This is a genomic window from Acinetobacter sp. OYA S30 (assembly GCF_033599315.1).
GTDB lineage: Bacteria > Pseudomonadota > Gammaproteobacteria > Pseudomonadales > Moraxellaceae > Acinetobacter > Acinetobacter baumannii.
Map to the genome: position 1 here is coordinate 1 of NZ_JAWVAV010000021.1, position 57,671 is coordinate 57,671.

The 57,671-nt window shown below is 38.7% G+C and carries 52 protein-coding genes and 4 tRNA genes (1 of these 56 running past the window's edge); 32 read left to right on the top strand and 24 right to left on the bottom strand.

Going from position 1 to position 57,671, the window contains the following annotated elements; translation table 11 throughout:
* Together R5R67_RS11570 and R5R67_RS11575 are read left to right on the top strand one after the other, a co-directional pair.
* A partial coding sequence (locus R5R67_RS11570) for an Hpt domain-containing protein (RefSeq protein WP_318754850.1) occupies nt 1-4,088 on the top strand: 4,088 nt, incomplete at its 5' end.
* Nucleotides 4,085-4,549: a hypothetical protein gene (locus R5R67_RS11575; RefSeq protein ID WP_000678929.1), complete on the top strand. Its 465-nt coding sequence runs from the start codon at nt 4,085-4,087 to the stop codon at nt 4,547-4,549. The genes R5R67_RS11570 and R5R67_RS11575, both read left to right, overlap by 4 nt.
* A 35-nt stretch (nt 4,550-4,584) precedes the next feature.
* Here R5R67_RS11575 and dapE read toward each other — a convergent pair whose 3' ends face one another.
* The 3 genes from dapE to R5R67_RS11590 form a co-directional block, all read right to left on the bottom strand.
* Nucleotides 4,585-5,721, bottom strand: a complete 1,137-nt coding sequence (dapE, locus tag R5R67_RS11580) for a succinyl-diaminopimelate desuccinylase (RefSeq protein ID WP_001016581.1) — start codon at nt 5,719-5,721, stop codon at nt 4,585-4,587.
* A 125-nt stretch (nt 5,722-5,846) separates the two neighbouring features.
* The gene (locus R5R67_RS11585; protein ID WP_001984826.1) at nt 5,847-5,990 is read right to left on the bottom strand and encodes an entericidin A/B family lipoprotein; all 144 of its coding nucleotides are present in this window, start codon (nt 5,988-5,990) and stop codon (nt 5,847-5,849) included.
* Nucleotides 5,991-6,088: 98 nt separating this feature from the next.
* Nucleotides 6,089-6,997, bottom strand: coding sequence for a DUF1853 family protein (locus R5R67_RS11590; protein ID WP_001017517.1), 909 nt, complete (start codon nt 6,995-6,997; stop codon nt 6,089-6,091).
* Nucleotides 6,998-7,101: 104 nt separating this feature from the next.
* Between R5R67_RS11590 and R5R67_RS11595 the strand changes: the two genes are divergently transcribed.
* From R5R67_RS11595 to R5R67_RS11615, 5 genes are all read left to right on the top strand, one after another.
* Entirely contained in the window at nt 7,102-7,470 is a 369-nt protein-coding gene (locus tag R5R67_RS11595) for a YbaN family protein (RefSeq protein ID WP_001259499.1), read from the top strand.
* A gap of 150 nt (nt 7,471-7,620) precedes the next feature.
* Nucleotides 7,621-8,124: a cell wall-recycling L,D-carboxypeptidase ElsL gene (gene elsL / locus R5R67_RS11600; RefSeq protein WP_000077304.1), complete on the top strand. Its 504-nt coding sequence runs from the start codon at nt 7,621-7,623 to the stop codon at nt 8,122-8,124.
* Between the two features lie 206 nt (nt 8,125-8,330).
* Nucleotides 8,331-8,406, top strand: a tRNA-Val gene (locus R5R67_RS11605).
* 24 nt (nt 8,407-8,430) lie between these two features.
* Nucleotides 8,431-8,507: transfer RNA gene (locus R5R67_RS11610), tRNA-Asp, on the top strand.
* 66 nt (nt 8,508-8,573) lie between these two features.
* Nucleotides 8,574-8,649: transfer RNA gene (locus R5R67_RS11615), tRNA-Val, on the top strand.
* A 207-nt stretch (nt 8,650-8,856) separates the two neighbouring features.
* Here R5R67_RS11615 and R5R67_RS11620 read toward each other — a convergent pair.
* From R5R67_RS11620 to yccS, 4 genes are all read right to left on the bottom strand, one after another.
* Nucleotides 8,857-9,642 carry a YdcF family protein gene (locus R5R67_RS11620; protein WP_001198155.1) on the bottom strand — a complete coding sequence of 262 codons (786 nt, stop codon included), beginning with the start codon at nt 9,640-9,642 and terminating at the stop codon, nt 8,857-8,859.
* A 126-nt stretch (nt 9,643-9,768) separates the two neighbouring features.
* Nucleotides 9,769-12,315, bottom strand: coding sequence for a PepSY domain-containing protein (locus R5R67_RS11625; protein ID WP_000473048.1), 2,547 nt, complete (start codon nt 12,313-12,315; stop codon nt 9,769-9,771).
* A gap of 157 nt (nt 12,316-12,472) precedes the next feature.
* Nucleotides 12,473-13,048 carry an SdpI family protein gene (locus R5R67_RS11630; RefSeq protein WP_000125649.1) on the bottom strand — a complete coding sequence of 192 codons (576 nt, stop codon included), beginning with the start codon at nt 13,046-13,048 and terminating at the stop codon, nt 12,473-12,475.
* A 100-nt stretch (nt 13,049-13,148) separates the two neighbouring features.
* Nucleotides 13,149-15,323, bottom strand: a complete 2,175-nt coding sequence (yccS, locus tag R5R67_RS11635; protein WP_001984830.1) for a YccS family putative transporter — start codon at nt 15,321-15,323, stop codon at nt 13,149-13,151.
* A 127-nt stretch (nt 15,324-15,450) separates the two neighbouring features.
* Between yccS and R5R67_RS11640 the strand changes: the two genes are divergently transcribed.
* Nucleotides 15,451-16,665 carry a multidrug effflux MFS transporter gene (locus R5R67_RS11640; RefSeq protein WP_000003702.1) on the top strand — a complete coding sequence of 405 codons (1,215 nt, stop codon included), beginning with the start codon at nt 15,451-15,453 and terminating at the stop codon, nt 16,663-16,665.
* A 27-nt stretch (nt 16,666-16,692) separates the two neighbouring features.
* On the opposite strand, the gene R5R67_RS11645 is transcribed toward R5R67_RS11640, so the two are convergent.
* Nucleotides 16,693-17,397 carry a nitroreductase gene (locus R5R67_RS11645; RefSeq protein WP_001047593.1) on the bottom strand — a complete coding sequence of 235 codons (705 nt, stop codon included), beginning with the start codon at nt 17,395-17,397 and terminating at the stop codon, nt 16,693-16,695.
* Between the two features lie 510 nt (nt 17,398-17,907).
* Between R5R67_RS11645 and R5R67_RS11650 the strand changes: the two genes are divergently transcribed.
* The 7 genes from R5R67_RS11650 (at nt 17,908) to R5R67_RS11680 (ending at nt 26,329) form a co-directional block, all read left to right on the top strand.
* Nucleotides 17,908-18,111 (top strand): hypothetical protein, encoded by a 204-nt coding sequence (locus tag R5R67_RS11650; RefSeq protein WP_002040375.1) that lies wholly within the window; start codon nt 17,908-17,910, stop codon nt 18,109-18,111.
* 182 nt (nt 18,112-18,293) lie between these two features.
* Nucleotides 18,294-18,434 (top strand): hypothetical protein, encoded by a 141-nt coding sequence (locus R5R67_RS11655; RefSeq protein WP_000490937.1) that lies wholly within the window; start codon nt 18,294-18,296, stop codon nt 18,432-18,434.
* A gap of 99 nt (nt 18,435-18,533) precedes the next feature.
* Nucleotides 18,534-20,009 (top strand): alanine/glycine:cation symporter family protein, encoded by a 1,476-nt coding sequence (locus tag R5R67_RS11660; RefSeq protein WP_001005337.1) that lies wholly within the window; start codon nt 18,534-18,536, stop codon nt 20,007-20,009.
* Nucleotides 20,010-20,177: 168 nt separating this feature from the next.
* On the top strand, nt 20,178-21,149 hold the full coding sequence (locus R5R67_RS11665) for a patatin-like phospholipase family protein (protein WP_000811534.1): 972 nt from the start codon (nt 20,178-20,180) through the stop codon (nt 21,147-21,149).
* A 197-nt stretch (nt 21,150-21,346) separates the two neighbouring features.
* Nucleotides 21,347-22,582 carry a threonine ammonia-lyase gene (locus R5R67_RS11670; protein WP_000615951.1) on the top strand — a complete coding sequence of 412 codons (1,236 nt, stop codon included), beginning with the start codon at nt 21,347-21,349 and terminating at the stop codon, nt 22,580-22,582.
* A 236-nt stretch (nt 22,583-22,818) separates the two neighbouring features.
* Nucleotides 22,819-24,012, top strand: a complete 1,194-nt coding sequence (sbmA, locus tag R5R67_RS11675; protein WP_025466900.1) for a peptide antibiotic transporter SbmA — start codon at nt 22,819-22,821, stop codon at nt 24,010-24,012.
* A gap of 268 nt (nt 24,013-24,280) precedes the next feature.
* Nucleotides 24,281-26,329, top strand: coding sequence for a M13 family metallopeptidase (locus R5R67_RS11680; RefSeq protein WP_000836150.1), 2,049 nt, complete (start codon nt 24,281-24,283; stop codon nt 26,327-26,329).
* A gap of 41 nt (nt 26,330-26,370) precedes the next feature.
* On the opposite strand, the gene R5R67_RS11685 is transcribed toward R5R67_RS11680, so the two are convergent.
* Nucleotides 26,371-27,120, bottom strand: coding sequence for a DUF4850 domain-containing protein (locus tag R5R67_RS11685; RefSeq protein WP_000735826.1), 750 nt, complete (start codon nt 27,118-27,120; stop codon nt 26,371-26,373).
* Nucleotides 27,121-27,244: 124 nt separating this feature from the next.
* Here R5R67_RS11685 and R5R67_RS11690 point away from each other — a divergent pair, with 124 nt between their 5' ends.
* Both R5R67_RS11690 and R5R67_RS11695 read left to right on the top strand, forming a co-directional pair.
* Entirely contained in the window at nt 27,245-28,312 is a 1,068-nt protein-coding gene (locus R5R67_RS11690; protein WP_000789894.1) for a DUF1176 domain-containing protein, read from the top strand.
* A gap of 83 nt (nt 28,313-28,395) precedes the next feature.
* Complete coding sequence (locus R5R67_RS11695) at nt 28,396-28,914, top strand: hypothetical protein (RefSeq protein ID WP_000086443.1); 519 nt, start codon at nt 28,396-28,398, stop codon at nt 28,912-28,914.
* Between the two features lie 78 nt (nt 28,915-28,992).
* Here R5R67_RS11695 and R5R67_RS11700 read toward each other — a convergent pair whose 3' ends face one another.
* The 4 genes from R5R67_RS11700 to gatC all read right to left on the bottom strand — a co-directional run bounded on the left by R5R67_RS11700 (nt 28,993) and on the right by gatC (nt 33,058).
* Nucleotides 28,993-29,571: a DJ-1/PfpI family protein gene (locus R5R67_RS11700; RefSeq protein WP_000037730.1), complete on the bottom strand. Its 579-nt coding sequence runs from the start codon at nt 29,569-29,571 to the stop codon at nt 28,993-28,995.
* A 171-nt stretch (nt 29,572-29,742) separates the two neighbouring features.
* Complete coding sequence (gene gatB, locus R5R67_RS11705) at nt 29,743-31,212, bottom strand: Asp-tRNA(Asn)/Glu-tRNA(Gln) amidotransferase subunit GatB (protein WP_000796650.1); 1,470 nt, start codon at nt 31,210-31,212, stop codon at nt 29,743-29,745.
* The gene (gene gatA / locus R5R67_RS11710) at nt 31,212-32,690 is read right to left on the bottom strand and encodes an Asp-tRNA(Asn)/Glu-tRNA(Gln) amidotransferase subunit GatA (RefSeq protein WP_000130664.1); all 1,479 of its coding nucleotides are present in this window, start codon (nt 32,688-32,690) and stop codon (nt 31,212-31,214) included. The genes gatB and gatA overlap by 1 nt, the downstream gene beginning before the upstream one ends.
* A 53-nt stretch (nt 32,691-32,743) precedes the next feature.
* The gene (gene gatC, locus R5R67_RS11715) at nt 32,744-33,058 is read right to left on the bottom strand and encodes an Asp-tRNA(Asn)/Glu-tRNA(Gln) amidotransferase subunit GatC (RefSeq protein ID WP_000107699.1); all 315 of its coding nucleotides are present in this window, start codon (nt 33,056-33,058) and stop codon (nt 32,744-32,746) included.
* 133 nt (nt 33,059-33,191) lie between these two features.
* Here gatC and R5R67_RS11720 point away from each other — a divergent pair, with 133 nt between their 5' ends.
* The 6 genes from R5R67_RS11720 to R5R67_RS11745 all read left to right on the top strand — a co-directional run bounded on the left by R5R67_RS11720 (nt 33,192) and on the right by R5R67_RS11745 (nt 38,013).
* The gene (locus R5R67_RS11720; RefSeq protein ID WP_000601379.1) at nt 33,192-34,232 is read left to right on the top strand and encodes a rod shape-determining protein; all 1,041 of its coding nucleotides are present in this window, start codon (nt 33,192-33,194) and stop codon (nt 34,230-34,232) included.
* Nucleotides 34,233-34,248: 16 nt separating this feature from the next.
* A complete protein-coding gene (mreC, locus tag R5R67_RS11725; RefSeq protein WP_001182997.1) occupies nt 34,249-35,106 on the top strand; it encodes a rod shape-determining protein MreC in 858 nt (285 codons plus the stop codon).
* Nucleotides 35,093-35,584 carry a rod shape-determining protein MreD gene (gene mreD / locus R5R67_RS11730; protein WP_001121008.1) on the top strand — a complete coding sequence of 164 codons (492 nt, stop codon included), beginning with the start codon at nt 35,093-35,095 and terminating at the stop codon, nt 35,582-35,584. Before mreC ends, mreD begins: the two co-directional genes overlap by 14 nt.
* On the top strand, nt 35,572-36,132 hold the full coding sequence (locus tag R5R67_RS11735) for a Maf-like protein (RefSeq protein WP_000940843.1): 561 nt from the start codon (nt 35,572-35,574) through the stop codon (nt 36,130-36,132). Before mreD ends, R5R67_RS11735 begins: the two co-directional genes overlap by 13 nt.
* A gap of 113 nt (nt 36,133-36,245) precedes the next feature.
* Entirely contained in the window at nt 36,246-37,700 is a 1,455-nt protein-coding gene (gene rng, locus R5R67_RS11740; RefSeq protein ID WP_001288183.1) for a ribonuclease G, read from the top strand.
* 139 nt (nt 37,701-37,839) lie between these two features.
* Nucleotides 37,840-38,013, top strand: coding sequence for a PA1571 family protein (locus tag R5R67_RS11745; protein ID WP_001103036.1), 174 nt, complete (start codon nt 37,840-37,842; stop codon nt 38,011-38,013).
* Nucleotides 38,014-38,042: 29 nt separating this feature from the next.
* Here R5R67_RS11745 and R5R67_RS11750 read toward each other — a convergent pair whose 3' ends face one another.
* Both R5R67_RS11750 and R5R67_RS11755 read right to left on the bottom strand, forming a co-directional pair.
* On the bottom strand, nt 38,043-39,428 hold the full coding sequence (locus R5R67_RS11750; RefSeq protein ID WP_001247579.1) for a WS/DGAT/MGAT family O-acyltransferase: 1,386 nt from the start codon (nt 39,426-39,428) through the stop codon (nt 38,043-38,045).
* A gap of 171 nt (nt 39,429-39,599) precedes the next feature.
* A complete protein-coding gene (locus tag R5R67_RS11755) occupies nt 39,600-40,334 on the bottom strand; it encodes a phosphoadenylyl-sulfate reductase (protein ID WP_000216076.1) in 735 nt (244 codons plus the stop codon).
* Between the two features lie 184 nt (nt 40,335-40,518).
* Between R5R67_RS11755 and thrH the strand changes: the two genes are divergently transcribed.
* The gene (thrH, locus tag R5R67_RS11760; protein WP_000406996.1) at nt 40,519-41,136 is read left to right on the top strand and encodes a bifunctional phosphoserine phosphatase/homoserine phosphotransferase ThrH; all 618 of its coding nucleotides are present in this window, start codon (nt 40,519-40,521) and stop codon (nt 41,134-41,136) included.
* Nucleotides 41,137-41,203: 67 nt separating this feature from the next.
* Here thrH and R5R67_RS11765 read toward each other — a convergent pair whose 3' ends face one another.
* Together R5R67_RS11765 and R5R67_RS11770 are read right to left on the bottom strand one after the other, a co-directional pair.
* Complete coding sequence (locus R5R67_RS11765) at nt 41,204-42,634, bottom strand: OmpP1/FadL family transporter (protein ID WP_000768263.1); 1,431 nt, start codon at nt 42,632-42,634, stop codon at nt 41,204-41,206.
* 598 nt (nt 42,635-43,232) lie between these two features.
* Nucleotides 43,233-43,931, bottom strand: a complete 699-nt coding sequence (locus tag R5R67_RS11770; protein WP_001023271.1) for an NAD(P)H-dependent oxidoreductase — start codon at nt 43,929-43,931, stop codon at nt 43,233-43,235.
* A 163-nt stretch (nt 43,932-44,094) separates the two neighbouring features.
* On the opposite strand from R5R67_RS11770, the gene R5R67_RS11775 reads away from it, so the two are divergent.
* A complete protein-coding gene (locus tag R5R67_RS11775; protein WP_000187139.1) occupies nt 44,095-45,129 on the top strand; it encodes an AraC family transcriptional regulator in 1,035 nt (344 codons plus the stop codon).
* A gap of 42 nt (nt 45,130-45,171) precedes the next feature.
* On the opposite strand, the gene R5R67_RS11780 is transcribed toward R5R67_RS11775, so the two are convergent.
* Complete coding sequence (locus R5R67_RS11780; protein ID WP_000993875.1) at nt 45,172-46,164, bottom strand: fatty acid desaturase family protein; 993 nt, start codon at nt 46,162-46,164, stop codon at nt 45,172-45,174.
* A 106-nt stretch (nt 46,165-46,270) separates the two neighbouring features.
* On the bottom strand, nt 46,271-47,071 hold the full coding sequence (locus tag R5R67_RS11785; protein WP_000799166.1) for a PaaX family transcriptional regulator C-terminal domain-containing protein: 801 nt from the start codon (nt 47,069-47,071) through the stop codon (nt 46,271-46,273).
* Between the two features lie 355 nt (nt 47,072-47,426).
* Between R5R67_RS11785 and R5R67_RS11790 the strand changes: the two genes are divergently transcribed.
* The 4 genes from R5R67_RS11790 (at nt 47,427) to hchA (ending at nt 51,423) form a co-directional block, all read left to right on the top strand.
* Nucleotides 47,427-48,248, top strand: coding sequence for an undecaprenyl-diphosphate phosphatase (locus R5R67_RS11790; RefSeq protein WP_000426933.1), 822 nt, complete (start codon nt 47,427-47,429; stop codon nt 48,246-48,248).
* A gap of 158 nt (nt 48,249-48,406) precedes the next feature.
* Nucleotides 48,407-49,300 carry an AraC family transcriptional regulator gene (locus R5R67_RS11795; RefSeq protein ID WP_001186878.1) on the top strand — a complete coding sequence of 298 codons (894 nt, stop codon included), beginning with the start codon at nt 48,407-48,409 and terminating at the stop codon, nt 49,298-49,300.
* Between the two features lie 46 nt (nt 49,301-49,346).
* Nucleotides 49,347-50,345, top strand: a complete 999-nt coding sequence (locus R5R67_RS11800; RefSeq protein ID WP_001053076.1) for an NAD(P)H-quinone oxidoreductase — start codon at nt 49,347-49,349, stop codon at nt 50,343-50,345.
* A 202-nt stretch (nt 50,346-50,547) separates the two neighbouring features.
* On the top strand, nt 50,548-51,423 hold the full coding sequence (gene hchA / locus R5R67_RS11805) for a glyoxalase III HchA (protein ID WP_001095759.1): 876 nt from the start codon (nt 50,548-50,550) through the stop codon (nt 51,421-51,423).
* Nucleotides 51,424-51,436: 13 nt separating this feature from the next.
* On the opposite strand, the gene R5R67_RS11810 is transcribed toward hchA, so the two are convergent.
* Nucleotides 51,437-51,509: transfer RNA gene (locus tag R5R67_RS11810), tRNA-Arg, on the bottom strand.
* Between the two features lie 76 nt (nt 51,510-51,585).
* Nucleotides 51,586-52,941 carry an amino acid permease gene (locus tag R5R67_RS11815; protein WP_002016863.1) on the bottom strand — a complete coding sequence of 452 codons (1,356 nt, stop codon included), beginning with the start codon at nt 52,939-52,941 and terminating at the stop codon, nt 51,586-51,588.
* 379 nt (nt 52,942-53,320) lie between these two features.
* Between R5R67_RS11815 and prpF the strand changes: the two genes are divergently transcribed.
* The 3 genes from prpF to R5R67_RS11830 all read left to right on the top strand — a co-directional run bounded on the left by prpF (nt 53,321) and on the right by R5R67_RS11830 (nt 56,007).
* A complete protein-coding gene (prpF, locus tag R5R67_RS11820; RefSeq protein ID WP_000011472.1) occupies nt 53,321-54,508 on the top strand; it encodes a 2-methylaconitate cis-trans isomerase PrpF in 1,188 nt (395 codons plus the stop codon).
* Nucleotides 54,509-54,667: 159 nt separating this feature from the next.
* Nucleotides 54,668-55,579, top strand: a complete 912-nt coding sequence (locus R5R67_RS11825; protein WP_000097113.1) for a polyprenyl synthetase family protein — start codon at nt 54,668-54,670, stop codon at nt 55,577-55,579.
* Between the two features lie 59 nt (nt 55,580-55,638).
* Nucleotides 55,639-56,007 (top strand): MmcQ/YjbR family DNA-binding protein, encoded by a 369-nt coding sequence (locus R5R67_RS11830; RefSeq protein ID WP_001014719.1) that lies wholly within the window; start codon nt 55,639-55,641, stop codon nt 56,005-56,007.
* A 67-nt stretch (nt 56,008-56,074) separates the two neighbouring features.
* Here the strand turns inward: R5R67_RS11830 and R5R67_RS11835 are convergent, their stop codons facing one another.
* The 3 genes from R5R67_RS11835 to R5R67_RS11845 form a co-directional block, all read right to left on the bottom strand.
* On the bottom strand, nt 56,075-56,929 hold the full coding sequence (locus tag R5R67_RS11835) for an SPFH domain-containing protein (protein ID WP_001143942.1): 855 nt from the start codon (nt 56,927-56,929) through the stop codon (nt 56,075-56,077).
* A 28-nt stretch (nt 56,930-56,957) separates the two neighbouring features.
* Nucleotides 56,958-57,419, bottom strand: a complete 462-nt coding sequence (locus R5R67_RS11840; protein WP_000397558.1) for an NfeD family protein — start codon at nt 57,417-57,419, stop codon at nt 56,958-56,960.
* Nucleotides 57,420-57,524: 105 nt separating this feature from the next.
* A protein-coding gene (locus R5R67_RS11845; RefSeq protein WP_000684973.1) for a patatin-like phospholipase family protein crosses the window boundary here: on the bottom strand, nt 57,525-57,671 show its final stretch. It continues 771 nt past the right edge of the window; only the last 147 of its 918 coding nucleotides appear in the window; the start codon falls outside the window, past its right edge — the gene reads right to left on this strand; the stop codon is at nt 57,525-57,527.

Here is a 57,671-nt window from a genome sequence, read left to right on the forward strand (position 1 = left end):
AACAGCAAAGTTTAGAGCCAGCTTTAGAAGAGCTTTTACAACTTTCAAATACGCTTATGGCCGAAACAGTGACTGGTCTTGAGCTAGATTATATTGAACAAGATTCGTTAGCTGAGCCAATCATTCAAGCTACACATACTGAAATTGAAATAAATCTAGATGAAACTTTGACCTTATTTATGGAAGAGGCGGAAGAACATTTAGCCACGATTCATCAATTCTTAGATCAAGAGTTACATCAGTACGACAGTTACAATGCTTTAATACGTGCTTTACATACTTTGCGTGGTAGCTCTGCAATGGCACAGGTCGAAACAATTTTCGAGGCCAGTACCAAAGTTGAGCATTTATTTAAAATACTGCTACAAGAAGAGTTATCTTCTCACTCTGAAGAAATTTTATTATTACAAGAATATCGTGAGTTTGTTCGAGATAGCTTGGAACTACTATCTAGATATAGTTCAAGTGAACAGCTCGAAGCGAGATTGCAGCAATTTAATCAATTTTGGGATGCATATGTTGAGCAACATGGTGACCGAACAGATCCGTTAATGCCTTCTCATGGCTTGGTATCGCAATTATTACAATTAGATGTTTCTGAATTATTGGATGCAGAATTAGATTTTGAGAAGGGAATTCGTAATGAGTTTCCTGATTATCTTGAACGCCTAAGTGAACAGGCTGATTTATTACTGCAACATACACATTCTCAAGCAATGCTGGGTTTACATGAATATACCAGCCAACTTAAAGAAAGTTATGAAGTACTGCTTGATAAACCTGCGTTATTACAATCAGACTATATATTTGAAATTTATCAAAAAGCACATCAACAGCTCATTCAATTATTTGATGCTTTAGCTGCTGGTCAACGAGTCGGTGTTGTTAAGCAACATCAAAGTATTTTAGAAGAATTAAAACTTTATACGCAATACATTCCAGACCTATCAAATGACCTGCCTCAGCAGGATTCGACATCTTTTGAACCAATATCCAATATTGAACCAGAGCCAGAAGTAGTAGCTACTGTAGAGAATTTCTCAGACTCTGCAGACTGGGCGGTATTAGGTCAAAGTGTGCAGCAAGATCGACAATATATTTCATCAACACAAGTGAATCGAAATTTTGATGCTGATCTTTTAGATATCTTTCTTGAGGAAGCTGAAGAATTACTTGAGGGAATTGATACCGATCTTAATATTTGGGTAGGTGAGCAAGAAAACTTTGCAGCTCTGAACAACCTAATGCGTTATTTGCATACCTTGAAAGGGGGAGCAAATATGGTTCAGGCAACGTATCTTGGTTTGATTGCCCATGAATTAGAAAGCATTTATGAGCGTTTAATTCAAAAGCAATTAGTAGCAACTTCAGATTTAATTGATTTTATTCGTTTGGTTCAAGATGACTTGGCTGATCGTTTACAAATCATGCGTGAACAACAACTAGATTATGCAGCTCCTTACACAATTAACGCATTAAAACGAGCGGGTCAAAACTCTAACTTCCAACCTGTATCAGTGGTTGAGGCATTTGATGCTGAAAGTGAGGTATTCTCTGAGCAAGAGGTGATATCTGAAATAATAATAGATGAGATACCAGTAGAACTTGAACCTGCTCTTGCAAAGCTAGAAACTCATCACGATCAGGTATTCGATACAGCGGTTACCGAGTTAGCTACTCCAGTTGAAGTAATTACCTCGGTTACATCGCAAGAGAATGAAGTTGCAGCTGATGAACAGGACATTGAGGCTGTTGTTGAACAGACCTTCCTAGAAGAAGCTACTGAATTGTTAGAAATGGCTGAGTCGCTATTAAAACAATGGTTTGAACAGCGTACCAACCGTAGTATTTTGCTTCAGCTACAAAGAGCCGTGCACAGTTTGAAAGGTGGTGCACGAATGGTGGGTTTAGAAGCCGTACAAGCAATTGCCTACCAACTAGAAAATGCTTTTGAACAATTTGCGTTGCATCACTTCAATTCAAATATTTATGATCATTTATTAGAAAGTGCAATTGCATGGTTAAAAGATGCAATTTTTAACCACAACTATCAGCATTTCGATGGATTACAGCAAAGTTTAGAAAATATTCAATTCTTTGAAACTACAATCCAGATTCCGACTAAGTTAACTAGAGCGGACTTGTTTAGCTCAGAACCAGTGATGACCTTTATACAAGGTGATGGTACAGAGCCTCCACCAATGATGGGAGCGTGGGAGCAAACAGAGCGTCTGGATCAGAATAATGAAATGATCCGTGTCTCAGCCGACTTAATCGAGAAAATGATTGATTTGTCTGGTGAAAACTCCATTAACCGTTCACGAATTGAAATGGACCTAAGCCAATTTAGCCATACACTAGTTGAAATGGAGTTGGCGATTCAACGACTTGCCGATCAGTTACGTCGAATGGAAGGTGAGTTAGAAACACAGATTATTGCTAAACATGGAATTGAACATTCTCGTTATACCGACTTTGATCCGTTAGAGATGGACCAATATTCATCTTTAAATCAATTGTCGAAATCGCTTGCTGAATCTGCATCGGACTTGGTCGACTTTAAAAATACGTTATCTGACAAAATCAGAGATACCGAAAGTTTGCTTTTACAACAATCACGAATTCAAGCGGAAATTCAAGAAGGTTTAATGCGGACACGGTTGGTCCCATTTTCGCGTTTATTGCCGCGTTTACAACGAATTGTTCGTCAGACGTCTACAGCATTGAATAGACCTGCTGAGCTTTTCGTAAATAATACGGAAGGTGAGTTGGACCGCAACATTTTAGAACGGTTAGTGACTCCGCTTGAGCATATGCTCAGAAACGCAATTGACCATGGTTTAGAAGACCGAGCGCAGCGGCAACAAGCAAATAAACCGGAAACAGGGCGTATTGAACTTAATATTCAGCGTCAAGGTACGGATGTTGTGGTTGTCTTTAGTGATGATGGTCAAGGCATTGATGTTGAAAAAGTACGTCAGAAAGCACTCCTTGCCGGATTGATCAAGCCAGAACAAGACTTAGAACAGCAAGACATACTGCAACTTATTTTCCATCCGGGTTTAAGTACAGCAGAGCAAGTCACTCAGATTTCCGGACGTGGTGTAGGTCTTGATGTCGTGCAGAGTGATATTAAGTCTTTGGGTGGACATGTCAGCGTTGAATCCGTCTATGGGCAGGGAACAACATTTACGATTCGCGTACCGACTACAGTAGCGGTAAGTGATGCCTTAATGGTTAAAGTGGCAGATCAACAATTTGCGATTCCACTCGCTCAAATCGATCGAATTATTCGAGTGTCACCAGCCTCTTTAGAGCAGTATTTTGAAAGTCCTCAAGAACTATTTGAGTATGAAAATAAACGTTATCCATTACGTTATCTTTCTGAATTTGTTGGTAACCAACCCATACCACGTTTAAATGGTGTGATGTATTCATTACCTGTGTTAATGATTAAAGCCAATAATGGCCAAACTGTGGCACTACTTGTTGACCAGTTAATTGGCTCTCGAGCACAAATTGTAGTGAAACCAATTGGTCAACAGTTCTCTAGCATTGGAGCAATTGCAGGCGCCACAATTTTAGGTGATGGACAGGTCTGCTTAATTTTAGATGGACAAAATATTGCGCGACAAATTCAGTCAACTCAGCGTCATAAACAACTTAGTGAAGCAGTGTATAGACAACGAGAGTCTGATGAACGCCGCCTCATCATGATTGTAGATGACTCAGTAACTGTACGTAAGGTCACGTCCCGATTGCTTGAACGTCAAGGCTATGATGTGGTTACGGCTAAAGATGGTGTTGACGCCATAGAGCAGTTAGAAAATATTAAGCCAGATTTGATGCTACTTGATATTGAAATGCCACGTATGGATGGTTTTGAGGTTCTCAATCTTGTACGACATCATGATATGCATCAATACATGCCAATTATTATGATTACATCTAGAACAGGCGAAAAACATCGTGAACGAGCATTCTCGTTAGGTGTAAGTCAATATATGGGTAAACCTTTCCAAGAAGAAGAGTTACTAGAGAATATCGATGCTTTACTTGTAGCGTCTGAAAGTGAGGTCAAATCATGAAAGGTAGTGTAAATACATCATTGATCGCTAATATGGACCAACAAGAGCTACAGCATCTTATTACGGTTTCAACTGGTTTTATTGATGCCTATATCATTGAATGTAACGATCAGGTACCTATGCTATTGCCACAAAACATCGTGTTGTCTGCCATGGATGTAAAAAATGGCGTAAAACATATTGAATGGCATGATGTGAAGCTACCGGTCTACTCAGTACATAACACAATTGATCAACATGCAGTAGCATTAGTGATTGAAGGGGAAGATATTAGCCAACGTTTTGCATTAATCTGTAAAACAATGCCAGTTTCTACTCGTCTGCGTATTTCTGAAATTGTCGATGAAATGGATGAGCATGAGGCTGAACAACACCCGGCAGTATTTAAATATGTGCGTATGCAAGATCAACGCTACTATATACCTAACTTAGAATATATTGAAAAATTACTTGGTTTATAAAAGAAAAAGGAACTCTTTTGAGTTCCTTCTTTATTTTATTGAGCTAATAAATTTTCTAAAATTTGCTCATAAATATCAGTTAATGGATCAAGATCATGTACATCAACATGTTCATTAATTTGATGGATAGTAGCGTTTAGAACACCGAGTTCTAAAACTTGTGCACCTGTTGGAGCAATGAAGCGCCCATCAGATGTACCACCACTTGTTGAAAGCTCAGTCTCAGTACCAGTCACATTTAAAATAGCAGTTTGAGCTGCGTTAACTAATTCACCTACTGGAGTTAAGAATGGTAAGCCAGACAAATTCCAGACAATTTCATACTGCAAGCCATGCTTGTCTAAAATTTCATGAACACGTTGTTTAAGCTGTTCTGCTGTAACCTCGGTTGAATAACGGAAATTAAAAGTAACTTCTAAAGCACCAGGGATCACATTGGTTGCGCCAGTACCTGCATGGATATTTGAAATCTGGAATGAAGTTGCAGGGAAATACTCATTGCCATTGTCCCAAACTGTTTGGCACAACTCAGCTAACGCTGGCGATGCTTCATGAATTGGATTACGTGCCAAGTGTGGGTAAGCTACATGACCTTGTTTGCCTTGAACCTTCAATACAGCATTAAGAGAACCACGACGGCCATTCTTAACAATATCACCTAATTTATGAGTACTTGATGGTTCACCAACCAAACACCAAGTAATTTTTTCATTACGCTTTTCCAGTGTTTCGATGACTTTAACTGTACCGTTAACAGCAGGACCTTCTTCATCTGAAGTAATTAAAAAAGCAATTGAACCTTTATGGTTTGGGTGTTTTGCTACAAAACGTTCAGATGCAACTACCATTGCAGCTAATGCAGTTTTCATATCTGCTGAACCGCGACCATATAATTTGCCGTCGCGAATTTCTGGTGCAAATGGATCTGAATTCCAAGCGTCTAAACGTCCTGTTGGTACTACGTCGGTATGACCAGCAAAACAAAATACAGGGCCTTCGGTTCCACGTCGAGCCCATAAATTATCGACATCTCCAAAGCGCATAGGTTCAATATGGAAGCCAACCTTAGCTAAGCGCTCAGCCATAATAGTTTGGCAAGTATGATCAATAGGAGTAACAGAAGGCTGTTGTAGAAGTTCTAAGCTAAGCGAGAGAGTGTCTGAGTGGTTCATACCGGAAATTGCGTACTGATGAGGTGAAATATAGTCCGATATAATAGGCGAATCTCTAAGGGATGGGTATTTAAAAATAAAAAAACCTTATCGAAACGATAAGGTTTTTAAATGTTAAGCATAACTTACATTTTATTTTCAGTTTTTTGTGCGGTGTTAGTTACAGCATCACCAGCTTTAGAGACATCTTGACCAAAACCCTTGAACGTATTACAACCTGTTAAAACAAATGCCACCATTACAGATGCGACTAAAACTTTTTTCATCATTTTCTCCGTATAAATTTAATAATGAAGTAAATTTAGATTAAAAAACAAACGGAAAAAGAAACATGATTGTTTAATAGTAAAAACGTTATAAATTGTTTCTATAAGGACGTGGTCTCTTGTAAAACACCGTTATTTTTGATGAGAGAAGGTTTTAAGCTTAGTAAAGCAGGGTGCCTGAACATATAAAATCGGGTTTCATTAATATTTTGACAATATAGGCCATCAGTCCACCAATAAGCAGTGTTTGAACTCGCTTTTTGATGAGGACAAAGCCATTCATGTCTTTCTAAGCGGTAAAAGTCAGATTTAGGGATTTCTGTACCCCAAGTACCTAAGCGACGTTTTAAATTTACCCATTCAGGAATAAGCTGTTCTTGAGGTAAATTTAGAGGAAGATAAAGTTGTCCTTTTAAGACAGCGAAACGTTGTTGAACTTTAAAACCCAAAGCTTCTGAAAATTGAAATTGTTTGTCAGTAAAGTGGTAAAGCTTTTTACTTAAAGTATCTTGTCTATTTAAACCAATCCATTGTTCTAAATTTAATTGACCTTCACCTAGGTAATATTTTAGAGCAACTTCCCAATGTTCAATTTCTTGAGTATTTTGATTTAAAACTAAAAAATCGAGTTCACCTAAAGTTTTTGCTCCATCAATTTTTTGAATACTATGGCCTAATAACTGATAAGGATGATATTGATCTTCTTGTAGCCAAAACCAAAGTAAATTTTCAAAACGTAAACCTAAGCGTGTACTCTTAAGCCGAGACATAAATTGAAGTAAGGGTTCTGGTGCTGCATCAAGCTGCTTTAGGCGGGGTAAGTAATTTTGAAAATGTTGTTCCCAATTTTGATCCGTATGTAATTGAAAATTATGTCGAATAGTAAGGCGGCAGGGAAGTTGGCTAAGTAGGTTCGGGCTGGCAATTGTAAAGGCCAATTGTCTTACCATTGGGTGACTGAACTGTAACCATGGCTCAAAATAGGATGTTTTAATTGAGGCAATATTCATACGTTGAGTACTCGAAATAATTCATCCAAATTTCATGGTCAATCAACAAAACAATACCAGAAAAACACTTTATACTACGAGTAACAATAGCTTAAGGTTTATATATGCGAACATTGTTTTGGCGAACTCTGGTCGTGATTTTTATCACGCTTGGTATTATTGGAGCAATTTTACCAGGCATGCCGACAACAGTGTTTCTTATTCTGGCTGCTTGGGCGGCCTCAAAGGGATGGCCTCAGATGGATGCGTGGTTGTTAAACCACCCCAAGTATGGACCAACCCTGCGGGACTGGCGAGCAAATGGGACAGTACCGCTTAAGGCAAAGTGGATTGCAACCATTATGATGACCGCAAGTGGTATTCTGATGCTGTTTACTTCGGCGCCGTTTTGGGTCAAGGTCTTTACCGATACTACCATGCTTGTTGTTGCAATTTGGTTATGGCTACGTCCTGAGCCAAAATTAAAAGATTGATAATCTTTTAATTTTGACGCAAGACAAGCAGTAAAACTGCGCGTAGAGCAAAGAAGATTGATAATATTTTAACTTTGGCGCAAGACAAGCTTTCCCATAATTTTTCATTAAAGCTCAAAATAGTTGAGTTGATATAAGAGAAGAAATTCGATGTCCCAATTTAAACTTGAAGATGCAGATATTCTTATCGATTTAGCAAATCAAACTTTAAGCTTACCTAAACATAATAAGTTTTACGTGGTCTCTACTGGCAAAAATGGAATTGGGGAACAAGAAAATACGGGTAAAACCCCACGCGGATGGCACCGGGTTGCTAAGAAATTTGGTATGCAATCTCCCAAAAATACAGTTTTTATTGCACGGCAGCCCACAGGTGAAGTTTATAGCAGTGAATTAGCCGCACAATTTCCTGAGCGAGATTGGATATTGTCACGCATTCTTTGGTTAGATGGCTTAGAAGAGGGCTTTAACAAAGGCGAAGGCCATGACACTATGCAACGTTATATCTATATTCATGGTACGCCTGATAAAGAACCGATGGGGGTTCCAATGTCACATGGGTGTATTCGAATGCGTAATGAAGAAATCATTGAATTGTTTGATTTAGTCTCTGAAGATGCATTAGTTTATTTGTCTGAACAATCTTTAACCTAAAATAGGATTTTAAAGATTATTGTTTAATTAGCCGAATGATCAAAATATTAAAATAAGTGCTTAAATAAAATACAAAAAATTGTTTTTTACTTAATAATGACTTATTTTTAATCATTCATTCGCATTTTTTTGAAAAGTTGTCGAAAAGCGTTTGACACCTGTTAAAGATTCTCTATAATGCACCTCACAAACGATGAAGACGTTAAGGGCGCTTAGCTCAGTTGGTAGAGCGTCTGCCTTACAAGCAGAATGTCGGCGGTTCGATCCCGTCAGCGCCCACCAAGCCTTTACGTTAAGATCTCAAGTGCAGCGGTAGTTCAGTTGGTTAGAATACCGGCCTGTCACGCCGGGGGTCGCGGGTTCGAGCCCCGTCCGCTGCGCCATTCTCTTGATTCCCTGATCTAGAGGATGTAATGTATAAAGACTGCGATTGTTGTCTTTTTCAATCAGGGCGCTTAGCTCAGTTGGTAGAGCGTCTGCCTTACAAGCAGAATGTCGGCGGTTCGATCCCGTCAGCGCCCACCATAACTTTTTCAAATTTAAAAAATTAAACACGCTAATTTATTTAGTGTTTTTTGCGTTTCTGCTCTTCCTATTTTTTATCTATCTATTTTATCTTTTTTGGTTAACTCTCTCTTTTCCATACTTAATTTTTGAGTTCGAATTATTATTACTATCGAGTTTAACTAAAGCTGCCATGCTGTAACGCAATAGCAGCTTTCTGAACCAAGATTAATACTCGTTTAGAAGCCACCCACTAGCGTATGCAAAATATTCACGTAGCCAAGCGTTGTAGCGAGTAATTAAAGGTGTTTCTGCAGCGACCATATAAACCTGTGTATAGCCTTGTTTCTTTGCAATAGCTGCAGCTCGTGGTGTATGGAAGTCACTTGTAACAATTGCAATAGGTTGATTAACACTAATATGAGCTTGTTTAAGTAAAGGTTTACTATTTTTAAGATTAAGTTCTGTACTTGTGCTTTTGTCTTCAAGGATCATTCGATCTTTTGTTATATGAAAATGTTGTTCCAAGTAGCGTGACATGACTAATGCTTCAGGTTCTTTTTCTGAAAAGTCCAAACCTCCTGTTAAAATAACCTTTGCTTGCGGTTGTGAAAGGGCAACTGGAGCTGCTGTGTCAAGACGCTTTGCAAGAATAGCTGAAGGCTGTCCATTTTCGACGCCACTACCTAAAACAATAATTGCTTTAACTGCGGGAAGATTTTGACTTGCGTCTTTATTTTCTTTAATAAAATTAAAAAAATAGCCTAAGCCAATTAACCAAATCCAGAAACACAACCACCCAAAACGCCAAAGAGTATGAAGCCGATAGTGATAGAAAAAAAACCGTTCTAAATGATAATAAAATAATGCATAAAGACAGAAGAATGCTCCTAAAACTAAAGGAACAAGTGTGCCTACATGAATTTTATTTAGAAAAGCTAGAAATAAGCCGTCCAAAAATAAAATTGAACCAATGATTGCTAAGAAAATCCGAATCCACTTACTGACTTGCATTGTGTTTAAAGCTGCAATTTAAATTGCAGACAGTGTATGCAAAATCATTCCAAATTCAATGCTGATTGCAATAAAAAGCCGAGTAAAGCATTTTGGCTATTACTCAGCTTTGTTATTTATTGATATTTAATAAACATCACGGCGATAACGGCCTTGTTGTCTTAACTCATCGATTTGTTCTTCGCCTAAAATATGAATAAGTGCTTGATCGACTCCACTTGCCATTCCATCAATACTGCCGCATACATAGAGTACTGCACCACGTTCAATCCAGTTGACTAACTCTGCTGCATTTTGTCGGATGATATCTTGAACATAAACACGTTGTTCTTGATCGCGTGAGAATGCAAGATCAAGTCGTTTTAACATTCCCATCGTTTGCCAAGCTTCAATAGTTGATGCATAGAAGAAATCATGAGCGCGTTGGCGTTCACCGAAAATTAGCCAGTTTTCAGTATAGTTATGGCGAGTTCGTGTATGAAGTAAGCTCATTAAACCTGCGATTCCCGTTCCATTACCTATACAAATAATTGGACGATTATCATCAATCAAATGAAAAGACTCATTGGTACGGATTCGCAGTGCAACATTTTGATTAATTTCTGTATGTTGAGTCAGCCAACCTGATCCTAAACCTAAATCACCAGACTCATCATATTGTTGACGAACAACTAGACGTAATACTTGCTGAGAAGGGATGCTAGCAATTGAATATTCTCGCGTTGGTAGGGTAGGAAGTTGTTCTAGTAAATGGTCCAGATTGGCAAACGGTTCAATTTCACCAGTTAAATCTTTATTCCAAAGTGCCTTTTCAATAGAAACCTGTAGCGAGTCTACCACTGCATTTTTAAGAATGTGATGATGCTGTAAAAACTTATTAATACGTTCAGGGCTGTTACCTGGTTGTATTTCAGCAATGTCTCCAGCTTGCCATATAGCTTCATGATTGGCAGTAAGTTCAATATTGTAGGCAGGCTGACCTAGACTATTTGGATTGAGTAAATCCCGTTGTTGTAATGTCCAATTATCAAACACTTTTTCGATATTAACAGCATGCAAATCTAGTTTAGTTGCTTTTACAAGTGCCTGATTCCAGGTTTGAATATCTGCCGGATTTGCATTATCTACTTCTATAATATCGAAGAGGGCTTTGGCACCATTGTTTTTAAGCCATTCATCTACTGTGTGGCCAAAACTACAATAAGTATCCGGATATTCCTTAGAACCTAAAGCTAATACTGCATATTTGACATGTTGAAGTTCTAAATTGGTTTTTAATAACTTTTTAGCAAAATTAGAAGCTAAGTCAGGTGCTTCTCCAGTACCATAGGTGCTAATCACAAATAATATTTGTTCATGTTGCTGTAAATCAGCTTCGGTTAGTTGTTGTACAGATTTAACCTGAACTGGTTGATGCGCCTCTTGTAAGCTCGTTGCAGTACTCCACGCGAGTTGTTCCGCAACTCCAGTTTGGGTGGCATAAGTGATTAACCAAGGCTTAGCATTTTGGTCGATATAATGGCCTGCTAAAGACTGGCGAGCCGCTTGAGTAAGTTTTTTCTGCTTACGGCGTTTAAGGTAAAGCATCCATCCGGTAACAAAAAATAATGGCATGGCTAAAGAAGCAAGCATCGCCACAAATTGATAAACTGGTCCGAAGAAACTACCTCGGTGCACAGGTAACATACTGCTCATAATTTTTTGATTAAGCTTTTTATCTTCATAAAGCTCCATTTTTTCAATATTGGCAGTTTTATAGTTATAGACAGCTTGGTTACGTGCACGTTCATGTTGTGGCGTTGCATCTACAAAACTTAATTCAATTTTTCCATCATCTTTTTTAGGTAAGTTAACTGTTAAAGTCGAATAATCACGTCCAATCTGATTATTAAAACCACTCCAAGTTTGGTTAAGTGCGGTAATCAGTTGAGCATTATCTAGTTGAATTTTAGGCAATTGATCTTTATTTCGCCCAGATCCACTATGGCCTTGCATTTTAGGTTGTTCTACACCTAATACTTTGAACATACCACTACGCCACCAGTCATATGACCAATATAGACCTGTACATGCAAAAAGAAGATAAAAAACAATAACCCATGTACCTACAACAGCGTGTAAATCCCAAATAAAATTTCGACCTTTAAGTTTGGGTTTGACAGCAAGCCATTGACGTGCAGAGTGCTTTTTCGGCCAGCGTAAATATAATCCGCTCAAAACAAAATATATGAGCATTAGGGCACAAGCACCGGTAATTTGTTTACCGAACTCACCAGCAGTTAAGTTTCGGTGAATTTGTTGTATTAATAAAAGTAGCTTACGACCTTGTACCTCTGGTAATACCTGAGCTGTATAAGGGTTAACCATCATATTGTAGCCGCGTCGTTCGCCTTCTTTTTCAATGTTTACTACGGATGAGGCGGTAGGATCTTTGGCAATTGTAATGCTATTAATTTTAATTTCAGGCTGGATTGTTGTGAAATGCTGGTAAAGCTGAGCAGGGGTAAGCTTAGGTGAGCTTTGTGCTTGCACAACATAACTATCTGTATTTACCCATTTTAAAATTTGCTGATCATAAGAATAAATTGCGCCTGTAACACCCATAATGGATAAGATGAGGCCAGCACTAATACCCAGAAACCAATGAATTTGAAATAAAAACTTTTTAAACATGGTCGAATAATGTAAATATGATGGAGATCTTGTAACGAAGTATAGCCGAAGATTGAGTAGATAATATGGATTTTGGAGATAATATTAATTTTCATTATCATTTATTTTTAGCATAATAAAAAACCTCCTGTAAAGGAGGCTTTTTAAAGAGGTGAAATTATAAAGTTTTCGGTTCACCTACACTTTCTTTCAAATGCTTACGAATTGTATTGAAAGAAAAGTTTTTAGAGTCCATACGTTTAGGCAATATATATGCACCTTGTTGTTCCTGACCTTTAGGATCTTTTACTTTAAAGTTAACTAAAATAAAGTCAGGGGTGTTGTACCATTCATAGATATTTTTCCATCCGATAGTTCCAACGCCTTCTTGTAAGCCCATTTGCTGGCGCATTACGATACCGTGAGGTTGTACGCCTAAGCGAATACCCTTGATTTCCTGCACAGGAAACTCATTCATCTTACGCTTAACATACCATTCCAAACCATATTTACGGCCAAGGTAATAAAGTACTACACAGACAATGGCAACCCAGCAAATCACTGTAGAATAGTTCTTGATAAAGATAAGACCTAAAATCGCAAGGGCTAAAATTACGCCCATAATCGCCCAGATTTTTGTGCTGATTTTATTGGTGCTGCGCCAGATAAGAAGTTGTGCATTACGTTGCTCAGCTTCTGATACCTCGTAAGGAACAGGCTGAAGCGTATAAGCATATAAAGTTTTCGCGGTCATAGTGCAAATAACAAATTGTAAACTGTTTTAAGTTTAGCATTAATTGGCATAAGTCAGGAAAGGATATTATGCCAATTTCATACTAAATTCTGACTCAAATTTATAATGATGCAAGTTCGCTAGCATCATTATCCAGATCATGACTTAGCCGTTGTTTTAACATACTAAATCGATTTAATACACTGAGCATCAACGATAACTGCTGTAAAATAATGAGCGATTTTTGGTCATCTTCATCATTTTGGCTTAAGCGCTGACGTATCGTCTGTAGCATATTTTGTGCCGTAAGATCAGGCATTTCATCTCTTAACAAAGCACCTTGTATATCATCTAATGCTTGATCTAATACGTTAAGAACCGCTTGATCCTGAATCTTTTCTCGATGTGCTCCAAGTGCTGCGATATAACTTAAAAATGTATGATTGAGGCATAAAAATTCAAATATATCGGACTTACGAGTAGGGTCGAAGTCCGGCTCTGTTGCTAAGGTAGAAATAAGCGAAGCGACTTCTGCATCAGTATTATGTGCTGCTCGGCGGACAATACGGTAGTTGAGGGCATGATTATGGCCTTCATGATATTGTTTTACCACTTCAGCTAAATAATTACATTGTGCTTGTAAGGAGCGTCGAATACTGCGCGGTAGGCGACGGAATTTCCAGTCAGGCCAAATAAAGGTCACACCAAACCATGCTAAAGCACAACCAATTAGAGTATCAACAAACCTAGGAATAGCTGCAGCGACTGCTGAACCGTCCAGATTAAAGTTAATTAATGCCAAAATAGTAATAAAAGCAGTTGCTTGAGCATATTGCTTACTACGTAACTCGAAAAACAGTACGCCACTCAAAATTAGCATGACTAATTGCCCTTCCACAGAAGGTACTAAAAATACTATGCTAAGGCCGACAATAATCCCGACTAATGTACCTACAATACGTAAACGTAAGCGACGTTTTGTTGCGTTAAAGTTAGGTTGGCTAACAAATAAAGCAGTCAACATAATCCAGTAGCCATATTCGATATGGGTCATTTGAATAAATACATATCCAATAAAAAGAACAATCGAAACTCGTATGGCATGACGGAATAGTACAGATTCAGGTGTTAGATTTTGTTTTATTCGGACAACAATATCATTCCAACCTTTTAGATCATCATCTTTAAGTTGGTTTTCAGCCTGCTTTACTTTGTCAGACTGAATATGCTGTTCCGTTTCTAAGTTGAGTAATTGTGAGTCAATAGACTTTAAGTTTCGGTATAAGGCAAAAAGAGCATTTACCCACAATAAGTCATACTGCTGATCATCTCTTAACTTTACTAAAGATAAGCGTAAATTCTCGAAACTCTGCTTAAAGCGTTTGTTATGGATATAGGGTTTACGCTGTAAAATACATTCATTTAGCTCTTGGCAAGCTTTACCCTGAATTGCCAAAATGCGCTGAAACCTAAATAAAATATCACTGTGCTGGAAAATTTTAGCTAACTTTTGATAGTCGATATGGGCAGAGTCTGCACGTTCATGAATATCTTGTGCGACAAAATAATAATGTAGGCTACGGCGAGTACCTTTTTGTCCACGGTCACCCTTTAAACGGGTTAAAAGGGCGGTTTTAAGATCATTAAAAATCGTTATTAATTTGCCATTTTCTAATGAAAGATCAATCATGCTTTGCTGATAACTCGCAGGCGTCATATCGACATCAAACAAATTAGATTTGGCAAATAGAAAGTCGCCTAATGAGGCATAAGAGGCCGCAAGTTTATCTTGGAGCTGGCGAACCGGAAATAATAAAAAGCTAATGGTTGCAATAAGCCCGTACCATGCTGCTCCCGCAACCAAAAGAGCTGGCTGAATATACCACTGGTCAAATAAATGAACTCCCAACATGGTATAAACTGAAACAACCAGACATCCATAAGAAATTGTTGCGTAACGGCGACCTAATGACCCTAGTAAAATCCAGCCAATACAAGAGGCAATCAGCCCTAGCGCAAAAAGCATTGGATAAGGGAAAAGTAATTGTACGGAAGCTGCGGTAATGAAGAAACCAATATAGGTGTAAATCAAATTCATGATTCGCACTGAAAAGCGATCATCAATATCACTTAAACCAGCTGCGACCACACCTAAAGTGAGGGGAATTGTTGCTAATTGATGTCCTAGAAAATAAGGCACGAACGCAGTTCCTGAAAAGGCAATCAGCATCCGCACGTTATACATAAATGATGTGTTATAAGTCGCTCTTTTTAGGCGTTTAAACCAAGATTTCAAATGAAGTCCTTGCTGATCAACCTGAGTGATAAAGGATTTGCGTATTTCTACACCAATGTTGCACAAATCATACGATAGACAGTGTAAGCTTGTCTGTATGCAAATGATTGAAAAATGAAATATCGTTATGTCTGAACAAACAGCCCAGCGTCAATATTCTATTGGCTGGATTATGTTGCTCGCTTTACTCACGGCTTTAGGGCCATTATCCATTGATATGTACTTACCTGCGTTGCCTCAAATGGCCCATGATTTTGGGGTGAGTACGCAAATGGTAGCAAACACATTGCCAGCTTATTTTTTTGGTTTAGCCATTGGACAACTGGTATATGGACCTTTAAGCGACCGTATTGGTCGAAAAAAGCCTCTTTATTTTGGGCTTGCGCTTTATGCAGTTGCAAGCTTGTTCTGTGTGCTCGCTACAAATGAATGGAGCCTAATTGCTGCCCGTATTTTACAAGCCTTAGGTGGTTGTGTGGGGGTGGTTATGGCTCGTGCTGCTATACGCGATAGATTAGATGTCCAAGGCTCGGCACAAGCTTTTTCAAGCATGATGATCGTAATGGGCTTAGCACCTATTTTGGCACCGATGATTGGGGCCTGGATATTAATCTGGTTTCCGTGGCAAGCGATTTTTATTGCGCTTTCAATTGTAGGGGCAATCTGTTGGCTATGTGTACATTTCTTTTTTAAAGAAACTTTGGCAGTTGATAAGAGACTCAAGTTATCTCTATATCAAGTGGCTACCTTATATGGTGCTATTTTCAAAGATGCAAGCTTCCGTTTACCTATGTTTGCAGGATGTTTAACAGGTGCAGCATTATTCTGTTATATCAGTTCAGCTCCAGCCGTTTTTATGGACCAATATGGCTTAAATCAGCAAGAGTTTGCTTATGTATTCGGGCTCAATGCTTTTGGCATTATGTTAATGTCATCTTTAAATAAGCACTTAACCACACGTGTTGAAATCACTAAGCGCTTAAAAGCAGGTTCAATGGTACAAGTGACAGGTGCAAGCATTGTGTTGATTGCTGGCTTAATTTCTGCAGCACCTTTATGGCTAGTAATGTTAGGGCTGTTCTTAGCAATTTCAGGAATTGGTTTAACTGGACCAAATGCTATGGCTCTAGCCATGTCAAAGCAAGGTGCTCGTGCAGGAACAGCCAGTGCAATTATGGGCAGTATGCAATTTGCTTGCGGTCTATTGGGTGGAGTACTGCTTAACTTCCTTGTTTGGTCTGCATCACTCAATATGGGAGTGATGATGGTGTTATTTACATTAAGTGGTTTTATTGTTGTTTTAAAAGCGATTCGACAAGCAAAAAGCCAATCACTCTCTTGATTTTAAGAGAGTGATTGTCTTGCATCTTTAATCAAGAAAAACTGCAAAATTCTCAACAGGCTCTCTAGGTGTAATAAAGGTATTCACAATATGTTCAGGGTCGGCATGACCTAGTGCAATTGCACATACCAGCTCTTCGTCATCTGCTGCGCCTAAAATATCTAATACTAGCGGATGGAAATGGTTCCAAGCTGCTTGAGGGCAGGTGTCTAATCCCCGAGCCTTGGCAGCGACCATGACATTTTGAATCATCATAGCGATATCCATTTTGGAACCAATTCCCATTGCTTTATTGACTGTAAAGAAAATTCCGACTGGAGCATCAAACAGTTTGAAGTTACGTAACTGCTGAGCAGCCATTTTTTCTTTTTCACCTTTTTTGATATCTAACAAACCATAGAGTCCCCAACCATTTTCACGGCGGCGGTCAATAAAAGGAGAGACCCATTTTTCAGGGTAATATGCAAAAGTTTCTTTATATTGCTCTGCAAGTTCGGGATTTTTGGAAACCTCAATCTGTGCTGCACAAACACGCTCTACCATTTCATCACGTTTATGACCTGTGACTACATAAACTTTCCATGGTTGAGTGTTGGTACCGGAAGGTGCTCGACTTGCGACTCTTAATATATCTTTAATGACTTCTGGCTCAATGGGAGTGCTTAAAAAAGCACGGACAGAATGTCGAGAGGTAATTGCTTCGTCAACAAGGCGGACTTGTTCCAAATTCATGAGTACTCCTGATCTTTTCCCTAAATATTTAATACTTTTTGAGATGCAATTTCATCTGCTGAAATTGCTGTATTTATAAGCAAAAAATATTAGAAAACAGATATCCTTATATATATGATTAATGACTTGGGTAAGACATGATGTCTGCTCAATGATAATTCGAATATGCCACTTTAGGCTTAAAATGGTAAAGTGGTGTGACTTTGATAGTCATTCAATTAAAGCCAAAATAAGGGTTGAGTAAAAATCGCTCAATTAGAAAAAAGGTATAATATGTTTAAAAACAGTACAAAACAGATGTTTTTGTATAAAAAACAATCTTAAGTTGCATAAACTTTTAATGAAAAACATACACAAAATTTTAAATTTCTGCATAATACCGACTTTTTTACGCAGGTATGATTTCTCCATACTCACGTTAGGAAAAAAGTAGTGGCTGCAAATAAAATACTTTTACAGAAAGGATTTTGTGCAGAAATGGAGAAATACACGAGGTATAAGGAGCTTTACATGAGTTTACCGCTCATCAACAAGCAGTTCATGAAACAAGGATTGGCGATTACCATTGCAACCATGAAAATGGACGTAACTCACGCAACTACTGAGCCACAAGAAATACAACAGCTTGGTACAGATCTCAATGCACTCTTCTTTAATGAAAAAGAAAAGGGCACAGATAGTCGTGTTATGACGATGGCTTGTTACAGTCTTTGAAATTTAAATCCAGTTTAGACATTCGCCCAAAAGTATATGTAAATATGCTTATTGGCTTAAATCCAGTTTTTATAACTCGATTAATTGATGGGAATCATTAAACGAGCTGATTTAGCGGTGGTCATTTGTTAGTTTCCAAGTTTGTAGCCGAGTCGATGCATTCTGTTCACCCAAATGGGAATATGTTCAGTGGTGCGATGAATTTATTTTATCTGAAGGGTGCTTTCTCTCATGTAACCTTCAAAGGCTTAGTGCTGGGCATGATGTTGCTTAAACTTGTGACGGTAATTGCTATTCAAGTGACATTAAAAGTTTTTCCTTAAATGTACTGAAGAAGTCCCTATTTTTAGGGGCTTTTTTGTTTATTGCAGTATTTTGGCTTGTGCTAATAGCACATTAGCAAGAACGTAAGCGGACCGAGTATGAATGAACAACTCAATGCCACACTGATGTCGTGGGTACAATTTTTTAATGAACCTTTATGGGATTTTCTGGTTATTTTCTTGCTGGCCGTCGGTATTTTTTATACGGTCTTAACAGGAGCAGTGCAAATTCGCATGTTCTTGCAAAGTATTCGTGTTATGAAAAGCAGCCGTACAGAAGGCGAAGATGAGCATGGCCTTACACCTTTCCAAGCGTTTGTAACAGGTCTTGCGAGCCGTGTTGGGGTGGGTAACATTGCTGGTGTGGCAATTGCGATCGCAATTGGTGGCCCAGGCGCCGTGTTCTGGATGTGGGTAACCGCTGTACTTGGTATGAGCTCTGCTTTTATTGAATCTACTCTTGCTCAACTTTTTAAGGTGAGAGACAGTAATAGCAAGCAATTCCGCGGTGGTCCAGCCTACTATATTACTCAAGGTTTACGTAGTAAAACTTTTGGTGTGATCTTCGCGTTAGCATTGATCTTTACTTATGGTTTTGTATTTAACTCAGTTCAAATCAATGCAATTGCTAATGCATCTTCACATGCTTGGGGTTGGGATAAAGCTAACCTAATTGCGCATTTAGGTGGTGTTGATTTAGAAATTTCTTGGGTTGGTCTTGCTCTTGTTGTGATGGTTGCATTAGCAATCTTTGGTGGTATTAAACGTATCGCTAAATTCGCAGAGATGTTTGTTCCTTTAAAAGCAGGTCTTTATCTCTCTGTAGCTTTATATATTGCATTAAGCAACTATGCGATTTTACCTGATGTTTTAAAACTGATTGTGACTGAAGCTTTCCACTTTAATGCTGCGGCAGGTGGTTTCTTCGGTGCTGCCGTGTCAATGGCAATGATGCAAGGGATTAAGCGCGGTTTGTTCTCAAACGAAGCGGGTATGGGTTCTGCACCAAATGCGGCGGCTGCGTCTGATGTAAAACATCCTGTAAACCAAGGTTTGGTACAAATGCTTGGCGTATTCGTAGATACATTCATTGTATGTACAAGTACTGCAATCATCATTTTAGTTTCTGGCGTTTACCAAGATGCTGGTTTCGTCGGTGTTGAATTAACCCAACGTGCGCTAGAGACTCAAGTGGGGCACTGGGGAGCTGACTTCTTAGCTGTTCTATTATTCTTGTTCTGTTACTCAGCTGTATTAGGTAACTATGCTTATGCAGAAAGTAACGTACAGTTCATTAATAACAACCCGAAAGTCATGTTCATCTTCCGTATTTTTGTATTGGTGATGGTGTATTTCGGTGCAATTGGTAGTGTGCCATTAGTATGGTCAATGGCAGACTTGTTTATGGGTATTATGGCTACCATTAACTTGGTCGCAATTTTACTTTTAACACCAATGGCTCGTACTTTGTTGAAAGATTACCGAGCGCAATTGAAGCAAGGTATTAAAGAACCTGTATTTAAAATTAATAAATATCCAGAGTTGAAGAAAAAAGTCGATTCAGATATTTGGTAATTTTGTAAGAAAAGCCTCTTAGAAATAAGGGGCTTTTTTTCGGCATAATAAAAATACTTGAGTATAAAAATTAAACATGACAAATTAAATAAATTCACTACAGCATTTCACAAAACGAGCAACTAAAATTGCAATTCGAAAATTAACGTCATAGTGCAAAGATGGGCCATGAAACAGCTTAAATTGTGGGTTCTCGGACTTTCTATGGTGTTGGCCGGGTGCCAAACCACCTCACACTTATCTGCCTTAAAACCGCAAACGGCAGAGGCATACTCACGTTTCGTCGATCAGCCTTTTGCACAGCTTAAGAAGCAACATAAGAAACCAGTAGTCGCATTAGTACTAGGTAGTGGTGGTGCACGAGGTTATGCACATATTGGTGTTATTGAAGTTTTAGAACAGCATGGTATCCGTCCTGATTTCATTGTTGGAACCAGTGCAGGAAGTATTGTCGGAGCAATTTATGCGAGTGGAAAAACGCCTGATGAACTGCGCGATACTGCATTGAAAATGAAAGCGGCTGATGTTCGTGACATCAGTATTGGTTTAAAAGGTTTCTTTGACGGCAAAAAAGTTGAAGACTATGTAAACCAGCAAGTAAATAACTTGCCGCTCGAAAAAATGAAAATTCCGATGTATGTAGTGGCAACAGAGCTCAAGCATGGCACCAAAACCGTATTTAATTATGGCAATACGGGACAGGCCGTGAGAGCATCAGCCTCAATACCAAGCATGTTTGTACCGACTAAAATTGGTAAATCTGAATATGTAGATGGCGGTTTAGTCAGTCCGGTACCTGTTGAAGTAGCCCGTGATTTAGGAGCCGATGTCATTATTGCTGTCGATATTCTGGCTCAACCCATTTATACGGAAACCTCAAATGTATGGGGACTCTTTAACCAGAATATTAATATTATGCAAGGACGTTTGGCTGCCGAAGAACTTCAATATGCAGATGTAGTAATTCAACCGGATTTAAGAGAAAAAGCACATATTTTTGATGTAAAAGGTCGTGAAGCAACCATGAAGGCAGGCATAGATGCAGCAAATGCAAAACTGTCTGATATTCAGTTTGCGATTGATGAAAAAATAGCGGAACAGAATCTATCTACTGACGGTTTAAGTGCGCAAACGCAATAAATTGAAAGCAAGTATATGAAAAATTAAGTAAAAGCCCGCTAAGGGCTTTTTTGTTGAAAAATAAAAGATTTGTATGTGCTGACAAAAATTTTTGTATAGTGGAGCTATGCTGAAAACTACTCATGACACATATGAGATATTCATGCTATTTTTCAAAAAAATAATTGATTTGTAACATATTGAGGCCAGCTACTTAGATGATTCAGCAACAGGTAAAAAATGAGTTTCCAACATTAGAAGATATACATGCCGCTGCAGAGCGTTTAGATGGTTTAGTTGTTAAAACACCTTTTGTTTTTTCAGAAACCATTTCTAAAACCTTAGGGGCTGAAATGTGGCTGAAATTTGAGAATCTACAGTTTACGGCTTCGTTTAAAGAAAGAGGCGCATTAAATAAACTTTTGAGCTTATCTGAACAAGAAAAACAACATGGTGTAATTGCAGCTTCAGCTGGTAATCATGCGCAAGGGGTCGCTTATCATGCACAGCGCACAGGAGTCACGGCAACTATTGTTATGCCAAAATCGACGCCCAATGTGAAGGTGCAACGAGTACGTGAATACGGTGCGCGTGTTATTTTGCATGGCCAAGACTTTTCGGAAGCTGCTGCTGAAATGCACCGTGTGGCACAAGAAGAATCTCTAACCATTATTCATCCATTTGATGATGCTGAAATTATTGCGGGTCAAGGTACTATCGCGCTCGAAATGCTGGAAGCTGTTCCTGATTTAGATATCTTGGTCGTACCTATTGGAGGTGGTGGTCTCATTTCTGGTATTGCGATTGCTGCAAAATCAATAAATCCTAAAATCAAGATTATCGGAGTTCAGTCGGTTGTTTATCCAAGTATGGCGAAACTGCTTTGTAACTATCAACTCGCGGTTTCAATGGGTTCAACGGTGGCTGAAGGTATTGCGGTTAAAACTCCGGGCGAGCTGACCACACAAATTGCTAAGCATTTTGTAGATGATATTGTGGTAGTCACTGAAGATATGATTGAGGAAGCGATTGCGCTATTACTCAACATTGAAAAAACAGTGTGTGAAGGAGCTGGCGCGACTGGAATTGCTGCAATTATGTCTCGTCCCGATCTATTTTTAGGCCATAAAGTTGGTGTGGTGTTATCTGGTGGCAATATTGATACACGTGTAATGGTTTCAGTATTACAGCGTCACTTAACTCGTACTGGCCGTATGGTTCGTATTCGCGTTGAATTACCAGATAATCCGGGTGCCTTAGCGCGTTTAACAGCAATTATTGCGGAGCAGGGCGGTAATATTTACGAACTTCGACATGAACGCTTTGCAGCAACAAGCCGTGCTAAAGAAAGTGCGGTGAGTGTCGATATTGAACTAAAAAGCGCTCCAGATCTGGAACCATTAATTCAGGCTATGCAACTTGAAGGCTATATTGTTCGTAAAGAAGAGATTTAAACGTACATATGGCTGTGATATAAAAACTGTATATGGCTCTTAGGGGAGCCATATACAAAGCAATTTAAACGGATTAAATTGCATAAAGGGATGAATTTACAAAAAAACGATCAAATCCTTCAATGAAATGGGAAAAATTGACAATTCTCTAAACTTTAGCCTTCACAATTTTAAGGTTTAGGTTTTAGTATTCCTTTCATTGTAAATTTGAAGAAATATAGGGATATCAACACTCAATGTTCAAATCATTTTTTCCATCACCACGGTATTTCTTTATATCTGCGGTTATTTGGATCGCGCTTAATATGGTGCTTTGGTATTCTGGTGGTAGTACATGGGGGAGTTTCATTGGATTCCATCAGGGTTACCATAGTGAACAATTACCAATTGGTGTTAGCCGCTTCTGGTCTCCGACTTTTATATGGTTTTATATTTGGTTCCTAGTTTCTACAGCAATTTTTGCAGGGTTTTGGAGAATTATTTCTAATCATCCATGGCAACGTTGGTCAGTTTGGGGCTCTGCTTTTATTTTATTTAACATCTGGTTTGGCGTGCAAGTCAGTGTTGCCGTTAATGCATGGTATGCACCTTTTTATAATCTTATTCAAGCAATGCTAGATCATGGTGGCGGTGATATTAATAAGCTATATAGCGGAACAGTTACTTTTCTTTTAATTGCCATGGTTGGCGTAACTTTAGCCGTGATTAATGCATTTTTTGCTAGCCATTATGTATTTCGTTGGCGTACGGCTATGAATGAATATTATACAGAGCATTGGGCGAAACTTCGCCATATTGAAGGTGCTTCACAGCGTGTGCAAGAAGACACCATGCGTTTTGCATCTGTTTTAGAAGATTTAGGCGTAAACTTCATAAAGGCAATTATGGTATTGATTGCATTTTTACCTATTCTATTTGAACTTTCTAAGCAGGTTAAAGTATTACCTATTGTAGGAGAAATTGATCATTCATTAGTATGGGCAGCAATTGTATGGGCTATTTTTGGTACAGTTCTACTCATGGTGGTTGGTAATAAATTACCCGGTCTACAATTTAATAACCAGAAGGTAGAAGCTGCTTATCGTAAAGAGTTGGTTTATGGCGAAGACTATGAAGAACGGGCACAGCCAAAGACATTAAAAGAATTATTCTCAAAAGTCAGATTTAATTATTTTCGATTATACCTTCATTATTCTTATTTTAATCTGGTTAGTATCTGGTATCTACAATTAGATATTTTATATAGCTTGGTTGTTTTATTTCCGTCTATTGCAGCAGGTAAAATGACATTAGGCTTAATTACGCAAATTAGTAATGTCTTTGATAAGGTCCGTGAATCATTCCAGTATTTAATTACTTCATGGAAAACAATCATTGAACTACTTTCAATTTATAAGCGTTTGAGAACATTTGAAGATACTTTAAATTAAAAGTAATCATCATTCTTTAAGGTGCCTTGATTCAAGCCAGGGCATCTTTAAAATATTGAGTATTTAGTAAAATAACCTGTTATGTATGGCTCTTTATTTATAATTTTGATTTATATAATAAAATATATTTTTTGAAATATTATATTTTCGCGGTATAGAATTTGCTTCTATATTGATTTTAATTTTGCTATTCGCTTAATTAATAAAAAAATAATCAATTTAAATCATTGTTTTAGATTATTAAATATTTAAATACGAGGTTAAGTCTTTGAAATCTATTTTACTTAAAAGTGCTCTTACGATTGCACTTATGTCTTCTGCTAATTTGGTACATGCGGAATTAGTAACAACTTCTCAAATCAAAAAAATATCAGGTATAGATCAACAATATATTGATTCTTCTATTAGTGAAAAGAACGATTTTTATGCTCATGTAAATGGTATTTGGTTAAAAAATACTGAAATCCCAGCTGATAAAGCAAATTGGGGAGCTTTTAATCAGCTCCGTGAGTTATCAATCAGTCAAGTACATGGGATTGTAGAAGAGCTATCTAGAAAAAAATGGGCGGATGGTAGTTTAGAGCAGAAAATAGCTACTTTATATGCGAGCTTTATGGATGAAAAAGGCATTGAAAAGCAAGGTATTATCCCCCTACAAGCTGAGCTACATCAAATTGATAGCTTGAAAAATAAGAAGCAAATAGCAGTTTTAATGGCCCATTTTGCTCGTATTAATGTTAATAGCCCGATTGGCTTAGGCATTGAACAGGATATGAAAAAATCTACCGAAATGGTGGCTGGATTGGAGCAAAGTGGTTTGGGTCTACCTGACCGCGATTATTATTTAAAAGATGATAAAAAATTTATCGAAACTCGTGCACAGTATTTAAAGTATATTGAAAAAACTTTATCACTTGCAGGAGATTCACAAGCTGCGCAACATGCTCAGGAAATCTTAAAACTTGAAACTCAGTTAGCACGAATACAGTGGAGCAATGTACAAAACCGTGATCTTGCAAAACGCTACAATAAATACAAACTCGCAGATTTGTATAAATTGACCCCCGCATTTGATTGGCAAGGTTATCTAACTGCAACTGAATTAAAAGGAAAAATTGATACTATTCAGGTAAATCAGCCAGATTACTTTCAGGGCTTAAATACAATTATTCAAAATACACCCTTAGATATATGGAAAGCTTATTTTAAATTGCATTTGATCAATAATTTTTCTCCATTACTAAATAGCGCTTTTGTAGATAATAAATTTGATTTTTATAACAAGACACTTCGAGATATTACTGAACAAGAAGCGCGTTGGAAGCGTGGTGTACAGCTTGTTGATAAGGTGCTGGGAGATGGTATCGGCAAACTTTATGTTGAAAAATACTTTCCCGCTGAGAAAAAACAACAGATGGAATTATTGGTTCAAAATCTAATTCGTGCTTATGACCAAAGCATTACAGAATTGGACTGGATGAGTCCTGCAACGAAAATACAAGCTCGTAAAAAGCTTTCTCACATGTCAATAAAAATCGGGTATCCAAAAAAGTGGCGTGATTATTCTGACCTGCACATCGCTAAAAATGATTTAGTTGGGAATATAATTCGCGCAAGTGAATTTAGATACCAATATGAACTTAATAAATTGGGTAAGCCGGTTGATCGTGATGAATGGTATATGAAACCACAAACGGTGAATGCCTATTACAATCCATCATTGAATGAAATTGTATTTCCAGCAGCGATATTACAACCACCTTTTTTTAATATAAACGCAGACGATGCAGTGAATTATGGTGGTATAGGCGCTGTGATTGGCCATGAAATTAGTCATGGCTTTGATGATCAGGGTAGCCAGTTTGATGAATTGGGCAATATGAGAAACTGGTGGAATGCTGAAGATCACCAGCATTTTAAAGCTAAAACACAAGCGTTGATTGAACAATATAACCGTTATGAACCGATTGCTGGTTATCATGTTAATGGTGAATTGACATTAGGTGAAAATATTGCAGATAACTCTGGGTTAGCAATTGCCTATAAGGCCTATCAAATTGCATTAGGCGGTAAGCCAGCCCCTGTAATTGATGGACGGACTGGGGAGCAACGTTTTTATATGGGGTGGGCTCAAGTTTGGCGTGCGAAAACCCGCGAAGCTCAAGCGATTATCTATTTAAAAACTGATCCTCACTCTCCTGATAAAGTACGTGGTAATGGAGCTTTAATGAATCAAAAACCATTTTATGAGGCTTTTAAAATAAACGAAGATGATCAGATGTATTTACCACCAGAGAAACGGGTAACTATTTGGTAATTAAGAAAGCCCGCGAAAGCGGGTTTTTTATGGTTATTGATTTAATGGGTTGCGTTATAAAAATTAAGGATAGGGCCAACTAGAAACTGCTGCGACTTATCTAAGGTGACTTGAATCTCTTTATAGTTAAAAGTGTCTTCATCATCATACTTGGCAATACCATGGGTTTTATTGTTCACTTGAGGAATTTGGTAGCTAAAAAAAGCGACTTTTTTAGAGGGATGAACAATATTGATAAGGTTTTTAGGGTCTTTAAAACCACCATATTCATTTTCAAGACTTTCTTTTAATAGTTCAGGAAAATAAAGCGTTGCATTGGGTAATCCACATCCAACGCAAAATGAAGAGTCATAAAGCTTTATCGCTTGCTTTTGATCTGGACTCATGATTAGAGCAAAACCAGTTCCATTTGCGCCTGCATTTGCTTGAATATCTTGCCAGTTACGTGGAACAAGTACTACACCTACTTCAGGTAATGCAAGAAGCTTTAATTGCTTGGCATGTTGAGCATCAAGTTTAAAATTAAAACTACAGCTTTTAAGCGTACATTTTTCAAAATTTTTAAGTAAACCATCTTCTATTGGGTTTTGTGCCGTAACGCCATAAAAAGGGACTACAACGCCGTTTAAAAATTTTGCCTCTCCAAGAGCATAGAATTGATTGTCTGCTTTGCGGGTTGCAGCAGAGTTATAAAATTTGGGGAAATGAGGAGTAAAGCTTTTTACTTCTGCATAAGCAGTTGAATTTAGGCTGACTAATGTTGCCCATAATAAAAAATTTAGTTTTTTCATTTTTAGAAAGTAATCAATTTAAATCTTATATAAATCTAACATATTCTTTTAAACTAGACGGTAACTCAAAATTTAACACCGTTGTTAACTTCATAATAAAACAGACGTGTAGAGACATGAAAAAATGAAAAATATACTTTCAATTTGTTGTTTGGCAGTAATAAGTTCTTATAGTCTTGCTCAAGATATAAAAGGTATTTCATTTTCTCATCAAGAGTGGGAAATCTCTTGCAGTAATACGGGCACCTGTAAGGCCGCAGGATATCAAAATGAAGAAAATGGTGATAATCCCGCTTCAATTTTATTAACACGTAAAGCAGGCCCAAAACAACCTGTGCAGATTGAGTTTGCTTTGTCTGACTATGAACAAAGCCTACCTGCAAACCAGCTTAAAAATATCCATTTTTATATCAATGGCAAAGATTTAGGTGCGGTGGGTGTGGACGGTACTGAGCTGCCAATTATGGGTAAGCTAAACAGCTGGCAAGTCAATGCTCTACTACAGCAGTCGAAACAGAAGACTGAAATTGTATTTAAAAATGCGCAGCATAAATGGAAAATTTCCGATGCTGGAATGACTGCCGTATTATTAAAGATGGATGATTTTCAGAAGCGTATAGGGACTATTGGTGCTTTGGTCAAAAAGGGCAGTGTCAATGAAAATCAAGTGCTTATGCCTGAACCAAAACTAGTTGCGAAGCGTATCAAGACTTCAACCAAACCTTATTTAACTTTACAGCCTAAAAATAAACAGTACCAAGCACTACACCGTAGTTTGATGGCTGCTAAACCGAATCCGAAAGAAGACGGCTTTTGTGAAGGTATTTATGGTGGTAACAGTGATGGAGCCGAACCACAGAAAATTGAGCTATATAAACTAACCAATAAGAAAGTTCTGGCGACTACATTATGTTGGAGAGGGGCTTATAACGAAGGGTATGGGGCATGGGTGCTCGATGAGTCTTTAAACGGTAAGGCCGCGTTTGTAACTGAGTCCGCCTCAGATTTTGATAGCGGTATTATTAGTAGTGCTCAAAAGGGACGAGGCATTGGAGATTGCTGGGCAAGTGAAGAATGGGTATGGGACGGCAAGAGTTTTGTGCATACTAAGGATATGTGGACGGGTATGTGTAAAGGCTTGGCAGCAGGTGGAGTGTGGGAGCTTGATCGAATAGAGTCTGTGGTGAAATGACTACTTTGTGGTTACAGAGTCATAACAGGTAACTTTAGTGACTCTGTGATAAAAAGAACAGATTGTTTATTGGAGCTAGACTTATGTCACGTCATCTTTATGCTATTGCTCGCCGTAAGTTTTCACATCTGAGCCGTTCAATATGTGTGGCGGCGACTGTACTGGGCGCAACACAAATTGCGATGGCTGGTCCAACAGTTGATCAGCTCAGTGATTGTTTAGTTAAAGCAACAACAGCTTCAGATAAAACTACGGTGCTCCAATGGACATTTACAGCTTTAGCGGCTCATCCAGATTTAAAAGCATTTAGTAATGTAACGCCTGAGCAAAAAGACCAGTTAGATCAAAAACTGGCTCAGGTTTTACAGCGGATAATTGTAGAACAATGTTCTGCTCAGACCAAAGCTGTAATTCAGGCTGAAGGTGTGAAGGCAGTTGGGGAGGCTTTCCAGCAGTTAGGCCAAAGTGCGGGTGAAGATATTGTTAAAGACCCAGCCGTTAAACAGCAGTTGCAGGGCACATTACGCTATATCGATTTAAATAAATTGGTGACAACGTTTTTGACACCAGAAATTTGGAATAAATTAGGAATTACAAGATAAAAATCTAGTTTCCTATTTTAGTAATAAGGCCTGCTATCTAAATGCAGGCTTTATTGTATTTGGGATGAAGAATCTTATTTAGATACTAATCTTAGCGCCTAAAACTTTCACAAATTGTGCTAACCAAGCTGGATGTGCAGGCCAAGCTGGAGCAGTCACCAAATGCCCATCGGTAACGGCATCAGTTACAGCAATGTCTGCATATTGCCCACCTGCTAATTTTACTTCGGCTGCACATGCTGGATAAGCCGAGCAGAGGCGGTCTTTCAACACATCTGCCGCAGCGAGTAACTGAGCACCGTGGCATACGGCTGCAATTGGTTTTTTTACTCTATCAAATTCACGTACAATTTCGATAACACGTTCATTCATGCGTAAATACTCTGGCGCACGGCCACCTGGGATGACTAAACCTACATAGTCTTCGGTATTAACGGCATCGAAATCATAGTTAATCGCGAAGTTGTGGCCACGTTTTTCGCTATAAGTTTGCTCACCTTCAAAATCATGAATAGCTGTTGCAATATGGTCACCATTCTTTTTATTCGGGCAAACCGCATGCACGGTATAACCTAAACCAGTTAAGAACTGAAATGGAACCATAGTTTCATAATCTTCTGCATAGTCACCGACCAACATTAAAATCTTTTTAGACATATTTTATTCCTCTTTTTTAAAATATAAGTGATTTCTATTTTTAATTTAAATTAGCACAGCCGTTATGTGATTTTTTAGAAAAAAGAATATTCTTTAGTCGAAGTGTATCTTGTAGGTCATATAAAAAAGCCCCGATAAATCGAGGCTTTTTTGTTGAGTTAGCTAATGGAATTAACCAATCAATTTTTTCATTAATTCATTTACTTGTGCAGGGTTAGCTTTACCCTTAGAGGCTTTCATGACTTGACCAACAAGGCCGTTAAAGGCTTTTTCTTTACCAGACTTGTACTCTTCAACCATTTTTTCATTGGCTGCAAGTACTTCTTTAATGATCGCTTCAATTGCGCCAGTGTCGGTTTCTTGCTTTAAGCCTTTTTCCGCAATAATGTCATCGGCAGATTTACCTTCCGATTCCCACATAAAGCCAAAGACTTGTTTAGCAATTTTACCGCTAATGGTGTTGTCAACAATACGTGCAATCATGCCGCCAAGCTGTTCAGCAGAAACAGGTGAGTCTGTTAACTCTAAGCCCGCTTTATTTAAAGCACCAGAGAATTCACCCATTACCCAGTTTGCAGCAATTTTACCTTGCTTCGCACCACCAGCCGCAGCAACAACAGCTTCATAGAAGTCCGCCATTTCGCGTGAGAGCGTAAGTACGTGTGCGTCGTATTCAGTTACGCCAAAGTCTGCAATAAAGCGTGCACGGCGTGCTGCTGGCAACTCAGGCATAGTTGCTTTGATGGCCTCAATTTGCTCATCTGGAATAATTACTGGTAACAAGTCTGGATCAGGGAAGTAGCGGTAGTCATTCGCTTCTTCTTTAGAACGCATAGAACGTGTTTCCATTTTATTTGGATCGAACAAACGAGTTTCTTGGTCAATTTCGCCGCCCCATTCCAAAATTTCCATTTGGCGTTCAATTTCAACATTGATCGCTTGCTCAATGAAACGGAATGAGTTGAGGTTTTTAAGTTCACAGCGTGTACCGAATGGCTGTCCCGGACGACGTAAAGACACGTTACAGTCCGCACGGAATGAACCTTCAGCCATGTTACCGTCAGAAATACCTAACCAACGTACTAGTGTGTGAATTGCTTTGATGTAGGCAACTGCTTCTTCAACCGAACGCATGTCCGGTTCAGAAACGATTTCAAGCAAAGGCGTACCAGCACGGTTTAAGTCAATGCCAGACATACCTTCAAATTGATCGTGCACAGACTTGCCTGCATCTTCTTCAAGGTGAGCACGAGTTACGCCAATGCGTTTAGTCGTACCATCTTCAAGTTGAATGTCGATATGGCCCAAGCCCACAATCGGATTGTCCATTTGGCTAATTTGGTAGCCTTTTGGAGAGTCAGGATAGAAGTAGTTTTTACGTGCAAATACTGAAGCTTGGTCGATGTAAGCATCAATCCCTAAACCAAAACGAATTGCGAGTTCAACCACTTTTTCATTTAAAACCGGCAATACACCCGGCATCGCCAAGTCTACAAGGCTCGCTTGTGTATTTGGGTCTTGTCCAAATTCAGTTGATGAACCTGAGAAAATTTTAGAATTGGTTGCAAGCTGAGTGTGAATCTCAATACCAATAACGACTTCCCAACCGTCAATCAATTTCAACTTTTGAGCTTCAGCCATTATGCATTCTCCTCAGCAATTGCCGCACGTTTGGTGTGCCAGTCAGTGTTTTGTTGGTATTGGTGAACAATCGACAACAATTGTGATTCTGACCAGTAATTACCGATTAACTGTAAACCTACTGGTAAGTTGTCTTTATCAAAACCAACAGGAGCATTAATCGCTGGTAAGCCTGCTAAGTTCACTGCGATGGTATAGATATCGCCTAAGTACATTTCAACAGGGTCTAAAGATGCACCGATTTTGTAGGCAGTTGTTGGTGCAGCAGGTGCTGCAATTACATCTACATTTTCAAAAGCTTTTAAGAAGTCTTGTTGAATTAAACGACGTACTTTTTGTGCTTTTACATAGTAAGCATCGTAATAACCCGCAGAAAGCGCGTATGTACCAATTAAAATACGGCGTTGAACTTCCGGACCGAAACCTTCTGAACGTGAACGTTTGTAAAGATCCATCAAGTCAGCTGGGTTTTCACAGCGGTAACCGTAGCGAACACCGTCATAACGTGACAAGTTAGAAGATGCTTCCGCTGGCGCGATGAGGTAATACGTTGGTACATACGCTTCAGTCATGTTTAGGTCGATCTCAACAAGCGTTGCGCCCATTTCTTCAAGCTTTTTCAAAGACTCTTCAACACGTGCTTTTACGTCCGCATCTAAACCTGCAACGTTAAAGTATTGTTTAGGAATACCAATGCGTAAGCCTTTTACAGATGTGTTATTTAGGTTTGCAACGTAATCATCGACTTCTTTTTTAACCGAAGTTGAGTCTTTAGCATCGTGACCTGCAATTACATTCATTAGGTAAGCACAGTCTTCAGCAGAGCGTGCCATTGGACCTGCTTGGTCTAATGATGATGCGTAAGCAATGATCCCGAAACGAGATACACGACCATAAGTTGGTTTTAAGCCTGTTAAACCACAGAAAGAAGCAGGTTGGCGAATTGAGCCACCTGTATCGGTACCTGTAGCAAATGGTGCTAAATCAGCTGCTACAGCTGCAGCAGAACCACCAGATGAACCGCCAGGAACATGGTCAAGTGCCCAAGGGTTGCTCGTTGCACCGACATATGAACTCTCAGAAGTTGAGCCCATCGCAAACTCATCCATGTTCACTTTACCTAAAGTAACCAGACCAGCTGCTCTAGTTTTTTCAACAACGGTTGCATCGTAAGGAGAAATGAAGTTATCGAGCATTTTTGAACCAGCAGTGGTTTTAATACCTTTGGTACAAAAGATGTCTTTGTGGGCAAGAGGAATACCCGTTAAAGCAGTTGCATTGCCAGCTTTTAATGCGGCATCGGCAGCATCGGCTTCGCGAAGTGCCTGTTCTGGAGTAACCGTCACATAGCTCTTAACTTGCGGGTCAATTTTAGCAATACGTTTTAAATAATGTTCAGTCAATTCGCGAGATGAAAACTTCGCTTGGCTTAAGCCTTCAGCAAGTTCGCGAATTGATAAGCGATGTAAATCAGTCATGAGTAAAATTTCTTTACATTCAAAATAGGGAAGATGGGTTAATTGATTAAAAGTTATTCAATCACGCGAGGAACAAGATACAAACCATCTTGAGTTGCAGGTGCAACTGCTTGGTATTCGTCCCGATGATTGCTTTCAGTTACCACATCAGCACGTAAAGGTTGAGGATTGTCAAAAGGACTCTTTAAAGGTTCTACGCCTTCCGTATCAATGCCTTTTAAGGTTTCCATCATGCCTAAAATTTTATTTAGACTTTGAGCATATTCAGCAGATTGCGTATCATTGAGCGACAATCGAGCAAGATTGGCGATTGCTGAAACTGTTTGTGCATTTAAATCTGCTGAATGCTGTGCATCCGATGTAGACATAACATCACCTAATCAGTATTAAAAATTTTCAAAATATCGTGCGTTATAATAAGCGATTGACTTGTTCAAATCATCACATTTAGTTTAAAGTTGCCACCTTGCATCCACATGAAAGTTTAACTGAGAACGAACCGTGATTCTAAAACGACTAATTGGCTTGTTTTCGCCGGATCTAGCCATTGATTTAGGTACAGCAAATACACTTATTTATGCACCAGGCCGCGGCATTATATTAAATGAACCAACAGTTGTGGCAATTCGTCACAGTGGTTCACAAAAAATTGTTGCTGCTGTAGGGCTAGATGCTAAGCAAATGCTAGGCCGTACACCTGCGAATATTTCTGCAATTCGTCCAATGAAAGACGGTGTAATTGCAGATTTTGAAGTGACTGAAACCATGTTGAATCAGTTTATTGGTAAAGTTCACGAAAAACGTTTGTTCCCACCTGCTCCTCGTGTAGTTGTATGTGTACCATGTAAATCAACTTTGGTCGAGCGCCGTGCAATTCGCGAAGCCGTATTTAATGCGGGTGCTCGTGATGTACGCCTAATTGAAGAGCCAATGGCTGCTGCAATTGGTGCTGGCATGCCAGTTGAACAAGCATGTGGTTCTATGGTTGTGGATGTTGGCGGTGGTACAACTGAAATTGCAATTATTTCATTGCAAGGTTGTGTCTATGCTGATTCTTTACGTATTGGTGGCGATGTATTTGATGAGCAAATTATCAATTATGTTCGTAAAGCTCACGGTTGCGTAATTGGTGAAACCACAGCTGAAATTATTAAAAAAGAAGTTGGTATGGCTGTTTCTGATGGTACGACATTAGAAATTGAAGTACGTGGCCGTAACCTCGCAGAAGGTGTACCTCGTGCAATTACCGTAACTTCTGATGAAATTACTCAAGCAATTTCTGACCCGTTACAAAGTATTGTAAGCGCGGTGAAATCTGCACTTGAACAAACTCCTCCTGAACTTTCTTCTGATATTGCTGAGCGCGGTATTGTGTTGACAGGTGGTGGAGCGTTACTTCGTAACCTTGACAAATTATTAGCTCAAGAAACCGGTTTACCAGTTGTTGTTGCTGAAGACCCTCTTACTTGTGTAACCCGTGGTGGTGGTAAAGTATTGGAATTCTTCGACAACCCGAACCATGACATGCTTTTCGTCGGTTAAGTTTAAGGATTAGGCGGTGCAACCGAATATTTTTTCAAGACAGCCGCCATCTTTCCGCTCGTTCATTATTGCGGTCATTACATGTTTGGTTGTGCTGTTCTTTGATTGGCGCATGCCTTATGTAATTCAGCCAGCAAGGGATGTCTTGTACGCTGCATATAATCCAATTTATGCACTTGCAAGTTATCCGGTACTGTCGAGAGAATGGCTGAATCAACAAACTAAATCTGAAACACAACTGCGCCGTGAAAACACTGCAATGCAGGCTGAGCTATTACAGGCTCAGGTCCGCTTGCAGAAGCTGTCTGAATTATCTGCTGAAAATACCCGCTTACGTGGTTTACTCGATACACCATTAATTATTGACGGTCGTATGGAAATTGCGGAAGTGATTGGGACAGATGCCGATCCGCTTCGTCACATTATCATTATCAACCGTGGTGCAATGGATCATCTTAAAGTTGGTCAAACGGTTCTGGATGATAAAGGGATTATGGGGCAAATTATCAATGTATATCCTCATAGTTCACGTGTGATGCTGCTTTCTGACAAAGAGCATTCTCTATCTGTTCGTTTAGAGCGTACAGGTATGCGTGCAATTGTCTCGGGTACTGGTGATTTAGGCCGTTTGAAAATGGAATATGTGCCAACGAGTGCAAATATTCAGGTCGGCGATAAAGTATTAAGTTCAGGCTTAGGTGAGCATTTTCCAGCAGGTTATGCCGTGGGTACGGTGGCTAAAATCCGTCGCCATAATTCAGGTGAGTTTGCTGAAATTGATGTAACACCAGCAGCACAATTAGCAACTGGTCATCATGTTGTTGTACTTTTCTCTGACTCATTAGCGAAGGAGCAACCATATGCCGATCGCTAAGTTGAAACGTGAGAAGCGTAAAGATCCATTATGGGGAATTATTCTCTCTATAATCGTGGGGTCTGTCCTCATGATCTATCCACTATCTTACGACATCTCGGGCTGGCGACCATTGTTCATGCTTATGATTATGTTGTTTTGGGTTGTGTGCCAGCCAACATGGTGTGGGGTGTGGTTCGCATTTGGTATGGGGATTTTTACAGATCTATTGCTTGATGCACCTTTAGGATTAAATGCACTGAGTTTTGTTATTGTCACGTTTATTACCCGATTTTTAATACGCGAACGCCGTATTTTGACTTTTGGTAATTTATGGACGATTGCTACATTAGTGATTATTGCTCACTTAGCGTTTATGTGGGTGACTCAAACGATGGGGGGCATTCATTTTTCGATTGCTCGACATTGGCAACCATTGATGACAAGTATCTTAACCTGGCCTGTTGTCTATTATTGTTTAGCAAAATGGCGCATTTAGTTTTAGCTTCGAGTTCTCCGCGTCGGAGAGAGTTGTTGCAACAACTGGGCTTAAATTTTGAAATCTATAGCCCTGATATTGATGAATCTGTTCATGAAGGTGAGTTGGTTCATCAATATGTAGAGCGGTTAGCGAGAGAAAAAGCCCAAGCTGTATTAAACATTTTTCCAGATTCAGTGATTATTGCAGCAGATACGAGCCTTGGTCTGGATGGTCAGATTATTGGTAAACCTGACTCAAAGCAGCATGCCTTTGACATCTGGAAACAATTATCTGGTCGTTGGCATGATGTATTTTCCGGAATTTGTATTGCAACACAGCAACACATCTTAAGTCAGGTGGTGCAGACCCAAGTTGAGTTTGCATCTCTAACTACGCAAGATATGGAAGATTACTGGGCCACAGGAGAACCTGTAGGGAAGGCCGGTGCATATGCAATTCAAGGAATTGCTTCACAATATATTCCCAAAATTCAAGGAAGTTATAGTAATGTGGTAGGGCTTCCTTTGTACGAATTTTCACAGTTATTCAAAAGAGTGAAGACATAAGGGGTTGTTGATAATTCTTGATTGAATTGCATTGTCGATGAACAATGGACAAAGCTACATTAACAGTCCCTCTGACTCTTTAATAAAAATTTTATAATGTTTTGAGTTTATGTATGTCAGAAGAACTACTTATTAATGTCACACCTATGGAGTGTCGGGTGGCATTAATCGAAAATGGAACTGTTAATGAGCTGTATGTTGAACGTACAGTTAAACGTGGACTTGTCGGCAATATCTACAAAGGTAAAGTTGTACGTGTGCTTCCGGGTATGCAAGCAGCCTTTGTTGATATCGGTTTATCCAGAACGGCCTTTTTGCATATTAATGATATGGTTTGGCCACGTTCACACCCAACTCCAAATGTGTTTGAACTACTTCATCCAGGACAAATTCTTACCGTTCAGGTGATGAAGGATATGCTCGGTACTAAAGGCGCTCGCCTGAGCACAGATCTTTCAATTCCTTCTCGCTATTTAGTTCTTATGCCATATGGTAACCATATTGGTGTTTCTCAGCGCATTGAGTCTGAAGAAGAGCGTGATCGGCTACGTAATATTATTGAGAGCATTCAGGCGGAGCATAATTTACCCGGTAGCGTAATTGTTCGTACTGCTGCTGAAGGGGTAGATGAAGCCGAAATAGCACAAGATATGTGCTACCTCAGTAAGTTATGGGAATATATTCAGCGTAAGCAAGTTGATGTGGCAGTACCTTCCTTAATTTTTGAAGAACTACCGCTGCCGCAACGAATTATCCGTGATCTGGCAAGTGAAGAAACCGCGAAGATTTATGTCGATTCGAGAGAGATTCATGGAAAACTGCGTGAGTTTGTAGATGAGTTTGTTCCGAATATGCAAAGTCGCCTGATTCATTACCCGGGTGAGCGTCCATTATTTGATCTTTACAACGTTGAAGAAGATATCCAAAAAGCACTGCAAACACGCGTTGCTTTAAAGTCTGGCGGTTATTTAATGATTGACCAGACTGAGGCGATGACCACAATAGATGTCAATACAGGCTCTTATGTTGGTGGCCGTAGCCTTGAAGACACTGTCTTTAAGACCAACATGGAAGCGACTCAGGTGATTGCGCGTCAGCTTAGACTACGAAATCTAGGCGGCATTATCATTATTGATTTTATTGACATGCAAGAAGCGATTCATCGTGAAGAAGTGATGCGTCAATTTGAAAAAATGCTTGAACGTGATCATGCCAAGACCAAAATCACACAGGTTTCTGAACTTGGTCTGGTAGAAATGACACGTAAACGTACACGTGAATCATTAGAACACTTGTTATGTGAATCGTGTCCAACGTGTCAGGGGCGTGGTTTTGTCAAAACTGCAGAGACAGTGTGTTACGAAATATTTCGAGAGATATTACGCTACACCCGTGCATTTGAGTCTACGAGTGGCTTTACTGTCGTTGCTCATCCATCCGTGATTGACCGATTATTAACAGCAGAAGCACCTGCAGTGGCGGATTTAGAGCATTTTATCAACAGAGTTATTAAATTTCAGGTCGAAAATTTATATACGCAAGAGCAATACGATATCATTTTAAGTTAAAGTTGTAACAAGATATCGCTTAATCCTTGTTACAACTGAAATTTTACTTTCATTCATGAATTTTAAATACTACTTACATACAGTAGCCCTAGACGTTCTCCCTATTAAACGTCTTAGCAAACAATAAGAGGTATAACCCATGAATGTAAGTGAAAACTTAATTAGCAACGGTCTTAAACATGTTTTAGAAAGCACGCCAGTCAATAGCTGCTATATGTTGAATGACCAAGGTAAAGAAGTACCAATCACAACTGCAATGATTCGTTCAGTATGTCATCAGTTGCTTAACCAGTGCCGCGCAATTAAAAAATAAGGGGCCATTTTAAAGCCCCTTAATTTTTTCTAACTCGCTGAATGATGTTTCAGCTGTTTCTCTTCAATAATTTCTTCGAACCGTTGAATTTCATCTTCAAGATGCGTTAAAAGGTTTTGCATTTTAGGCAAAGCATTTCGACATGCTGTTAAACCTACTTCAAGCTTATCCAGATAGCTCGTCATTGTAATATTGAGCGCTTGCCCGTCCATGACAATAGAAGCAGGGTAGAGTGCATCTAATTTCGCACCATTCCAATAAAGCGGCTCACGTGGGCCAGGTACATTGGAAATCACTAAATTGAATGCCTGACGCTTAGGAAGCATCCCAGACATAATGTTAAGTCCAGCTGGACCATAAACAACAGCGCTATAGTTTAAAATCTCATTCGCGGTCATGCGGCTAAAGCGTTGCTTTGAATTTTGCATACTACGACGAATGATCTCGAGCCGCTCTAGAGGCTGGTCTTTATGAGTTCCTAAATTTGCCAAAATCATGGTAATACGATTGCTCACGTCAGAGTCATCTGTGCGTAGGGAAGCAGGAACCATGGCAATAAGAGGCTTTTTAGGCAGGCTGTTGTGACTAATCAGATATTCACGTAAGGCCCCAGAACACACAGCAAGTACGACGTCATTGATCGTTACACCAAGTGCTTTAGAAATTTTTCTAAGACGGCTTAATTCAAAAGATTGGGCTGCAAACCGACGTGAAGCACTTACACGTTGATTTAAAATTGAAACCGGAGCTTGAAAGGTGGAGACGTAATCAGGATTTTTACCCATTTCTTTAAAAATGGTTTGCGATAATTCCTGCATAACTTTAGGGGTCACTTCAAGCTGTGATTTGATACCACCTAAAATACTTTTGATCTTACTTGTGCTTGGTTTTGGTACTTTTAGGCGTTTTGTTCTTTTACTTTCTACACACCAAAGTGGAACCACATGTTTTTCTTCCGGCGTTTTTGACAATGACTTCTCAATTAAGCGCATGCCTGCAACACCATCAACCATGGCATGATGAATCTTAAAGTACATCGCGAAACGATTGCCTTCGATCCCTTCAATAATGTCACACGTCCAAAGTGGTTTTGCACGATCAATTAAAGAGCTGTGCTGCTGGGAAATATAAACCAGTAATTCACGAATTCGGCCAGGATGAGGCAAGGCAATATGGCGAAAATGGTGGTCGATATCGAACTCTTCATCTTCATCCCAAAATAGACCATTTAAACGATTATTGAAGGGTGGGACAGGAATACTTTTAGATTGGCGAATTTCTTCTACTAAATCATGAACGAAAGTTTCAGGGGCATTTTCAGGTATTTCAAATAAAAACAATCCGCCAACATGCATCGGTTGTTGTCTTTTTTCTAGTGATAGAAAAATAAAATCAATAGGGTGTAATGGACGCATAACTCGTTGTGCCTCATGCTTTTTTCTAAGAAGCCCTTAACTGAGCTCTTATTAGAATTATAGAACCGTAAATTTAGTATATAGCGTTTATTACAGATTAAATATGACTTTGTGTACGAGATATAACTGTAAAAAAAACCACTGATTCATCAGTGGTTTTTTTATACCGAACTATTTTTTCAAGTTACCTGCATGTAAGCCACATTCTTTTTGTGTTGCTTCTTCCCACCACCAACGGCCTTCACGTTCATGTTGATTTGGAAGTACTGGACGTGTACATGGCTCACAACCAATCGAAACAAAACCACGCTCGTGTAGAGGGTTATATGGAATTTCCATCATGCGGATATAACTCCACACATCGGCGCTAGACCAGTTCGCGAGCGGATTATATTTAATGAGTTGCTTACCCGGACCAGAGAAGCCTGCATCAGCTTGTACCACTGGAATTTCCGTACGTGTACCAGGGCTTTGATCTTTACGCTGACCTGTAATCCAGCCATCTAAGGTCGCCAGTTTCTTACGTAAAGGTTGAACTTTTCGTATGCCACAGCATTCTTGATGTCCATCTTTAAAGAAGCTAAATAAGCCTTTTTCATTCACCATGCTTTGCACAGCTTCCGCATCAGGGAAGCAAATCTCGATATTAATATTGTAGTGCTTACGAACAGTTTCAATAAATTGATAAGTTTCAGGGTGTAGACGGCCTGTATCAAGACTAAAAACACGGAAAGGTTTACCTAAACGTGAAGCCATATCAATTAAGACTACATCTTCTGCTCCAGAGAACGAAATTGCGATTTCACCTTGTTGGCTTAATGCAAGTTCTAGAATCTCGCGCGGACTTTTAGCTGCATATTCAGCCGCGAGAGCATCAACGATATCAATAGTCGGAATAACGGTCATGGGTGTTCCTGGCAAAAGGCTTGGGCGCATTGAGTTATGAAAAATATTCTAAAGGATAGTGAATAAATTGCTTAGCACTTTAATTTCGATCCTTATGAATAAAATTGATTTGATCAATAACAACGCAAAACTGAAAATCTTAATGGTATGATACAGCAATTTTTAACCAACGTTGGAAGCATTCATGGAAATCGTATGCCTAGATCTTGAAGGAGTTTTAGTTCCTGAAATTTGGATCAATTTCGCAAAAAAAACAGGGATTAAAGAACTAGAAGCAACAACTCGTGATATTCCGGATTATGATGTTTTAATGACTCAGCGTCTGAATATCCTAAAACAACACGGTTTAGGCTTAAAAGACATCCAAGAAGTTATTGCCGAGATGGGGCCACTACCAGGTGCAAAAGAGTTTGTTGAATGGGTGAGCAATCATTTCCAGCTGGTCATTTTGTCGGATACTTTCTATGAGTTTGCTCATCCTTTAATGAAGCAATTAGGCTGGCCAACAATTTTCTGTCATAAATTAGAGACAGATGAAAATGGTATGATTACCGCTTATAAACTTCGCCAACCTGACCAAAAACGTGAGTCGGTTAAAGCACTACATGGTTTGAATTTCCGTGTGATTGCAGCAGGTGATTCATATAATGATACAACGATGCTTGGTGAAGCCGACCATGGTTTCTTGTTTGATGCGCCTGCAAATGTTATTGCGGAGTTTCCGCAGTTTCCTGCAATCAATGGTTATGATGCATTAAAAGAAGCAATCCGTTCTGTTTCACAGCGCAATATTCCTGCTTAAGCAAGAAAAAATAGACAATAAAAAAGGCGCTTATAGCGCCTTTTTTATTTAGATTAGTTTTTGAAACTTAGAATTTATAACCAAGTTTTAAACCGTAAGCGATAGCATTGTTATCAGAGAAGTCTGCAACATATTGATCACTACCTGCTTGCGCACCTGTTTGAGCTTTAGCATCACCCAACCAGAAGTATTTTACACCACCAGCAATGAAAGTTTGAGGAGTAGGGCTATATTGAACACCTAAACCTACGTTCCAGTAACCTTCTGTTGGTCCTAATGTTGTTACAGGATTACCTGCTCCAGAGTCCCAACCTACAGAGACATTACCAGCCCATTTATCATTAAGTTTACGGCCTACACCAGCGTTTACAGACCATTGGTCATCAGAATATTCAACTAGGTTGAAGCCATTTGGACGTCCAACAAGACCACCTACAGCTTCTGAGACTTTGCCAAATTTATATGGCTGAATTGAGAAATCTTTCCAGTTCACCCAGCGTACATTGGCAAACGCAACTGTATCAGCCATGATACCTGTTTGAAAATCAAGGTTAACAGACTGTGGTGTTGTGATTGTAGTTTTACCAGATGAATTAATTGCTTGAAGTTTAGATGCTGGAACGTCTAAACCAGCCAATACTGAAGTAAGACCAGGGAAATTCAATAAAGATAGATTTTCATTAATATCCACTTTATGGTCAATTTCAGAACGATAAGTTAAAGATGCTCTAAGTGCGATTTCAGGAATCTGATAAGCTGCCCCTGCTAACCATCCAGCACCTGTAGTTTCTTTAATATCTGCATCATAACCATTATAAAGACTATAAGCTTGACCTCGTAAACTTACATTACCTTTAACGGTTTGTAATACAGGGCCTGCATAGAAGTTAAAGTTTTTAGTTGGTTGATAACCAAATACAAAAGATAAGTTTTGTGTATCAACTTTAACTTTAGTTCCACCAGTCCCTAAATATCCATTAGCAGCTGTCAAAGCTTTAGATAAATCTTGGAACTTCTGACTTGCTACCACTTCCTTTTTTGCTAAAGCTAAAGTTTGGTCATTAACAGGCAAACCTTTAGCTTCTAAAGCTTCTTTTGCTTTTTTAGTCACTATCCCATCAATCGCAGTGGCTGATAAAACAGAATCAGAACCTGGCTGAGAAACGAATACGTTATTACCTGAATATTCTGCATCTGCTCCAAATGGTTGATCGTAGAGTAGACCGAAAGAAAATTGGTCATTAATTTGTAATTTTAATGCAGCACTTGGGAAGTAGTAGTCATTCGCCATATCGCCAATATCACGACGTGTGGCACTAGATCCAGCTTCTTTACCAGCTACATCAGGATCTAGAACAGAAATACCTGCTTCAAAGTAATTACCAGGTTGGAAGAACGCAGACATTGACTGTCCAGAGCGATCTAAAGCTGCTGCAAAAACCCCAGTTGCAGGCAGCGTTGCTAAAATCATTGCAGTGCTCAGATGTTTTAATTTCATTTTTAATCTTTCCTTGAACTTCAAGACATTTTTTTAAAAGTAACAGAGTTAAACCGTTTAAACTGTGTTGCCTTCAGTGCTTTGAATTACAAGTTTCAAAGCATTGATAACTCCATGTAACAAAAATAGCATAATTACACTAAGAGTAAATCTGTTCTATGAACTGCAGAGTACTCACTTTTTATACAAAAAATGGCAATAATGAATGAAATATGAAGGAATATTTTTGTTGTTTAATTAATTTAAATAATTGATATTTATATTTTTTATCTATTATTAAAGTTGCTTGTTTTTATGACATTTTTGTCATAAATCCAAGAAAAATGGTCAAAGATTTTTTTGTAAAAATATGAATTGATTGATTATGAAATGAGTATTGGTCATCATTTTTAATGGATAAGTCTAGTTTCTCTACACATGTATATTATTGATTCGGTTTTATATTGTTATTTATTAGATAAAAATTGAGAGTATTTCCTTTACTATTTGGTCAAATTTTTTGAGGAATTAATTGCTGGATTTAAGCTTGCTTTATTTAAGGGATAACCGAAATAGAAAAGAAATCGGTTATCGCGCCTTTTAGATTTAAAACATAGCATTAGAGGGGATATAACTTTTCATCAAATTCTTCAAGTTTAGGAAATTTTAATGGTTCAAGTTGGTCAAGGTGAGTGAGATAAGTGACATAGTCCTCAAGAATAGTTTCACGTGCTTCTTGGCTAATGTAAGGTACATGGTAGGCAATGAATGGGGGAAGAACTTCAAAGCCAGTATAAGCCAAAGTACCGCGTTGAATCGGTGATAGATAATGTTCAATTGGCCCGTGAATAGAATTTTCCCCAAACATATGTGTTCTACCACCGAGTGTTAAACAGAGCATTGCTTTTTTACCTGCCATGCCACCATGGTTGTAAAACCGCTTACCCCCATAAAAAAGTCCAGAGACAAATACACGATCAATCCAGCCTTTTAAAATTGCTGGAACAGAAGTCCAATAAAGTGGAAAGTTCAAGATTACTAGATCGGCACGGTTTACTTTGTCAATTTCTGCTTGAATATCAGGAGACAAAAGTTGTTGTTTTGTGGCATTTCGCTGTTCTAATGCATAGTTAAAATAATCAGGTTGATTGAGTTCTAAAAAATCTTCCTTAGAGGCAACAGGATTAAACTGCATTGCATATAAATCGGAAATTTCTACTTGATGGCCCAATTTTTTAAAGGTTTGTTGAGCTGCCGTTTTTAGGGAAGTTGTAAAAGACAGAGGTTCTGGATGAGCATGAACAATCAGGATATTCATAGTGGCTTTACTCTTAAAGATAAGATTAGTTTTTAGTGGAATGTCGGAGAGTTAAGTCAGTTTGTCTTAAGTGACTATGCCTGAATTTAAAAGCATGGCATAGTTCAAGAACTGACAGTTTTTACCATTTAACGCCACAATTACGCTTTCTAGTGGGCCGCTCATGACTCCAGAATTACCCGGAACTTATATTAATTTATTAGCAGAGATCGTTAAGCGCAGAGGTATCTCTTGTGAGCAGTTTTTAGAGGGTAGTGGATTAACACCGGAACAATTAAAAAAACCGTATTGGTATGTTGAGTTTAATACCTTAAATAACTTACTTGAGCATGCGATTCAACTCACTCATGAGCCAGCATTAGCGGGTTATTTGGCGTTGGAAATGAAAGCTTCTTGTTATGGTTCTGTTGGTATGGCAGCCATGGTGTCTGCAAATCTTGGAGAGGCTTTAAAAATACTTGAACAATTTATTGGTTCACGTTGTGATGCCTTTAAACCTGAGTTAAAGCAAGAGCAAGACGATGTTTACTGGTCTATTCATCAACCTTTAAAAAGTTTTCAATTAAGTTCAGATGCGACTATTTTTTTGTTGTTAGGTTTTATTCACATCGCAAAACATCTAACAGGGTTATCTTCTTTAGGTACAGTGCAATTGAATATGCCCGAACCACTAGGTTTTTCAAAAATAAAAGATAAATTAGGCGTAAGTTGTTTATTTGACCAAAAACATAATATTTGGATTTTTCCAAAAGAATATTTAATGCAGCCTGTACTCACGGCTGATCCTATGCTGGCACCTTTACTGAAAGCACAGTGTAAAAAAGATATTGATAAATTGAAGTTCCGAAGTGGATGGAAAGCAGAAATTAGCCAAGTAATAAAAAAATTATTGATCAATAGTCAGGGGGAAATATTAAAAGTTAAGCAAGTTGCCCAAATGATGAATATGTCAGAACGTAGCCTACAGCGGTATTTAGCAATAGAGAATACAAGCTTCTCAGCATTAGTTGATTTAACTCGAAAGCAATATGCACAAGAACTTTTGCAAAATAGTTTAATGTCAATTGAATCTGTGGCATTAAGTTTAGGCTATGCCGATACATCCCATTTCACCCGCGCTTTTAAACGCTGGATGGGTGTAACACCGAAGTATTATCAAACTCAGTTAAAACTAAAAAATTTAGATATAAGTGAATAATCAAGAAGACTACAAATTTGAAAGTGGTCTTCTAGCCCTATCTTAATTTGTTAACTCTTGTTTTGATGAAAGTGTATGAATTACTTCAAAATATCTCGGTGGAGTGGGCACATGCCCACGTTCTCTTAATATTTTGTGCATACGCGGTAATTTAAAATATGGAACAGACGCCATTAAATGATGTTCCATGTGGTAATTGACATGAATAGGGGCCACAAAGCTTCTCGCAATCCAACCTGCACGTGTGGTACGAGTATTGGTTAAAGCAGTATTGCTGGTTTGCATACCTGCATGTTCTGCCATTGAACGAATTCTTAAAAATAATGGAAATGGTGTCAAATAAGCCAAAGGCCATAACCAATAAAAACGTTGTTGACCACAAGCTTTTAAAACACCATAAAGTACTAGGTTGGTTGCAATAGCGCCTGTACTGTTTTTTGCAATACTCTTTGCATATTCAACGAAATTTTTATCACTGCGGTCTAACCAGATTTGATCATTGGCTACAGTCCATTTCATGATATCAAGGTCCATCAACACACGGCCTAAGCTAAACTTTAATCCTGTTATACCGGTTAAGTCGCGTAAGAATTTACGAGTAAGAGATTTTTTACTGACAGGAAAGCCTGCAACTAAAGAAAGATCTGGGTCATCTGGTGTAGATGTTTTTGCGTGATGACGAACATGGTGTACACGATATTTTTGTAGGTCGTTCCAGATTGGGCGGGCACATAGCCACTCTCCAACGAAATCATTTATTTTCTTATTTTTGAATAAACTTTTATGGGATGCATCGTGCATTAAAATTGCGAGGCATAACTGACGGCCAGCTAAAACAGCTAGAGCAAGCATACATGCTAATAATTTCCCCCAACTCGGTAAGTAATCCCACATCATAATTAAGCTGGCAAATGTTCCTCCAATAACAGCCCATGTGCTAGCAACGGCCCAAGCGCCATATGCATCTGAAGGTTCTGTAAGCTCTTGTATTTCTTCTCTGCTAAATAGATCGGTAACACTCACCTGTGCATTCATTTTTATTCTCCCAAATTAGAGTTTGGTATCCATATTTTATATTACAAATATAGTCATAAAAATTTAAAAAGTGAAATATTTGTTTGTAAAAAAATAAATCAGATGGCTATAAATTTAATTCCTGTTCATATATTTTTTTCCAAAGTTTCTGGCCAATTGCATCTAGTTGCTGTACATCTTGAGCAAATTGATTACGAGCAGATTCATTTACAAATGGTGCGGGTAATAATGGGTCATTCATGAGTAAGGCAATTGTTTCCCTTCCTAAAAGAAGTGCCTTGACTGCTGCATCGTTTAAAGGGGAGTGAGCATAATTTTCAAGCCAGTGTGTAATATCTCGGCTATACATTTCATAATTTTTTTCGAGTTGTTTGGTATCCCATAAAGAAAAAATTTGCTTAAGCGTTGTTGAGTCGACATGTTGAATAATACAAATTTTTGCTTCTTTCTCTAGCCCTGCTAAAACAAGCTCATCACAGGTTTTTTCAAAGCTATAAGCTAAATTGTCTGGGCGGATGTAAATACCAGTTTCCAGCTCTTTAAAACCAAATTGACGAAGTGCACGTTCCCGTTTTTTTAGTGCTGTTCGGTCTATGCGGCCTAAAGTTCCTGTAAACACGGCAAGATAATGCTGCTGCCATTCTTTAGTTTGTTTAATTCCATTTTTACGATTGAGAATAACTTTTGCCCAATCTTTTGCAGATGGAGAAAGTTGATAGATTCCGCGTTCTACGCTCTGGATCATACCTTCATTTAACAAGCGTGTTGTCGCAACTCGAATACCATTTTCACTTAAGTTAAAAAGTTTAGCTGCAACCAAAATTTGTTTGATACTGAGCTGAGGATAAGCGGAAGAAAGAAAGAGGTCGATAATAAGATGACGTGCGTTAATTTTGGTATTTTTCATTCAGTCTGAATTTTTGATATGAGTTGTATTTAGTTGGAATAATAACATGTTTTTTTAAGGACTTTTTAAGATGATTTTCTAAACTCATCTATTGTAAAAGACTCATCTATAACAAAAGAAAATTTGGCCATTTTTAACCAAGTTTTATCTTTTTACGATAGTTAACCTAAGTTTGTCATTATGATGTGATACATTATCGCACTTTAAATAAACTGCCTTTCACTAGAGGCAATAACCACAAATGCTAGAAATGATCTGATATTGAACATGTGTTGAGCTAAATAAAAAGCTAACTGTGGCAATAAAATAAATTTTAGATCGTTCTAGTGATTAACTAACTTTCTTTGAGCAAGTTATGGAAAATTTTGAAGTTATAAAAGCACTGTTTCTAGGCTTTGTTGAAGGCTTAACTGAATTTTTACCTATTTCGAGTACTGGTCATTTAATTTTATTTGGTCATATTATCGATTTCCATTCAGATGGTGGTCGTGTCTTTGAAGTAGTGATCCAGTTAGGTGCTATTCTGGCAGTGTGTTGGTTATATCGTCAGAAAATCATTAACTTAATCAAAGGTTTTTTTAGTGGTGATGTCGAGTCACGCCATTTTGCCATTAGTGTCTTAATTGCTTTTTTCCCGGCAGTGATTATTGGCGTTTTAGCTGTAGACTTTATTAAAAGTGTTTTATTTAGCCCAATTGTAGTTGCGATTGCTCTGATTGTCGGCGCGCTTATTATTTTCTGGGTTGAATCTAAACAATTTGAACATAAAACGGATGATGATGCGACCAAGATCACGTTTAAACAGGCGCTTTTAGTAGGTCTGGCTCAATGTGTTGCGATGATTCCTGGGACTTCTCGTTCAGGTGCGACAATTGTAGGCGGGATGTTTGCAGGCTTGTCTCGTAAGGCTGCAACAGAGTTTTCTTTTTTCCTTGCAATGCCGACCATGCTAGGTGCAGCAACTTTTGACCTAATTAAAAATGCTGATGTGTTGACTTCAGACAATATGGTTAATATTGGAGTGGGTTTTGTTGCGGCATTTATTGCTGCTTTATTGGTTGTAAAAGCACTCGTACTCTTCGTTGAGCGTCATACATTACGTGTATTTGCATGGTATCGAATTGTATTAGGTGTGATTATCCTAATTGCTGCTATGTTCTTTAACTTATCTGCTTAATAGTCAGATTAAGGATAAAAACCTAGAGAAATCTAGGTTTTTTTATGCCTAAAAATAGCTTTAACTTGCTTATTTATACAAAGTACTACCAAGAAATACTTTTTCCTTTTAGTTTGATTGATATAGTAAATCTTAAATAGCCCGTAAAAAATAAAGCAATGCAACAGAATGACTTGACGAAAAGTTTGGTAGAGGCTTTTTTGTATTTGGCTCCTCAAGAAGGGCTATATCCCACTCATATTTCAAATATCACCCTGATGAGGGTAGATCATTCCACACAGCCGGTTGCTGTATTGCAAGAGCCTTCCATCGTTCTAGTCATTCAGGGTGTAAAACGGGCTTATATCGGAAAAGATATTTTTAAGTTTCAACAAGGACAGTGTTTATTTATCTCAATTGCTATCCCTTTTGATTGCGATACGTTGGTTGAGCGTGAACCAATGCTTGCAATTGCGATTAAATTTGAACCTCAAATGATGGCTGAGCTGGCGACTAAAATGGATAAAGAGCAGCGACCACTTATAGAAGATTTTGATAACAAAGAGATAAAACTGAGCTGTGGTTTAAATATTATTGAAATGAACTCGGTTATATCTGATGTTGCTTTACGCTTGTTGAACTTACTTCGTTCCAAGCAAGATACTGCAATCTTAGGAGAGCAGGTGAAACGCGAACTTATTTATCGGGTTTTACAAGCTGGCGGTAGTGATTTTATCCAGAACCTTTCGGCTATTATGAGTCGAAGTGGAGTGATTTATACGATTTGTGAAATTATTCAAAGGGATTATTATCGTAACTTAACGGTTCAGGAGTTGGCTAAACAAGCAGGAATGAGCGTTTCGCTTTTTCATCAAGCTTTTAAGAAAGTTACCAACTATTCTCCATTACAGTACATCAAAATTACTCGGTTACATAAGGCACGTGATCTAATCCTAAATAACCAAATGGGCGTTGCAGAAGCTGCCTATGAGGTAGGATATGTGAGTGCCTCACAGTTTAGCCGAGAGTTTAAGCGGCTGTTTGGAGTTCCACCTAAATTATCAACAAACTAAAGTAAATCAACACGTCTTAAATATAAACCAAACATGGAGCATATCAATGAATCTTCCGACAACCATGAAAATTGTTGAAATTACGGTTCCTGGCGGACCTGAGGTTTTAAAACTTCAAGATTCAAATGTTCCGGTACCTCAAGCTGATGAAGTTTTAATTGAGGTTAAAGCCGCTGGAATTAACCGCCCTGACGTCTTACAGCGTATGGGGTTATATCCAATGCCTAAAGGGGTTACTCAAATCCCTGGACTTGAAGTCGCTGGAGTAGTGGTTGCTGTGGGTGAGCAAGTGCAACAGTTTAAAGTCGGGGACAAGGTTTGTGCTTTAACCAATGGTGGCGGGTATGCAGAATACTGTGCGGTAACTGCAACTCAAGTATTGCCAATACCTGAGAATTTATCATTTACTCAAGCTGCTGCGATTCCAGAAACATTCTTTACGGTTTGGGCAAATCTTTTTGATATTGGCCGTTTAAAGAAAGATGAAACTGCCCTGATTCATGGCGGTGCAAGTGGGATCGGAACCACTGCTTTAGCGATTTGCCATGCTTTAGGTATTAAAACTTTTGCTACGGTTGGTAGTGAAGATAAAGTTGAAGCACTCTCTGATTTAACCACAGCAATTAATTATAAAACCCAAGATTTTGAGCAGGAAATTTTGAACCATACTCAACAACAAGGTGTTGATGTTATTTTGGATATTGTGGGTGGTTCTTATTTTCAGAAAAACTTAAATCTATTAAAACGTGATGGCCGACTTGTCATTATTGGCTTTATGGGAGGTCGAATTGCAAAAGAATTTGATTTACAAAAACTGATTTTAAAACGCGCAACGATTACAGGCTCAACGATGCGAGCTCGTAATAGCCAAGAAAAAGCACAGATTGCTCAATCTTTACATGAACATGTGTGGCCGTTATTGGAGCAAGGCAAGTGTTTACCACAAATCTATAAAACCTATGCTTTTTCAGATGTACAAAGTGCTCATGCATGTATGGAGCAGGGCGACCATATTGGAAAGATCGTTTTAGAGATGAATGCTTAATCTTATCTGTGACAGTTTAGGTGAATGACATATTTGCCTAAACTGAAATTTTATAATTATTAATTGTGCCTATTTCTATATAAAAATTGCCAAATTCTATTGGCTTGTTGCACCTGTTTCTTGATCTGAATATACATTTACTAAGAAATAATAACTGTCTTAAAGCTGTTATTTCGCTCTTCAATTCTAAAGGATGGTAACCATGAATACCCCAGCATCAAATGATAAAAATCCAACTCCAGATTTAGCTGAAGATAATGCGTTCTTCCCATCACTATATTCACTGAGTCAATATACTTCTCCTAAAACAGATTACGATGGCACAACCTATCCAACGCCGTATGCGGGCAATAAAAAGGTTTTAATGATTGCAACTGATGAACGCTATATCCAGATGCAAAACGGTAAGTTCTTTTCTACCGGAAACCATCCAGTAGAAATGCTTTTGCCAATGTTCCATTTAGATAATGCTGGATTTGAAATTGATGTTGCGACACTTTCAGGTAATCCAGCCAAACTTGAAATGTGGGCAATGCCAAAGCAAGAACAAGTAGTATTAGATACTTTCCAGAAATATGCAGATAAATTAAAAAATCCGTTAAAACTTGCCGATATTTTAGAAAATGTAGTCGGTGAAAACTCTCCATATGCGGCTGTATTTATTCCGGGTGGGCATGGGGTGTTAGCTAAGATTCCGCATAGCCTTGAAGTGAAGAAAGTTCTTAAATGGGCAGTTGAACAAGACAAATTTATTATTACGTTATGTCATGGTCCAGCTTCGTTACTGGCTGCCGCAGTAGATGAACAGCCTGAGAATTATATTTTTAAAGATTATCAAATTTGTGTATTCCCTGATTCGTTAGATAAGGGAGCGAATATTGATATTGGTTACATGCCTGGAGCTTTACCGTGGTTAGTCGGTGAAAACCTTGAAAAGCTCGGCGTGAAGATTTTGAATACTGGCATTACTGGTCAATGTCATCGAGACCGTAAATTGTTAACGGGCGATAGTCCGCTTGCTTCTAATAATTTAGGCAAACTTGCAGCTGAAACATTGCTGGCTGAAGTGAAGGATTAATTCACTAAAAGTGTGCGCCCTGCGGGACTCGAACCCACGTCGGTCGCTTAGGAGGCAACTGCTCTATCCAGTTAAGCTAAGGGCGCATAATTTTCTGATTATAAACAAAAAAGCCATTGCCGAGGCAATGACTTTTTATGGTTTTAAGTACAAGCTGTTAGATTACTGTTCTTTGGCATTGAGTACTTTAAACAAAATAAACATGAGAACGATCCAAATAGGAATCATCATTACTGATTCTTTAAAGCCCTGACTCCACATAATGTAGAGTACTACAGCAATAAAACCTAAAACCAGATAGTTACTAAACGGTGCCCAAAGTGCAGGAAAGTGAGTTTTTTGACCGAGTTTTTTCATTGCTGATTTAAACTTGAGGTGAGTCATACTGATCATCGCCCAGTTCAATACCAGTGCTCCAACAACAATGTACATTAAGTGGCTTAAAGCATCTTCTGGTACAAAGTAATTTAAAAGAACACAGCCAAAAATGAGTAATGCCGATAGCAAAACTGCTGGTACAGGTACACCTTGTTTATTTACTTTCTTGAAAATTTTTGGTGCATTGCCTTGTTGAGCTAAACCGTAAAGCATACGGCTATTTGCAAACATCCCACTGTTATAAACAGAGAGAGCAGCGGTTAAAATAATAAAGTTCAGTAAATGTGCAGCCCAACCAATACCCATTTGACTAAAAATCATAACAAATGGACTTTTATCGAGTCCGCCTAGATCTAATTGGTTCCACGGCACTAATGAAAGTAAGATCGCTAGTGAACCGATATAGAAAATCAAGATACGGAAAACAACTTGGTTAATTGCTTTTGGAATGGTTTTTTTCGGATCTTTTGCTTCTGCCGCGGCCATACCAATCAGTTCAATACCACCAAAGGCGAACATCAAGAAAGCCAACATATAGAAGAGGCCACTAAAGCCATTTGGAAAAAATCCACCATGAGACCAAAGGTTACTAAACGAAATGCTTGAACCTACATCTGCTGTAAATAGCAAATAAAGGCCAAAAACAATCATAGAGATAACCGCAGCAACTTTAATAATAGCGAGCCAGAATTCGGACTCACCATAAAATTTGACGTTTGTTAGGTTAATTGCCGTAATCACGACAAAGAAAAATAAGACAGACGTCCATGCTGGAATATGAGGCCACCAGTAATTAATATATTTGGCTACCGCGGTGAGTTCACTCATCGCAACCAGAACATAGAGCATCCAATAATTCCATCCAGCTAAAAATCCGGGAAATTTCCCCCAGTATTTATACGCAAAATGGCTGAACGATCCTGCAACAGGTTCTTCAACAATCATTTCTCCCAGGTGGCGCATAATTAAAAAAGCAATTAAGCCACCAATGGCATATCCTAAAATAATGGATGGTCCCGCAGATTGAATCACTTGCGCCGAGCCTAAAAATAATCCGGTACCAATTGCTCCACCCATAGCAATTAATTGGATATGTCGATTTTTTAGTCCTCGTTGAAGTGTAGAAGATTCGTTGGTCAAAGGTCTTCACTCACAATGAATAAGTAAATTATTCTAATAGATGGATTTATTTTAGCCTAGACTACAATTGAACAAGGGATGACTGTAAAGTAACTATAAAAAATATTTAAAATCATAAACTTGCTTTTAATCGTGTTAAATTGGTTGAAAAATCTTCCAAAAATATATTTTTTGATAGACTTTTTTTCTTATGATTTTGCTTTATTCGGTCATTGCAGGCATGAATTGAAATTTCCAAAATAAACCCGCGTCAATACGATTGATGTATAAAAGTAGAGTGCTATCTCTTGATCATAAAACGATTTAAGATGAAGCGAATGACTAAACAAGTCTGCTTGTTTTGAGATATAAAAACACAATAGTAAGGATAACAGTTGATATGAGCTTCGTACCGCAAATTAAAATTCCAGCAACTTACATGCGTGGTGGAACCAGTAAAGGTGTATTCTTTAAACTTGATGATTTGCCGGAAAAAGCTCAAGTTGCAGGTCAAGCAAGAGATCAACTCTTGCTACGTGTCATTGGTAGCCCAGACCCTTATGGAAAACAAATTGATGGAATGGGTGGAGCGACTTCGAGTACCAGTAAAACCGTTATTCTCGCTAAAAGTACACAGCCAGATCATGATGTCGACTATTTGTTTGGGCAGGTTTCAATTGATCAAGCTTTTGTAGACTGGAGTGGTAACTGCGGTAATTTGACAGCTGCGGTTGGTTCATTTGCGATTTCAAATGGTTTGGTTGATGCCGATCGTATTCCTGAAAATGGCCTCTGTACTGTTCGAATTTGGCAAAAAAATATTCAAAAAACTATTATTGCGCATGTACCTATCACCAATGGCCAAGTTCAAGAAACTGGCGACTTTGAGCTAGATGGGGTAACTTTCCCTGCCGCTGAAGTTCAAATTGAGTTTTTAGACCCTGCCGATGATGGTGAAGAGGGCGGTGATATGTTCCCGACAGGGAATGTTGTTGACCAATTAGATGTTCCAGAGCTTGGTAGTTTTCAAGCCACATTTATTAATGCCGGTATTCCAACCATTTTCTTAAATGCAGAAGATTTAGGCTACGAAGGTACTGAATTACAAGATCATATTAATGGTGATGCAGCAGCATTAGCACGTTTTGAAAAAATTCGTGCCTATGGTGCAGTTCAGATGGGCTTAATTAAAGATATTTCAGAAGCAGCCGCACGTCAGCACACACCAAAAATTGCTTTTGTCTCTAAACCAAAAAATTACGCAGCTTCAAGCGGTAAAAACGTTTCAGAGAACGATGTCGACTTACTCGTTCGAGCTTTGTCGATGGGCAAACTTCACCATGCCATGATGGGAACAGCAGCGGTAGCAATTGGTACAGCGGCTGCGATTCCAGGCTCTTTAGTAAATTTAGCGGCTGGTGGTGGAGAACGTGAAGCAGTACGTTTTGGACATCCATCTGGAACATTACGTGTTGGTGCCCAAGCTGAACTTACAAATGGCCAATGGGTGGTGAAAAAAGCCATTATGAGTCGTAGTGCGCGTGTGTTAATGGAAGGTTGGGTACGCGTTCCGGGTGACAGTTTCTAAAAGTCATTTAAATGAAAAGCCTCTCTACCCTAGAGAGGCTTTTTACTTCTGACATCCATAACTCATCACGCACTTTTTACAGTGAATCGTGTATGATGTAGCACATGAATGTTTCATCACATTCAATAAAATTTCTCTACTGATTTTATCGAGGCGACTGTGTCATCACTCTCTCAAGTTAATGCGGATGTTTTAAAACAAGCTCAACAACGTATTCAACAAGATTTATTGACGACACTGGCTGCATTCTCAATTCCCGAACCTTTAAAAAGCGCTGTACACCATGCAGTTATGCTCGGTGGAAAACGTGTGCGCCCGGCTTTGTGTTACGCTACAGCTTCTTTACAAGATAATCCAAATTTTGCGGCTGCTCGCCGTGCTGCGGTTGCTGTTGAACTCATCCATTGTTATTCCTTAGCACATGATGACCTGCCTTGTATGGACAATGATTTGCTTCGCCGTGGTCAGCCAACGTGTCATGTTGCATTTGGTGAAGATACCGCGTTACTTGCGGGTGACATTTTACAATCGATGGCATTTGAAGTTTTAGGGAGCCGTTTGTTTGATGAACAAGGGCAGGGAACCGATGCTGCAATTGTCTTAAAGCAAATTCAAATTTTAGCTACAGCTAGTTCTAAAATGGTTTGTGGACAGGTTTTAGACTTACAAGCCGAAGCTAAGCAAATTTCTCAAGACGAACTAGAGAATATTCACCGTAATAAAACGGGTGCGCTTATTCAGGCTGCCATTATGATGGGGGCAGTGACAATTTTCTCGGGTACAGATCAGGCAATTCCAAAACTACGTCAATATGGTCAAGCAATTGGGCTGGCTTTTCAGGTCCAAGATGATATTTTGGATATTACGTCGAGCACTGAAACTTTAGGCAAAACCGCTGGTAAAGATGAACAAGTACAAAAATCGACTTATCCTGCTCTAATGGGACTAGAGCAAGCACAGATTTATGCCAAAGAATTGCATGATCAAGCTTTCGAAGCTTTAGCGCATTTCGGTGAAAACGCAAAAGAATTAGTTGAGATTTCACAATTCCTGTTAGCTCGTACTAATTAATAAAAACATAAATCAATCTTCATACTTTTATTCATATTTAATGAATACGGGAGAAAAGAATGAATGGTGTACAGCTTCATCAACTCGCAATAGAGGCGGCGCGTAATCTCCCTTTTAGTGAGCAAACTCATCCATTTGGCCCAGAGTATGAAGTTTTTAAAATTTTAGAAAAAATGTTTATGCTGACAGTGGAAGTGTCTGGCGTAAAAATGATTAATGTCAAATGTGACCCTTATAAAAGTCAGGAATATCAGGAACTCTATCCATTTATTATTCCCGGCTATCACATGAATAAAAAACACTGGATTTCGATTAAACCGCATAAAAATTTAACAAGCGATTTTCTCCGAGATTTGATTCGCGACTCTTATGACTTGGTCGTAAAAAAGCTTCCTGTGAAAGATCAGAAAAGATTAAACAACCAATAATATAAAAGAAAAACGGCGACATGATTGTCGCCGTTTTGATTTCAATGGCTTATTTGAAGCAATTAAATTAATTATGCTTTCCCATAATGCCACGAATTGTATTTAAAACATCGGCAGGTAACACAACAGTTTTAGCATTGCTTGATTTCGCCATCTCTTGCATTGCTTTGACGTATTGTTCACCTAACAGGTAAGCAACAGGAATTTCTTTATCACCTACGGCACTTGTTACCATTTCAATCGCTTTTTGAGAAGCTTCTGCTAAAACAACCTGCGCTTCGGCATCACGGCGAGATGCTTCTAAACGACCATCTGCTTCTAAAATTGCAGCTTGTTTCTCACCATCAGCTTTGGTAACTGTAGCACGACGTTGACGTTCAGCAGCGGCTTGAGCTTCCATGGCAGCTTGCATGGTTGAAGATGGCTGAATATCTTGAATTTCTACTGTTTTTAAAGTGATACCCCAATCTGAAATATCATCAGAAATCGCAGCTTTTAGTTTAGCTTTAATGTGATCTCGTGAAGATAGGGCATCGTCTAGATCCATTTCACCGACAATTGAACGTAGTGAAGTCTGTACAAGATTTTGTATGGCCCATGTATAGTTTTCAATACCGTACACCGCTTTTTCAGGTGTAGTCAGATTGATATACGCCACGGCATTCATGAGTAATACAGCATTGTCACGGGTAATGACTTCTTGTGATGGAATATCAAGCACAATATCTTTAGTAGTGACTTTATATGCTACATCATCAATATAAGGAATAACGAAGTTAAGCCCCGGGTTAAGCGTAGAATGATATTTTCCTAAACGCTGAACAATCCATTTATAGCCTTGAGGAACAATACGTACCCCTTTAAAAATGGTAACAGCAACAAAAGCCAAAAAGGCTAAAACAATAATAGTACCAACTGGCATGAAAATAACCTCTCTTTATCTTTAATGTTTATGAAGTGCTGTGGGGCTGAACAATTAAGTCATTACCCGAAATATCAATGACTCGAACCCGATCACCGACCTTAACAGGGATGGTGCTTCGGCAGTTCCATTCATCGGCCCCTAAAATAGGCATAGGGAAACGAACAATAATTTGGTCATGAGCAAGTTCGGTCTGAATCACCATACCAATTTGCCCAATCGTCGCTTCTCGAGGTAAACCTGCTTTAGTTTTATCAATAGATAAAGGCTTAATAAATTTAAACCAGAGAAGGGTACATAGCACCGATAACACAATCCACAGCACTATTTGAGTAGTAAGGCTGATATCTGGAAATAACCAATAGAGAAAGCAAACCATTATGGCTGCAATACCAAACCAGAGAGCGGCAAAGGCAGGGAGAATCAGCTCAGAAAGAATAAGTAAGATACCCAATACAAACCAGTGCCAAGGTTCTACAACAAACTCCATAGATCTGCTCTTTTATATGTCTTTATGATGGGTAAAAGTGATTTCATATCACTTTTACCACTGTAGCAGATGATGGAGAGTGTGGATAGAAAAAAACCACCTCAATTAAAATTTAGGACGTGGCGCAGGCTTAAATGCGGCTGGAGATTTTTTGAAATTTGCAATTGCAGTTTCAATTTGGCGAATTTGACCTTGAGCAGCTTTTTCGCCTTCTAAAATAGCTTCATTACTTGATTTTAAATCGAGTGTACC

Coding starts and splice junctions, on each gene's coding strand:
- R5R67_RS11575 (WP_000678929.1), top strand. CDS start 4,085: ATGAAAGGTAGTGTAAATACATCATTGATCGCTAATATGGACCAACAA.
- dapE (WP_001016581.1), bottom strand. CDS start 5,721: ATGAACCACTCAGACACTCTCTCGCTTAGCTTAGAACTTCTACAACAG.
- R5R67_RS11585 (WP_001984826.1), bottom strand. CDS start 5,990: ATGATGAAAAAAGTTTTAGTCGCATCTGTAATGGTGGCATTTGTTTTA.
- R5R67_RS11590 (WP_001017517.1), bottom strand. CDS start 6,997: ATGAATATTGCCTCAATTAAAACATCCTATTTTGAGCCATGGTTACAG.
- R5R67_RS11595 (WP_001259499.1), top strand. CDS start 7,102: ATGCGAACATTGTTTTGGCGAACTCTGGTCGTGATTTTTATCACGCTT.
- elsL (WP_000077304.1), top strand. CDS start 7,621: ATGTCCCAATTTAAACTTGAAGATGCAGATATTCTTATCGATTTAGCA.
- R5R67_RS11620 (WP_001198155.1), bottom strand. CDS start 9,642: ATGCAAGTCAGTAAGTGGATTCGGATTTTCTTAGCAATCATTGGTTCA.
- R5R67_RS11625 (WP_000473048.1), bottom strand. CDS start 12,315: ATGTTTAAAAAGTTTTTATTTCAAATTCATTGGTTTCTGGGTATTAGT.
- R5R67_RS11630 (WP_000125649.1), bottom strand. CDS start 13,048: ATGACCGCGAAAACTTTATATGCTTATACGCTTCAGCCTGTTCCTTAC.
- R5R67_RS11640 (WP_000003702.1), top strand. CDS start 15,451: ATGTCTGAACAAACAGCCCAGCGTCAATATTCTATTGGCTGGATTATG.
- R5R67_RS11645 (WP_001047593.1), bottom strand. CDS start 17,397: ATGAATTTGGAACAAGTCCGCCTTGTTGACGAAGCAATTACCTCTCGA.
- R5R67_RS11650 (WP_002040375.1), top strand. CDS start 17,908: ATGAGTTTACCGCTCATCAACAAGCAGTTCATGAAACAAGGATTGGCG.
- R5R67_RS11655 (WP_000490937.1), top strand. CDS start 18,294: ATGTTCAGTGGTGCGATGAATTTATTTTATCTGAAGGGTGCTTTCTCT.
- R5R67_RS11660 (WP_001005337.1), top strand. CDS start 18,534: ATGAATGAACAACTCAATGCCACACTGATGTCGTGGGTACAATTTTTT.
- R5R67_RS11665 (WP_000811534.1), top strand. CDS start 20,178: ATGAAACAGCTTAAATTGTGGGTTCTCGGACTTTCTATGGTGTTGGCC.
- R5R67_RS11670 (WP_000615951.1), top strand. CDS start 21,347: ATGATTCAGCAACAGGTAAAAAATGAGTTTCCAACATTAGAAGATATA.
- sbmA (WP_025466900.1), top strand. CDS start 22,819: ATGTTCAAATCATTTTTTCCATCACCACGGTATTTCTTTATATCTGCG.
- R5R67_RS11685 (WP_000735826.1), bottom strand. CDS start 27,120: ATGAAAAAACTAAATTTTTTATTATGGGCAACATTAGTCAGCCTAAAT.
- R5R67_RS11690 (WP_000789894.1), top strand. CDS start 27,245: ATGAAAAATATACTTTCAATTTGTTGTTTGGCAGTAATAAGTTCTTAT.
- R5R67_RS11695 (WP_000086443.1), top strand. CDS start 28,396: ATGTCACGTCATCTTTATGCTATTGCTCGCCGTAAGTTTTCACATCTG.
- R5R67_RS11700 (WP_000037730.1), bottom strand. CDS start 29,571: ATGTCTAAAAAGATTTTAATGTTGGTCGGTGACTATGCAGAAGATTAT.
- gatB (WP_000796650.1), bottom strand. CDS start 31,212: ATGGCTGAAGCTCAAAAGTTGAAATTGATTGACGGTTGGGAAGTCGTT.
- gatA (WP_000130664.1), bottom strand. CDS start 32,690: ATGACTGATTTACATCGCTTATCAATTCGCGAACTTGCTGAAGGCTTA.
- gatC (WP_000107699.1), bottom strand. CDS start 33,058: ATGTCTACATCGGATGCACAGCATTCAGCAGATTTAAATGCACAAACA.
- mreD (WP_001121008.1), top strand. CDS start 35,093: ATGCCGATCGCTAAGTTGAAACGTGAGAAGCGTAAAGATCCATTATGG.
- R5R67_RS11735 (WP_000940843.1), top strand. CDS start 35,572: ATGGCGCATTTAGTTTTAGCTTCGAGTTCTCCGCGTCGGAGAGAGTTG.
- rng (WP_001288183.1), top strand. CDS start 36,246: ATGTCAGAAGAACTACTTATTAATGTCACACCTATGGAGTGTCGGGTG.
- R5R67_RS11745 (WP_001103036.1), top strand. CDS start 37,840: ATGAATGTAAGTGAAAACTTAATTAGCAACGGTCTTAAACATGTTTTA.
- R5R67_RS11750 (WP_001247579.1), bottom strand. CDS start 39,428: ATGCGTCCATTACACCCTATTGATTTTATTTTTCTATCACTAGAAAAA.
- R5R67_RS11755 (WP_000216076.1), bottom strand. CDS start 40,334: ATGACCGTTATTCCGACTATTGATATCGTTGATGCTCTCGCGGCTGAA.
- thrH (WP_000406996.1), top strand. CDS start 40,519: ATGGAAATCGTATGCCTAGATCTTGAAGGAGTTTTAGTTCCTGAAATT.
- R5R67_RS11765 (WP_000768263.1), bottom strand. CDS start 42,634: ATGAAATTAAAACATCTGAGCACTGCAATGATTTTAGCAACGCTGCCT.
- R5R67_RS11770 (WP_001023271.1), bottom strand. CDS start 43,931: ATGAATATCCTGATTGTTCATGCTCATCCAGAACCTCTGTCTTTTACA.
- R5R67_RS11775 (WP_000187139.1), top strand. CDS start 44,095: ATGACTCCAGAATTACCCGGAACTTATATTAATTTATTAGCAGAGATC.
- R5R67_RS11780 (WP_000993875.1), bottom strand. CDS start 46,164: ATGAATGCACAGGTGAGTGTTACCGATCTATTTAGCAGAGAAGAAATA.
- R5R67_RS11785 (WP_000799166.1), bottom strand. CDS start 47,071: ATGAAAAATACCAAAATTAACGCACGTCATCTTATTATCGACCTCTTT.
- R5R67_RS11790 (WP_000426933.1), top strand. CDS start 47,427: ATGGAAAATTTTGAAGTTATAAAAGCACTGTTTCTAGGCTTTGTTGAA.
- R5R67_RS11795 (WP_001186878.1), top strand. CDS start 48,407: ATGCAACAGAATGACTTGACGAAAAGTTTGGTAGAGGCTTTTTTGTAT.
- R5R67_RS11800 (WP_001053076.1), top strand. CDS start 49,347: ATGAATCTTCCGACAACCATGAAAATTGTTGAAATTACGGTTCCTGGC.
- hchA (WP_001095759.1), top strand. CDS start 50,548: ATGAATACCCCAGCATCAAATGATAAAAATCCAACTCCAGATTTAGCT.
- prpF (WP_000011472.1), top strand. CDS start 53,321: ATGAGCTTCGTACCGCAAATTAAAATTCCAGCAACTTACATGCGTGGT.
- R5R67_RS11830 (WP_001014719.1), top strand. CDS start 55,639: ATGAATGGTGTACAGCTTCATCAACTCGCAATAGAGGCGGCGCGTAAT.
- R5R67_RS11835 (WP_001143942.1), bottom strand. CDS start 56,929: ATGCCAGTTGGTACTATTATTGTTTTAGCCTTTTTGGCTTTTGTTGCT.
- R5R67_RS11840 (WP_000397558.1), bottom strand. CDS start 57,419: ATGGAGTTTGTTGTAGAACCTTGGCACTGGTTTGTATTGGGTATCTTA.